This window comes from Kribbella sp. NPDC003557 (assembly GCF_040610805.1).
Classification (GTDB): Bacteria; Actinomycetota; Actinomycetes; order Propionibacteriales; family Kribbellaceae; genus Kribbella.
On the sequence record NZ_JBEXMY010000010.1, the window covers coordinates 57,672 to 113,248 of the forward strand.

Annotated in this window: 57 protein-coding genes (2 of these 57 cut by a window edge); 22 read left to right on the forward strand and 35 right to left on the reverse strand. The window is 70.0% G+C overall.

Annotation, left to right across the window (positions count from 1 at the left end; translation table 11 throughout):
* A protein-coding gene (locus tag ABZW60_RS35145; protein ID WP_355484353.1) for a sensor histidine kinase crosses the window boundary here: on the reverse strand, window positions 1-261 show its beginning. The gene continues 1,020 nt to the left of window position 1, outside the view; 261 of the gene's 1,281 nt are visible here — the first part of the coding sequence; its start codon is at window positions 259-261; its stop codon lies beyond the left edge, outside the window.
* Between the two features lie 55 nt (window positions 262-316).
* Here ABZW60_RS35145 and lipA point away from each other — a divergent pair, with 55 nt between their 5' ends.
* From lipA to ABZW60_RS35160, 3 genes are all read left to right on the forward strand, one after another.
* A complete protein-coding gene (gene lipA, locus ABZW60_RS35150; RefSeq protein ID WP_131289174.1) occupies window positions 317-1,255 on the forward strand; it encodes a lipoyl synthase in 939 nt (312 codons plus the stop codon).
* Window positions 1,256-1,257: 2 nt separating this feature from the next.
* The gene (locus ABZW60_RS35155) at window positions 1,258-1,953 is read left to right on the forward strand and encodes a DUF4191 domain-containing protein (protein WP_355484355.1); all 696 of its coding nucleotides are present in this window, start codon (window positions 1,258-1,260) and stop codon (window positions 1,951-1,953) included.
* Window positions 1,954-2,054: 101 nt separating this feature from the next.
* Window positions 2,055-3,347 (forward strand): cyclopropane-fatty-acyl-phospholipid synthase family protein, encoded by a 1,293-nt coding sequence (locus ABZW60_RS35160; protein ID WP_355484357.1) that lies wholly within the window; start codon window positions 2,055-2,057, stop codon window positions 3,345-3,347.
* Here the strand turns inward: ABZW60_RS35160 and ABZW60_RS35165 are convergent.
* Entirely contained in the window at window positions 3,344-3,727 is a 384-nt protein-coding gene (locus tag ABZW60_RS35165; protein WP_355484359.1) for an RDD family protein, read from the reverse strand. The two genes, ABZW60_RS35160 and ABZW60_RS35165, sit on opposite strands and share 4 nt — an antisense overlap.
* A 267-nt stretch (window positions 3,728-3,994) precedes the next feature.
* On the opposite strand from ABZW60_RS35165, the gene glnA reads away from it, so the two are divergent.
* Window positions 3,995-5,419 carry a type I glutamate--ammonia ligase gene (gene glnA / locus ABZW60_RS35170; RefSeq protein WP_355484361.1) on the forward strand — a complete coding sequence of 475 codons (1,425 nt, stop codon included), beginning with the start codon at window positions 3,995-3,997 and terminating at the stop codon, window positions 5,417-5,419.
* A gap of 52 nt (window positions 5,420-5,471) precedes the next feature.
* On the opposite strand, the gene ABZW60_RS35175 is transcribed toward glnA, so the two are convergent.
* The gene (locus ABZW60_RS35175) at window positions 5,472-6,344 is read right to left on the reverse strand and encodes an aldo/keto reductase (protein WP_355484363.1); all 873 of its coding nucleotides are present in this window, start codon (window positions 6,342-6,344) and stop codon (window positions 5,472-5,474) included.
* A gap of 77 nt (window positions 6,345-6,421) precedes the next feature.
* Between ABZW60_RS35175 and ABZW60_RS35180 the strand changes: the two genes are divergently transcribed.
* A complete protein-coding gene (locus ABZW60_RS35180) occupies window positions 6,422-6,991 on the forward strand; it encodes a helix-turn-helix domain-containing protein (RefSeq protein ID WP_355484365.1) in 570 nt (189 codons plus the stop codon).
* On the opposite strand, the gene ABZW60_RS35185 is transcribed toward ABZW60_RS35180, so the two are convergent.
* Window positions 6,988-7,821: a helix-turn-helix transcriptional regulator gene (locus ABZW60_RS35185; RefSeq protein ID WP_355484367.1), complete on the reverse strand. Its 834-nt coding sequence runs from the start codon at window positions 7,819-7,821 to the stop codon at window positions 6,988-6,990. The two genes, ABZW60_RS35180 and ABZW60_RS35185, sit on opposite strands and share 4 nt — an antisense overlap.
* 119 nt (window positions 7,822-7,940) lie before the next feature.
* Here ABZW60_RS35185 and ABZW60_RS35190 point away from each other — a divergent pair, with 119 nt between their 5' ends.
* Window positions 7,941-8,954, forward strand: coding sequence for an aldo/keto reductase (locus ABZW60_RS35190; protein WP_355484369.1), 1,014 nt, complete (start codon window positions 7,941-7,943; stop codon window positions 8,952-8,954).
* 98 nt (window positions 8,955-9,052) lie between these two features.
* Complete coding sequence (locus ABZW60_RS35195) at window positions 9,053-9,829, forward strand: SDR family NAD(P)-dependent oxidoreductase (protein ID WP_355484371.1); 777 nt, start codon at window positions 9,053-9,055, stop codon at window positions 9,827-9,829.
* 20 nt (window positions 9,830-9,849) lie between these two features.
* Here the strand turns inward: ABZW60_RS35195 and ABZW60_RS35200 are convergent, their stop codons facing one another.
* Window positions 9,850-11,721: a glycoside hydrolase family 76 protein gene (locus tag ABZW60_RS35200; RefSeq protein WP_355484373.1), complete on the reverse strand. Its 1,872-nt coding sequence runs from the start codon at window positions 11,719-11,721 to the stop codon at window positions 9,850-9,852.
* Window positions 11,722-11,895: 174 nt separating this feature from the next.
* Here ABZW60_RS35200 and ABZW60_RS35205 point away from each other — a divergent pair, with 174 nt between their 5' ends.
* From ABZW60_RS35205 to ABZW60_RS35215, 3 genes are all read left to right on the forward strand, one after another.
* Entirely contained in the window at window positions 11,896-12,945 is a 1,050-nt protein-coding gene (locus tag ABZW60_RS35205) for an LLM class flavin-dependent oxidoreductase (RefSeq protein WP_355484375.1), read from the forward strand.
* 116 nt (window positions 12,946-13,061) lie between these two features.
* Window positions 13,062-13,934: a peptidoglycan recognition family protein gene (locus tag ABZW60_RS35210; protein ID WP_355484377.1), complete on the forward strand. Its 873-nt coding sequence runs from the start codon at window positions 13,062-13,064 to the stop codon at window positions 13,932-13,934.
* Window positions 13,935-13,992: 58 nt separating this feature from the next.
* Window positions 13,993-14,298, forward strand: coding sequence for a pyrophosphatase (locus ABZW60_RS35215; RefSeq protein WP_355484379.1), 306 nt, complete (start codon window positions 13,993-13,995; stop codon window positions 14,296-14,298).
* Here the strand turns inward: ABZW60_RS35215 and ABZW60_RS35220 are convergent.
* The 6 genes from ABZW60_RS35220 to ABZW60_RS35245 are packed head-to-tail and all read right to left on the reverse strand — an operon-like array spanning window position 14,286 to window position 18,454.
* Complete coding sequence (locus ABZW60_RS35220) at window positions 14,286-14,852, reverse strand: hypothetical protein (RefSeq protein WP_355484381.1); 567 nt, start codon at window positions 14,850-14,852, stop codon at window positions 14,286-14,288. The genes ABZW60_RS35215 and ABZW60_RS35220 overlap by 13 nt on opposite strands.
* Window positions 14,849-15,175, reverse strand: coding sequence for a hypothetical protein (locus ABZW60_RS35225; RefSeq protein WP_355484383.1), 327 nt, complete (start codon window positions 15,173-15,175; stop codon window positions 14,849-14,851). Before ABZW60_RS35225 ends, ABZW60_RS35220 begins: the two co-directional genes overlap by 4 nt.
* Before the next feature lie 8 nt (window positions 15,176-15,183).
* Window positions 15,184-15,525, reverse strand: coding sequence for a PadR family transcriptional regulator (locus ABZW60_RS35230; protein ID WP_133781728.1), 342 nt, complete (start codon window positions 15,523-15,525; stop codon window positions 15,184-15,186).
* A 51-nt stretch (window positions 15,526-15,576) separates the two neighbouring features.
* On the reverse strand, window positions 15,577-17,181 hold the full coding sequence (locus ABZW60_RS35235; protein ID WP_355484385.1) for a DUF6297 family protein: 1,605 nt from the start codon (window positions 17,179-17,181) through the stop codon (window positions 15,577-15,579).
* Window positions 17,178-17,822 carry an ABC transporter ATP-binding protein gene (locus tag ABZW60_RS35240; RefSeq protein WP_355484386.1) on the reverse strand — a complete coding sequence of 215 codons (645 nt, stop codon included), beginning with the start codon at window positions 17,820-17,822 and terminating at the stop codon, window positions 17,178-17,180. Before ABZW60_RS35240 ends, ABZW60_RS35235 begins: the two co-directional genes overlap by 4 nt.
* Complete coding sequence (locus ABZW60_RS35245) at window positions 17,819-18,454, reverse strand: class I SAM-dependent methyltransferase (RefSeq protein WP_355484388.1); 636 nt, start codon at window positions 18,452-18,454, stop codon at window positions 17,819-17,821. The genes ABZW60_RS35240 and ABZW60_RS35245 overlap by 4 nt, the downstream gene beginning before the upstream one ends.
* 96 nt (window positions 18,455-18,550) lie before the next feature.
* Here ABZW60_RS35245 and ABZW60_RS35250 point away from each other — a divergent pair, with 96 nt between their 5' ends.
* Complete coding sequence (locus ABZW60_RS35250; RefSeq protein ID WP_355484390.1) at window positions 18,551-19,534, forward strand: carbohydrate kinase family protein; 984 nt, start codon at window positions 18,551-18,553, stop codon at window positions 19,532-19,534.
* A gap of 10 nt (window positions 19,535-19,544) precedes the next feature.
* Here ABZW60_RS35250 and ABZW60_RS35255 read toward each other — a convergent pair whose 3' ends face one another.
* Complete coding sequence (locus tag ABZW60_RS35255) at window positions 19,545-19,958, reverse strand: ester cyclase (RefSeq protein ID WP_355484392.1); 414 nt, start codon at window positions 19,956-19,958, stop codon at window positions 19,545-19,547.
* A gap of 73 nt (window positions 19,959-20,031) precedes the next feature.
* Between ABZW60_RS35255 and ABZW60_RS35260 the strand changes: the two genes are divergently transcribed.
* Window positions 20,032-20,625 (forward strand): helix-turn-helix domain-containing protein, encoded by a 594-nt coding sequence (locus ABZW60_RS35260; protein WP_355484393.1) that lies wholly within the window; start codon window positions 20,032-20,034, stop codon window positions 20,623-20,625.
* Here ABZW60_RS35260 and ABZW60_RS35265 read toward each other — a convergent pair.
* From ABZW60_RS35265 to ABZW60_RS35300, 8 genes are read right to left on the reverse strand one after another with little or no spacing between them, the layout of a single operon-like run.
* Window positions 20,613-21,299: a GntR family transcriptional regulator gene (locus tag ABZW60_RS35265; RefSeq protein WP_355484395.1), complete on the reverse strand. Its 687-nt coding sequence runs from the start codon at window positions 21,297-21,299 to the stop codon at window positions 20,613-20,615. The genes ABZW60_RS35260 and ABZW60_RS35265 overlap by 13 nt on opposite strands.
* A 42-nt stretch (window positions 21,300-21,341) precedes the next feature.
* Window positions 21,342-22,595, reverse strand: coding sequence for an alpha/beta fold hydrolase (locus ABZW60_RS35270; RefSeq protein ID WP_355484397.1), 1,254 nt, complete (start codon window positions 22,593-22,595; stop codon window positions 21,342-21,344).
* A gap of 20 nt (window positions 22,596-22,615) precedes the next feature.
* Window positions 22,616-23,440: an ATP-binding cassette domain-containing protein gene (locus tag ABZW60_RS35275; protein WP_355484399.1), complete on the reverse strand. Its 825-nt coding sequence runs from the start codon at window positions 23,438-23,440 to the stop codon at window positions 22,616-22,618.
* Complete coding sequence (locus tag ABZW60_RS35280; protein ID WP_355484401.1) at window positions 23,437-24,288, reverse strand: ABC transporter ATP-binding protein; 852 nt, start codon at window positions 24,286-24,288, stop codon at window positions 23,437-23,439. The genes ABZW60_RS35275 and ABZW60_RS35280 overlap by 4 nt, the downstream gene beginning before the upstream one ends.
* Window positions 24,285-25,268, reverse strand: a complete 984-nt coding sequence (locus ABZW60_RS35285) for an ABC transporter permease (protein WP_355484402.1) — start codon at window positions 25,266-25,268, stop codon at window positions 24,285-24,287. Before ABZW60_RS35285 ends, ABZW60_RS35280 begins: the two co-directional genes overlap by 4 nt.
* A complete protein-coding gene (locus ABZW60_RS35290; protein WP_355484404.1) occupies window positions 25,265-26,218 on the reverse strand; it encodes an ABC transporter permease in 954 nt (317 codons plus the stop codon). The genes ABZW60_RS35285 and ABZW60_RS35290 overlap by 4 nt, the downstream gene beginning before the upstream one ends.
* On the reverse strand, window positions 26,215-27,909 hold the full coding sequence (locus ABZW60_RS35295; RefSeq protein WP_355484405.1) for an ABC transporter substrate-binding protein: 1,695 nt from the start codon (window positions 27,907-27,909) through the stop codon (window positions 26,215-26,217). The genes ABZW60_RS35290 and ABZW60_RS35295 overlap by 4 nt, the downstream gene beginning before the upstream one ends.
* Window positions 27,909-29,801: a beta-L-arabinofuranosidase domain-containing protein gene (locus ABZW60_RS35300; RefSeq protein WP_355484407.1), complete on the reverse strand. Its 1,893-nt coding sequence runs from the start codon at window positions 29,799-29,801 to the stop codon at window positions 27,909-27,911. Before ABZW60_RS35300 ends, ABZW60_RS35295 begins: the two co-directional genes overlap by 1 nt.
* 296 nt (window positions 29,802-30,097) lie before the next feature.
* On the opposite strand from ABZW60_RS35300, the gene ABZW60_RS35305 reads away from it, so the two are divergent.
* Together ABZW60_RS35305 and ABZW60_RS35310 are read left to right on the forward strand one after the other, a co-directional pair.
* A complete protein-coding gene (locus ABZW60_RS35305; protein ID WP_355484408.1) occupies window positions 30,098-30,550 on the forward strand; it encodes a hypothetical protein in 453 nt (150 codons plus the stop codon).
* A gap of 465 nt (window positions 30,551-31,015) precedes the next feature.
* Window positions 31,016-31,636, forward strand: coding sequence for a hypothetical protein (locus ABZW60_RS35310; RefSeq protein ID WP_355484410.1), 621 nt, complete (start codon window positions 31,016-31,018; stop codon window positions 31,634-31,636).
* A gap of 92 nt (window positions 31,637-31,728) precedes the next feature.
* Here the strand turns inward: ABZW60_RS35310 and ABZW60_RS35315 are convergent, their stop codons facing one another.
* Entirely contained in the window at window positions 31,729-34,263 is a 2,535-nt protein-coding gene (locus ABZW60_RS35315) for a polynucleotide kinase-phosphatase (RefSeq protein ID WP_355484412.1), read from the reverse strand.
* A complete protein-coding gene (locus tag ABZW60_RS35320) occupies window positions 34,263-35,663 on the reverse strand; it encodes a 3' terminal RNA ribose 2'-O-methyltransferase Hen1 (RefSeq protein WP_355484413.1) in 1,401 nt (466 codons plus the stop codon). Before ABZW60_RS35320 ends, ABZW60_RS35315 begins: the two co-directional genes overlap by 1 nt.
* A 216-nt stretch (window positions 35,664-35,879) precedes the next feature.
* On the opposite strand from ABZW60_RS35320, the gene ABZW60_RS35325 reads away from it, so the two are divergent.
* Window positions 35,880-36,200: a hypothetical protein gene (locus ABZW60_RS35325; RefSeq protein ID WP_355484415.1), complete on the forward strand. Its 321-nt coding sequence runs from the start codon at window positions 35,880-35,882 to the stop codon at window positions 36,198-36,200.
* Window positions 36,201-36,230: 30 nt separating this feature from the next.
* On the opposite strand, the gene folE is transcribed toward ABZW60_RS35325, so the two are convergent.
* Window positions 36,231-36,842: a GTP cyclohydrolase I FolE gene (gene folE / locus ABZW60_RS35330; RefSeq protein WP_355484417.1), complete on the reverse strand. Its 612-nt coding sequence runs from the start codon at window positions 36,840-36,842 to the stop codon at window positions 36,231-36,233.
* 81 nt (window positions 36,843-36,923) lie between these two features.
* On the opposite strand from folE, the gene ABZW60_RS35335 reads away from it, so the two are divergent.
* Together ABZW60_RS35335 and ybaK are read left to right on the forward strand one after the other, a co-directional pair.
* Window positions 36,924-37,625: a helix-turn-helix domain-containing protein gene (locus ABZW60_RS35335; RefSeq protein WP_355484668.1), complete on the forward strand. Its 702-nt coding sequence runs from the start codon at window positions 36,924-36,926 to the stop codon at window positions 37,623-37,625.
* Complete coding sequence (gene ybaK / locus ABZW60_RS35340; RefSeq protein ID WP_355484419.1) at window positions 37,618-38,106, forward strand: Cys-tRNA(Pro) deacylase; 489 nt, start codon at window positions 37,618-37,620, stop codon at window positions 38,104-38,106. The genes ABZW60_RS35335 and ybaK overlap by 8 nt, the downstream gene beginning before the upstream one ends.
* Here the strand turns inward: ybaK and ABZW60_RS35345 are convergent.
* From ABZW60_RS35345 to ABZW60_RS35360, 4 genes are read right to left on the reverse strand one after another with little or no spacing between them, the layout of a single operon-like run.
* Window positions 38,093-39,940 carry a GH32 C-terminal domain-containing protein gene (locus tag ABZW60_RS35345; RefSeq protein ID WP_355484421.1) on the reverse strand — a complete coding sequence of 616 codons (1,848 nt, stop codon included), beginning with the start codon at window positions 39,938-39,940 and terminating at the stop codon, window positions 38,093-38,095. The genes ybaK and ABZW60_RS35345 overlap by 14 nt on opposite strands.
* 44 nt (window positions 39,941-39,984) lie before the next feature.
* Window positions 39,985-40,782 (reverse strand): ATP-binding cassette domain-containing protein, encoded by a 798-nt coding sequence (locus ABZW60_RS35350; protein ID WP_355484423.1) that lies wholly within the window; start codon window positions 40,780-40,782, stop codon window positions 39,985-39,987.
* On the reverse strand, window positions 40,779-41,774 hold the full coding sequence (locus ABZW60_RS35355; RefSeq protein WP_355484424.1) for an ABC transporter permease: 996 nt from the start codon (window positions 41,772-41,774) through the stop codon (window positions 40,779-40,781). The genes ABZW60_RS35350 and ABZW60_RS35355 overlap by 4 nt, the downstream gene beginning before the upstream one ends.
* A gap of 1 nt (window position 41,775) precedes the next feature.
* Entirely contained in the window at window positions 41,776-42,774 is a 999-nt protein-coding gene (locus ABZW60_RS35360) for a substrate-binding domain-containing protein (protein WP_355484426.1), read from the reverse strand.
* Window positions 42,775-42,919: 145 nt separating this feature from the next.
* Here ABZW60_RS35360 and ABZW60_RS35365 point away from each other — a divergent pair, with 145 nt between their 5' ends.
* A complete protein-coding gene (locus ABZW60_RS35365) occupies window positions 42,920-43,927 on the forward strand; it encodes a LacI family DNA-binding transcriptional regulator (protein ID WP_355484428.1) in 1,008 nt (335 codons plus the stop codon).
* A gap of 23 nt (window positions 43,928-43,950) precedes the next feature.
* Here the strand turns inward: ABZW60_RS35365 and ABZW60_RS35370 are convergent, their stop codons facing one another.
* Window positions 43,951-46,035 carry a phosphocholine-specific phospholipase C gene (locus ABZW60_RS35370; protein ID WP_355484430.1) on the reverse strand — a complete coding sequence of 695 codons (2,085 nt, stop codon included), beginning with the start codon at window positions 46,033-46,035 and terminating at the stop codon, window positions 43,951-43,953.
* Between the two features lie 54 nt (window positions 46,036-46,089).
* Entirely contained in the window at window positions 46,090-47,169 is a 1,080-nt protein-coding gene (locus tag ABZW60_RS35375; protein WP_355484432.1) for a 3-deoxy-7-phosphoheptulonate synthase, read from the reverse strand.
* Between the two features lie 288 nt (window positions 47,170-47,457).
* Between ABZW60_RS35375 and ABZW60_RS35380 the strand changes: the two genes are divergently transcribed.
* The 3 genes from ABZW60_RS35380 (at window position 47,458) to ABZW60_RS35390 (ending at window position 48,910) form a co-directional block, all read left to right on the forward strand.
* Window positions 47,458-47,796 carry a hypothetical protein gene (locus ABZW60_RS35380; protein ID WP_355484434.1) on the forward strand — a complete coding sequence of 113 codons (339 nt, stop codon included), beginning with the start codon at window positions 47,458-47,460 and terminating at the stop codon, window positions 47,794-47,796.
* Between the two features lie 38 nt (window positions 47,797-47,834).
* Complete coding sequence (locus ABZW60_RS35385; protein WP_355484436.1) at window positions 47,835-48,389, forward strand: histidine phosphatase family protein; 555 nt, start codon at window positions 47,835-47,837, stop codon at window positions 48,387-48,389.
* 227 nt (window positions 48,390-48,616) lie between these two features.
* Window positions 48,617-48,910, forward strand: coding sequence for a WhiB family transcriptional regulator (locus tag ABZW60_RS35390; protein ID WP_131350551.1), 294 nt, complete (start codon window positions 48,617-48,619; stop codon window positions 48,908-48,910).
* Window positions 48,911-48,926: 16 nt separating this feature from the next.
* Here the strand turns inward: ABZW60_RS35390 and ABZW60_RS35395 are convergent, their stop codons facing one another.
* From ABZW60_RS35395 to ABZW60_RS35420, 6 genes are read right to left on the reverse strand one after another with little or no spacing between them, the layout of a single operon-like run.
* Entirely contained in the window at window positions 48,927-49,328 is a 402-nt protein-coding gene (locus tag ABZW60_RS35395) for a PLD nuclease N-terminal domain-containing protein (protein ID WP_355484438.1), read from the reverse strand.
* 50 nt (window positions 49,329-49,378) lie between these two features.
* On the reverse strand, window positions 49,379-50,257 hold the full coding sequence (locus ABZW60_RS35400) for an ABC transporter permease (protein WP_355484440.1): 879 nt from the start codon (window positions 50,255-50,257) through the stop codon (window positions 49,379-49,381).
* Window positions 50,244-51,017: an ABC transporter ATP-binding protein gene (locus ABZW60_RS35405; protein ID WP_355484442.1), complete on the reverse strand. Its 774-nt coding sequence runs from the start codon at window positions 51,015-51,017 to the stop codon at window positions 50,244-50,246. Before ABZW60_RS35405 ends, ABZW60_RS35400 begins: the two co-directional genes overlap by 14 nt.
* An 8-nt stretch (window positions 51,018-51,025) precedes the next feature.
* Window positions 51,026-52,087, reverse strand: a complete 1,062-nt coding sequence (locus tag ABZW60_RS35410) for an ABC transporter substrate-binding protein (protein WP_355484444.1) — start codon at window positions 52,085-52,087, stop codon at window positions 51,026-51,028.
* Window positions 52,088-52,120: 33 nt separating this feature from the next.
* Complete coding sequence (locus ABZW60_RS35415) at window positions 52,121-53,029, reverse strand: sulfite exporter TauE/SafE family protein (RefSeq protein WP_355484446.1); 909 nt, start codon at window positions 53,027-53,029, stop codon at window positions 52,121-52,123.
* A gap of 40 nt (window positions 53,030-53,069) precedes the next feature.
* Entirely contained in the window at window positions 53,070-53,168 is a 99-nt protein-coding gene (locus tag ABZW60_RS35420) for a putative leader peptide (protein WP_350277313.1), read from the reverse strand.
* A gap of 154 nt (window positions 53,169-53,322) precedes the next feature.
* Between ABZW60_RS35420 and ABZW60_RS35425 the strand changes: the two genes are divergently transcribed.
* Window positions 53,323-55,577 carry the 5' portion of a family 78 glycoside hydrolase catalytic domain gene (locus ABZW60_RS35425; protein ID WP_355484448.1) on the forward strand. The gene runs 334 nt beyond the window's last position, so the window shows 2,255 of its 2,589 coding nt (coding positions 1-2,255); its start codon is at window positions 53,323-53,325; its stop codon lies off the right edge, out of view.

Sequence of the window (55,577 nt, forward strand, 5' to 3'; positions counted from 1 at the left end):
CACCGCGCGCTCGCCGTTCACCACGAACAGGACCGCGACCAGCAGCAGCACCGGGATCGGCCAGCGGCGGCGGAAGCACAGCGGCAACGCCGCGGCCGCGCTCAGCACGTACGGCTCCACACCGCCGATGCCGAGGTCCACGTGCTGCGGCGCCGCGCCGCGGGCGAGTTCGGTGCCGAGCAGCCCCGCCAGCGCCATCCCGAGACCCAGGAGTACGTCGTACCGCTGCTCACGCGCGGTCGGCGCTGGACGTGTCCACATTCCCAGAAGCGTACGGGTGGAACGGCCCTGAGCGGGGACGCGTACCCTGGAGGGCGTGACCATCGCCCCAGAAGGACGGAAACTGCTCAGGCTCGAGGTGCGCAACGCGGAGACCCCGATCGAGCGCAAACCCGAGTGGATCAAGACCCGCGCCAAGATGGGCCCGGAGTACCAGGCGCTGCAGAAGCTCGTGAAGTCCGAGCAGCTGCACACGGTGTGCCAGGAAGCCGGCTGCCCGAACATCTTCGAGTGCTGGGAGGACCGCGAGGCGACCTTCCTGATCGGCGGCGACCAGTGCACCCGGCGCTGTGACTTCTGCCAGATCGACACCGGCAAGCCGGAGGCGCTGGACCGCGACGAGCCGCGCCGCGTGGCCGAGTCGGTGCGCACCATGGGCCTGCGGTACGCGACCGTGACCGGCGTCGCCCGCGACGACCTGGACGACGGCGGCGCCTGGCTGTACGCCGAGACGATCCGCCAGATCCACGAGCTGAACCCGGGCACCGGCGTGGAGATGCTCGCGCCGGACTTCAACGCCGTCCCCGAGCAGCTCGCCGAGGTGTTCTCCTCCCGCCCGGAGGTGTTCGCGCACAACGTCGAGACGGTGCCGCGGATCTTCCGCCGGATCCGCCCCGGTTTCCGCTACGAGCGCTCGCTGGACGTCATCACCCAGGCCCGCGACTACGGGCTGGTCACCAAGTCGAACCTGATCCTCGGCATGGGCGAAACCCGTGACGAGGTCAGCCAGGCGCTGAAGGACCTGCACGCGGCCGGCTGCGAGATCATCACGATCACGCAGTACCTGCGGCCCTCGGTGCGGCATCACCCGGTCGAGCGCTGGGTGAAGCCCGAGGAGTTCGTGGAGCTGGACGCCGAGGCGCAGGAGATCGGATTCGCCGGAGTCATGTCCGGTCCGCTGGTACGGTCCTCGTACCGCGCCGGACGGTTGTACCGTCAGGCCGTTGAGTCACGTATGAACAACCAGGACAGGTAGAGATGGCCAAGAACGACGCGCCCGAAGAGAAGACCAGCCGGCTGAAGCAGATCCGGTCGGCGTATCAGCTGACCAGGAAGTCCGAGCCGCTGGTCGGCCTGGTGCTGGCCGGGATCTTCCTCGGCATCGTCGCCCTGGCCGTTCTCGGCGGGTTCCTGGTCGGGCCGCTGCTGGTGTGGATCCCGCTCGGTGTGGCGCTCGGGTTCCTGGCCGCCACCATCGTCTTCGGCCGCAAGGTGGAGAAGGCGGCGTACAGCCAGATCGAGGGCCAGGCCGGTGCCGCCGCGTCCGCGCTGCAGACACTGCGCCGCGGCTGGAACGTGTCGCCCGCCGTCGCGGTCACGAAGAACTCCGACATCGTCCACCGGGTCGTCGGCCGGCCGGGCATCATCCTGGTCGGCGAGGGCCAGCCGAGCCGGGTGAAGAACCTGCTCGCGGCCGAGGCCAAGAAGCACAACCGGGTTGCCGGCGGCGCGCCCGTCACCCAGATCGTCGCCGGTCAGGGCGAGGGCGAGATCGACATCCGCAAGCTGACCAAGTACGTCATGAAGCTGCCGGCGGTCCTGCAGCCTTCCGAGATCACCGACCTGCTGCAGCGGCTGAAGGCGCTGGACGCGGTCCGGCCGCAGGTGCCGATGCCCAAGGGCCCGGTCCCGACCAGCCTGAAGGGCGCCCGCCAGGCGATGCGGGGACGATAACCAAGCGGCACCCTGGACAGTTGATCTGTTCGAACATGCGCCGTGGGGAGGCTGGTTGCCCTTAGGGTGCGACCAGGACGGATAACAGGGGAACAGCTGAAATGACGGATCTGATGCCGCGAGCGCAGCATGCCGTGCATGAGCCGGCGGCCGAGACGTGGCCGACGTTGGCGCGGCCGCGCTCGAACCCGGTCCGTCGGTACGGCGCGGCAACCGCTATCCGGCTGGTCGCCAAGGATCTTCCGGCCACGATCCATCTGGACAGCAACCGCTCGTTCGGTCTCGGCGGCCCGTCCATGCGGGTGCACCGGACGGCGGCCTTCCTGGACCGGCTCGGGCAGGACGCCGGATCCGGGTTCGGCGAGGCGTACCTGGCCGGCGACTGGGATCCGGAGCCGGGCACCGACCTGGCCGATCTGCTGGTCCCGTTCGCCGAGCGGTTCAGCAACGAGGAGACCCGGCATCTGCTGCCGAAGTGGGCGCAGTCGCTGCGCTGGCTGGTCACCAAGTCCCAGCCGGGTGAGCAGGACAACGACCGGGCCGGCGCCCGCGAGAACATCAGCCGGCACTACGACCTCAGCAACGCGATGTTCTCGGAGTTCCTCGATCCGACGCTGACGTACTCCGCCGCGTACTTCGGCGACGCCGCCGCGTCCGACCTGGCAACCGCGTCGTACGACGAGCTGACCGACGCGCAACTACGCAAGCTCGACGCGATCCTCGACGCCGCCGGGGTGCGGTCCGGGTCCCGGGTGCTCGACATCGGCTGCGGCTGGGCGAGCCTCGCGATCCGCGCGGCCCAGCGCGGCGCCTGGGTGACGGCGATCACGATCGCCTCGCAGCAGGCGTTGCTGGCGCAGCGCCGGATCGCCGACGCGGGCGTCGGCGACCGGGTGCAGGTCGCGCTGCGTGACTACCGCGACCAGATCGGCGAGTTCGACGCCGTGCTGAGCGTGGAGATGATCGAGGCGGTCGGCGAGAAGTACTGGCCGGTGTACTTCGACGCGATCGAGCGCCGGCTCGCGCCCGGCGGCGTCGGCGTCGTGCAGGCGATCGTGATGCCGCACGAGCGGATGCTCGCCACCCGGAACACGTTCACCTGGGTGCAGAAGTACATCTTCCCCGGCGGGCTGATCCCGTCGATCAAGGTGATCGAGGACGTCACCGCGCAGCACACCGGCCTGCGCGCCGAGGTGATCCGGCATCTCGGCGCCGACTACGCGCGCACCCTGCGGATCTGGCGGAACCGGTTCATCGAGCACTGGCCGGCGATCGCGGCACTCGGCTTCGACGACACGTTCCGGCGGATGTGGGAGTTCTACCTCGCGTACTCCGAGGCGGGCTTCCGGACCGGCTACCTGGACGACGTCCAGTTGCTGCTGACCCGGCGCTAACGCAGGACGACGACTGTTTTCGCGGCCAGGTCGTGCAGGCCGCGGCGGTCCCGGTCGAAGATCACCGCGGGGATCAGCAGGACGATCAGGAACGACCTGAGCACGGCGGCGAGCGGCCCGACCTGCTTGCCCTTCAGGCTGGCGACCCGCAGACCGCAGGCCCGGTGGCCGATCGTGCCGCCGACCAGCCCGACCAGGATCGCGGTCATCGCGAAGAAGACCGTCGAGTGCATCAGGCTGTAGTCGCCGCCGCCGGCCCACATCGGCCGGCCCATGATCACCGAGGTGACCAGGCCCGCGATCAGCCAGTCGATCAGCAGCGCGAGGACCCGGCGGCCCCAGGTCGCGACCGAGCCCGGCCCCTCTTCGGGCAGGCCCAACCGACTACCCGGACTGCGCCCCTCTTCTTGGGGAAATTCTTCGGAGGGTCCGGTTGCGGCTGACGCGGATGATGCCATGATGTCTAGCCTACGGACACGTCGTGAGTGGTCCCAGGCGGGCTGCGACATCTCAGGGCGTAACCGCCGTACACCAGTGGGTCAGCGCGGACACGCTGGGCGTAACATCCGCGAAACATCAGGGTCACGACGGAGAAACCGGCGGGCCCTACGTTCAGATGCAATCTCTGAGCCACCCTAGGAGTACGTATGTTTTCCAGCGCTGAGGAGCTGCTCGCCTACGTCAAGAACGAGGGCGTCGAGATCGTCGACGTCCGGTTCTGCGACCTGCCGGGCATCATGCAGCACTTCACCGTCCCGGTGTCGTCGTTCGGGCCCGAGGTCTTCGAGGACGGCCTGGCGTTCGACGGTTCGTCGGTCCGCGGTTTCCAGCAGATCCACGAGTCCGACATGAAGCTGCTGCCGGACCCGACCAGCGCGTACATCGACGAGTTCCGCACCGCGAAGACGCTGGTGATCAACTTCTTCGTGCACGACCCGCTGACCGGTGAGGCGTACAGCCGCGACCCGCGCAACATCGCCCGCAAGGCGCAGGAGTACCTGAAGTCGACCGGGATCGCGGACACCGCGTTCTTCGCGCCGGAGGCCGAGTTCTACGTCTTCGACGACGTCCGGTTCGAGACCAAGTCGAACTCCGCGCACTACTCGATCGACTCGATCGCCGGCGCCTGGAACACCGGCCGGGTCGAGGACGGCGGCAACCGCGGCTACAAGGTCCGCTACAAGGGTGGCTACTTCCCGGTCGCGCCGACCGACCACTTCGGCGAGCTGCGCGACGACATCACGCTGTCGCTGGAGCGGTCCGGCCTGATCGTCGAGCGCGCCCACCACGAGGTCGGCACCGCCGGCCAGGCGGAGATCAACTTCCGCTTCGACGAGCTGCTCAAGGCCGCCGACGACGTGATGAAGTTCAAGTACATCGTCAAGAACACCGCGTGGAAGGCCGGCAAGACCGCGACCTTCATGCCGAAGCCGATCTTCGGTGACAACGGCTCCGGTATGCACTGCCACCAGTCGCTGTGGAGCAACGGCGACCCGCTGTTCTACGACGAGTCCGGGTACGGCGGCCTGTCCGACACCGCCCGCTGGTACATCGGCGGTCTGCTGAAGCACGCCCCGTCGCTGCTGGCCTTCACGAACCCGACCGTGAACTCGTACCACCGTCTGGTGCCGGGCTTCGAGGCGCCGGTCAACCTGGTCTACTCGTCCCGGAACCGCTCGGCCTGCATCCGGATCCCGATCACCGGGTCGAACCCGAAGGCGAAGCGGATCGAGTTCCGCTGCCCCGACCCGTCGGCGAACCCGTACCTGGCCTTCGCGGCCCAGCTGCTGGCCGGCCTGGACGGCATCCGCAACAAGATCGAGCCGGCCGACCCGGTCGACAAGGACCTGTACGAGCTGCCGCCGGAGGAGCACGCGGGCATCGCCCAGGTGCCGACCTCGCTGCCGGCCGTGATCGACGCCCTCGAGGCCGACCACGCCTTCCTGCTCGAGGGCGACGTCTTCACCGAGGACCTGATCGAGACCTGGATCGACCTCAAGCGCGAGCAGGAGATCGCCCCGATCCAGCTCCGCCCGCACCCGCACGAGTTCGAGCTGTACTACGACGTCTGAGTCGTGACTCCGAAGAAGCCCACCCGGTTCGTCCGGGTGGGCTTCTTCCGTTTCAGGACAGCTGGTCGAGCTCGCGGAGTGCGTCGGCGTCGAGCTGGACGTCGGCGGCGCGCAGGTTGTCCTCGAGGTGGGCGACGCTGCGGGTGCCGGGGATCAGGGCGGTGTGGTCGTCGTGCGCGAGGATCCATGCGAGGCAGACCGCGGCGGCGCTCGTGCCGTGCCGGGCGGCGATCTTCTGTACGACGGGGTGCTCGGTCGGTGACGGGAGACGGTCGAAGGCCGAGCCGAGCGGGAAGTACGGGATCCACGCGATGCCGTTGGCCGCGCACAGCTTCAGCTGGTCCTCGGACGAGCGGTCGAGCACGCTGTAGGCGTTCTGGACGCAGACGATCCCGGCCGGCAGCGCCTGTTCCAGCTGCTCGGCGCTGACGTTGCTGAGGCCGATCGCACCGATCAGTCCTTCACTGCGCAGCGCGATCAACTCGGCGAGCTGGTCGTCGAGCGGGACGATCTGATCGCCCTCCGCGATGAGGCCCGGACCCTGGTCCGCCCGGCGGAGGTTGACCACCGGCACCTGCTCCAGACCGAGCGACTCGAGGTCGAGGTGGACCTGTCGGCGCAGGTCGTCCGGATGTTGCGCCAGGGCCAGCGGGACCGGCGCGTCCACCCGCCGCGCGCCGACCTTGCTCACGATCACGAGGTCGTCCGGGTACGGGCTCAGGGCGGTCCGGATGTGCCCGTTGACCGTGGTGTGCCCGTAGAACGACGCGGTGTCCAGGTGGTTGATGCCTAGGTCCGTTGCGCGGCGCAGAACCGCGCCCGCGGCGGCGGTGTCGACGTGCTCGAGCTGCATCGCGCCGTACCCGATGCGGCTGATCTCGTGCTGCCCGAGCGTGACGCTGCCGCCCGGTCGGTGGGATGTCATCAGCGGTGTCCCCAGGTAGGGTAAGTGGAGTTTTCTCCGTTTACCGACGATAGCACTAACTGGAGGTTTCTCCACTTATGCGGGCGGATGCTGCGCGCAAGCGCGAGCAGGTGGTGACGGCGGCCGTCGACGAACTCGGCGAGCTCGCCATAGCGGCACGGACCGGCGCGCCGGTGCGGCTGTCGCTGGACAGCGTTGCGGCGCGGGCTCAGGTCGGGGTGGCGACGCTGTACCGGCACTTCCCGACCCGCGAGGCGCTGCTCGCGGCGGTCTACCACCAGGAGCTGACCCGCCTGTGCGAGACCGCGCCCGGGCTGGCGGCTGCCGGACCGGCAGACGAGGCGTTGCTCGCCTGGATGCACCGCTACCTCGACTTCGTCGATTCCAAGCGGGCGATGGGCGACGGCCTGCGTGCCGTGGTCGCGTCCGGCGCCGTCACGCAAGCCGACACCCGGGCACGGTTGACCGAAGCCGTCGCGCCGTTCCTGGAGGCCGGCGCGGCCGCGGGCACGCTCCGGTCGGACGTGCCGCCGGGCGATGTCGTCACCGCCATGGCAGGTGCCGTGTTCGCGGCGGCGCCTGATCAGCAACGGGAGCAGGCGGAGCGCCTTCTCAGGCTGCTCGTCGACGGGCTTCGGCCGCGCTAGGCGAAGGACTGGGTGCCGATGACGCGGAGGAGGTCCAGTTTCTCGCGGGCGTCGGTGCCTTCCAGCGGCAGGAACGCTCGCACTCGCAGGTCGGCCGCAGGTGTCAGGAGCGTCTCGCAGGTCAGGTCCAGCTCGCCGATCTCCGGGTGCAGGAACCGCTTGCGGGGCAACCGGCGGACAGCGACCTCATGCAGCTCCCACAGCGCGCGGAACTCCGCGCTCCGCTCGACGAGCGCGTCGACCAGCTCGATGACGTCGCGGTCCCCCATCCGGCGTGAGTAGGTGCCGCGCAGGTCGGCGACGTGGGCGGCCGAGTGCGCGTCCCAGTCCTCGGCGGGGAAGATCTGCCGGATGGCCGGGTCGGTGAACCAGAGCCAGGTCAGGTTCCGGGCGAGACCGGTGCCCGGGTAGCGGCCGATGACGGCATCGGCGAGGGCGTTCTGCCAGAGCACCTCGTCGAGGTCGGTCACGATGAAGACCGGGATGTCGACGAGACGTTCGACGAGGCCGATCAGGCCGGGGCTGATGTGCCGCCCCGCCCGGCGCAGCGGCGGGGTGAAGCCGGCCAGGTGGTACAGGTGGTCACGTTCGTCCAGGTCGCAGCGCAGCGCACGGGCGAGGCCGGCGATGATCGGCTCCGACGGGTTCGCGCCGCGGGACTGCTCGAGACGCGAGTAGTAGTCGGTCGACATCCCGGCGAGCTGGGCGACCTCTTCGCGGCGCAGGCCCGGCGTACGGCGGCGCGCGCCGTCCGGGAGGCCCACGTCGCCCGGGTGCAGCAGCTCCCGGCGCCGGCGGAGGAAATCGGCCAGGCCGTCACGATCGGTCACACGTTCCATGATGCGCGACACGCAAAACCGTATCCAGGGACGACCTGTCCGTGGATGAGGTGGGCCTTCTCCGCGCCCGCCGGCGGCAGCAAGGTGGAGGTGACCAAGGAGGATCAACCATGCATTACCGCACGCTCGGCCGGACCGGTATCAAGGTCAGCCCGTACGCCCTCGGCGCCATGATGTTCGGTGCCGTCGGCAACGACGACCGCGACGAGTCGGTCCGGATCATCCACACGGCGCTCGACGCCGGGATCAACTTCGTCGACACCGCCGACATGTACTCGCACGGCGAGTCCGAGACGATCGTCGGCGAGGCGCTCAAGGGCCGCCGCCAGCACGTCGTCCTGGCCACCAAGTCGCACCTGCCGATGGGTGACGACCCCAACCAGCGCGGCAACTCGCGACGCTGGATCATGACCGCCGTCGAGGACTCGCTGCGCCGGTTGCAGACCGACTACATCGACCTGTTCCAGATGCACCGGCCGGATCCGGAGACCGACGTCGAGGAGACGCTGTCCGCGCTGACCGACCTGATCCGCAGCGGGAAGGTCCGCGCGATCGGTACGTCGACCATGCCCGCGAGCGAGATCGTCGAGGCCCAGTGGGTCGCCGAGCGCCGCGGTCTCGAACGGTTCCGCACCGAGCAGCCGCCGTACTCGATCCTGAACCGCGGGATCGAGCGCGAGGTGCTCCCGATGGTGCAGAAGTACGGGATGGGCGCTCTGGTCTGGAGCCCGCTCGCGGGTGGCCAACTGACCGGGCGGGCACCCTCGGACCTGCGGCGTACGGCGATGTTCCGGCACATGTCCGACCAACGCCGCCTCGACGCCGTCGAGCAGCTGGGGCCGGTCGCCGACGCCGCCGGGCTCAAGCTCACCCACCTGGCGATGGCGTTCGCGATCGCGCACCCGGCGGTGACGTCCGCGATCATCGGGCCGCGCACGATGGAGCACCTCGACGACGCACTGGCCGGCGCCGACGTCGTCCTCGGCGACGACGTGCTGGACCAGATCGACAAGATCGTCCCGCCGGGCACCGACGTCGGCCGCCTCGACATGGACTACAACACCCCCGCGATCCTCGACGCAGGACTGCGGCGCCGGAGCCTCGGCGACCGGCCCGCGGCCTAGCGGTCCCTGGTCCTGGCACTCCCAGGGACAGCGGGACCTGGTTGCACCGGTGGCGATCGCGGATCCTCGGTGGTGGGACCACTGAAAGGACTGTTGCCATGAGCAAGCTCGCTCTCGTCACCGGAGCCACCTCCGGTATCGGCCGGGCGTTCGCCGAACGTCTCGCGGCCGACGGCTACGACCTGATCGCCGTCGGCCGCGACACCGGGCGTCTCGACCAGCTCGTCGAGGCGTACCCGGACGTCAAGATCTCGGCGGTGGCGGCCGACCTCTCGACCCTCGACGGCATCCGGACCGTCGCCGGCCCGGCCGCCGCCGAACCCGTCGACCTGCTGGTGAACAACGCCGGCGTCGCGCACTACATGCCGCTCGCCGAGCTGCCCGCGGACAAGGCGGCCGAGCTCGTCATGGTCAAGGTTCTGGCTCCCACCCTGCTGACCCGGGCCGTGGTCGGCGGGATGCAGCAGCGCGGCAGCGGGTCGATCGTCAACGTGGGCGGGATGATCGCGTTCAGCGGACCGGCGCCGAGCAGTGTGATGCCACGACGCGCCGTGTACGCCGGCGCGCTCGCGGACCTGCTGGCCTTCTCCCAGACCCTGAGCGCCGAACTGGAAGGCACCGGCGTCCGGGTGCAGGCGCTGCTGCCCGGCGTCGTCGCCACCGAGTTCCACACGCGTCAGGGGCTCGACCTCAGCGCGATCCCGCGGATGAGCGCCGAGGACGTCGTCACGGCGAGCCTGCGGGGCCTCGAGCTCGGCGAGACGGTCACGGCTCCAGGAGTCGAGGACGTGAGCCTCCTGGAGACCGTGTTCGCCGCGGACCTGGCCGCGTTCGGCGGCCAGAGCCCGCGGCTGGCGACTCGTTACCTCAGTTGAAGCAGTCGAATCAGTTTGAATCAGTTGTACGTCGCGGTGACGTGGTAGACGCGGCCGCCCCAGCCGTCGTCGGGGAACGAGTCCGAGATCCGTACGTAGCCGGCCTTGTCGGCGCCGAGGTGCGACGTCAGGTCGAAGGTCCGGACGCCCTTGTTCTCGCCGTCGTGGTACGGGGTCGTCTCGGTCGCGACCGTGGTCCAGTTCTGCCCGTCACCGCTGACCTGGATGACGAACTGATTGTCGATTGTCAACGATACGGATGCCGACGCGGCGTCGGACGGGAACGGGAAGCGGTAGACGAAGTACGAGTGCCCGTCGGCGAACCGGTTCTGGACGCCGTTGCTCTGCGACCCGTCCGCGTCCCACAGCCACGGCGTCTCGGCCGCCGTACCGGTGTCGAAGTCGGCCGTGTGGGCGATCAGGATGTCGGAGCGGGTGCTGTACGACAGCTGCGATCCGGAGGTCACCGTCGCGGTCACCGAATGCAGCCCGTCCGCCGTCCCCGCGGGGATCGTCACGTCGAGCTCGACCGAGGTCTGCACCGGCTCCGCGTTGCCGCGCGTCCGTAGCGTCACGGTCGAACGAGCCGGCGTGACCGTCCAGCCGGACGGAGCGGCCGCTTGCACGACGGCCTGGATCCGGTCGCCGACCGGGCCGGTTGCCTGCACGTCGACCTTGACCTTCACGTGCGTCCCACTGCCGGTCGCCGGCATCACGACGGGCAGGGCGGGATCGGTCGTCGCGGACAAGGACCGCGTCGGTGGCGTGGCCGGTGCAGCGGCGATCAGGGCGCTGAGCGCACTGGCCTGGGTACGCCAGTCGAACACGTTCGGGGTCGCGCCGGACCACCGCACGCCGAGCCGGTCGGACGCGTCGCGGTCGTTGTTCCAGACCGTGGCGGCCTGCTGTGCGACGAAGTCGGTGTAGCGACGGTCGCGCGTGGTGTCGGCGAGATCCATCCAGTAGCGCATGAAGATGCCCTTGAACTGCTTGCCGTTGTCGTCACACGTGCGGCCGGGCACATCGCAGGCCTCGGTCAGCACCCCGTCGGTCACCAGTCCGCCGGGAGCGATCGCCGCGTCGGCCAACCGTCGTACCGTGGTCAGCAGTTTCGGGTCGCGGGTCGCGCGGTAGAGCTCCAGGCCGGCGCCGATCGCGAGGCCCTGGTTGTAGCTCCAGACCGTGTCGCCGTTGCTCTCGCAGTTGCTGCGCAGGCCGTCGTTGACGAGGCCGGCCGAGTTGATCATGCCGCTGCCGGTGAACCAGGTCCACCCTTCCTTCGCACGGCCGAGCCAGCGCTTGTCACCCGGCATGCGGTTGTGCAGCTCGGCGGTGAGGCGGATCCACAGGCCGTTGGTGACGGCGTTCTTGTAGGTGCGCTCCCCGTCCCACCACACGCCCCCGCCGCACGAGCTCGGGTCCCAGTAGCCCTCGACGTACTCGGCGATCGTGACCGCCATGTCGAGGTACTTGCGGTTCTTGGTCAGGTCGTACGCCTGGATCCAGGTCAGGCCCCACCACTCGGAGTCGTCGATGGCGCGACTGGTGAAGTTCCCGAGCAGCGGGTCGCCGGACAGGTAGCCGGCCGGGAACACGCCCTTGTCCTTCTCGAACGTGTTGTCCAGCTGCGGCAGGTAGCGCCGGTCGCCCGTGCGCTGCATGTAGTCGCCGATGGTCTGCAACGCGACCGCCGAGTTCCACCAGCTGGACGGGAACCAGGCCTTGTTCGGCTCGTACGAGCTCATCAGCTGGTCGGCGGCGACGCGCGCGCGGGCCACCGCGGCCGCTCCGTCGGCCGCACCCGCGGCACCCGCGGGTTGGGGTACGAGGGCCGCGGCGAGCAGGACCGCTCCGGCCGTCAGAACCTTCAGAATCTGCACACGACGATTCACACGATCTCCTCGAGATGCTTCGTGGCGGCTCGGCTCACCGAGGTTTGGAAACGTTTCGAGCATGTATCGTCGCCGCCCCAGACAACGATGTCAATGGTGAATGTCAGCATCTCGCCGGTACCAGCCCGCGAGATGCTCTAAGTCTACTAATTGACTGAACTTAAACTGATTTGCATGACCTTCCTCTGGTACATCCCGAACCAGGTCGATCCCGGGCACCGTGGGGACGACGCCGTCCAGGGACACAACAGCATCGAGCGGCTGACGGAGCTGGCGCGGCTCACCGAGGAGCACGGGTGGGGTGGCGCGCTGATCGGCACCGGATGGGGCCGGCCGGACACGTTCACGGTCGCGACCGCGCTCGCCGCGCGGACCACGACGTTCCAGCCGCTGGCCGCGATCCGGCCCGGGTACTGGCATCCCGCCCATTTCGCGTCCGCGGCGAGCACCCTCGACCAGCTCAGCGGCGGGCGACTGCTGATCAACATCGTCTCCGGCCAGGACAACCTCGCGGCGTACGGCGACAGCGAGGGCGACCAGCCGCAGCGGTACGCGCGGACGAAGGAGTTCCTCCAACTGGTCCGGCGGTTGTGGACCGAGGAGGACGTGACGTTCGCCGGGGACTACTTCTCCGTGACCGGCTCCACGGTCGCGACGCGTCCCGTCGTACGGGAGGGCCGGCCGCATCCCCGGTTGTACTTCGGCGGCGCGTCGGACGCGGCACAGCGGGTCGCCGCGACGGACGCCGACGTACAGCTGTTCTGGGGTGAGCCGCTGGACGGCGTCGCGGAACGGATCGCGCGGCTGCGCTCACTTGAGCAGGAACTCGGTCGCGCGCATGCGCCACTCGAGTTCGGGTTGCGAATCACGACGCTGGTTCGGGACACGACCGATCAGGCATGGGCCGACGCGGAGGCGAAGGTCGCCGAGATGGCGGAGAAGCAGGGCTCGCGGGACCGGCGGTGGTTCAAGGCGGTCGGTCAGCAGCGCCTCCTCGACCTGGCCGAACGCGGCGAGGTCCTCGACGACAACCTCTACACCGCTCCGGCCAAGTACGGCGGTGGCGGCGCCGGGACGACGTGGCTGGTCGGCTCCCCCGACGACGTCGCCAAGTCCCTGAACAAGTACCGCGACCTCGGCATCACGCACTTCATCCTCTCCGACACCCCGTACCGCGAGGAAACCGTCCGCATCGGCGACCAGCTCCTTCCGCTGCTCGACTGAGCCGCAGGACTGGAAGGATGTGCTCATCGCTTGACGAGCGCGTGCCGACTGTGATCGGTTGATTACCGAGCGCCAACGGTGGGTATGTGCCGTGGTGAGGCATGTGAGGAGCACTGATGGTCGAATATCTGCCCCGGTCCGCGTGGAACGCGCGGCCGCCCAACGGCGGACCGGGGAACCTGACCGTGTCGCGCGTCGAAGGCGCGGTCATCCACTGGCCGGGCACCGGCTCGACGAGCGTCATCCACACCAAGGCTGCCGTCGCATCTGCGTTACGCGGCTGGCAGGACTACCACATGGACACCCGTGGCTGGTCGGACATCGCGTACCAGGTCGCCGTCGACCAGGCCGGCCGGGCCTGGACGCTGCGCGGCCTGCGCACCCAGTCCGGGGCCAACGGCGACACCGACGTCAACGAGCGGTACGGCGCGATCCTGCTGATCCTGGTCACCGGGGAGCAGCCGTCGGCCGCGATGAAGGCGACCACCCGCGCGGTGATCGCCGACTTCCGCAGAATCTATCCCCGCGGTACGGCGATCCGGCCGCACTCCGCGGTCCGCCCGGAGCCCACCGACTGCCCCGGCGACCCCGCCCGCGCCGCGATCGCCCGCGGCGAATTCACCCCTGGCCACTCGGAGGACGACGACATGACCCCGGCCCAGATGCAGGAACTGAAGAACTTCATCGAGGCCCGGACGCAGGCCTACGCGCTCTGGACCCACCGGCAGCTGCGCAAGGACCTGTCGGCGGTGGTGAAGGCGTACGCGCTCGACATCAAGAACTACGAGCGCCAGACCGACGCCGCCGACGCCGCGCGGGCCGCCGCCGCGGTCTGGGCGACCGCCCCGAACAGCCTGCAGGCCGACGGCCCGGCACCGCAGGAGCCGGCCGCTCCGGACCCGAACGCCGATCCGGGGCTCAGCCTCCCCGACCTCGACCCGTTCCCGGACGCCCCGGCCGACGAAGCGTCGGCCGACGCCTCCAAGTAGACGGGCTCCCCGACCAGGTCCTGCCGCGGCTGTCGGCGGGACCTGGTTGGCTGTACGGATGGATCTCACGGAACTGTCGGAGCGACTGGAGAAGATCTCGGTCGGGTACGGCGAGCACCTTGGCTTCGACCGCGACCCGGACTGGTTCCTGCTCAAACTGCAGGAGGAGGTCGGCGAGCTCACGCAGGCGTACCTCCAGCACACCGGCCGGGCGCGGGCCAAGGGCGCGACGCCGGACGGCATCCGCGAGACGTTCCACCAGGAATTCGCCGACGTGCTGTGCCAACTGCTGCTCTTCGCGCGCCGGCACGACGTCGATCTGCCGCGCGAGATCGAGCGGAAATGGCTGGTCTACGAGGCCTGAGCGCTGCGGCCCGGCCGGGCGTTCCTGATCAGCAGGCCGAGCACGACGAACGGCGCGAGGGCGACCAGGATCGCGATCGGGATCCCCAGCCACGCCGGTAGCGTGAAGCCGGTCTGCAGCGTCACGGCGAAGTACACGAAGACGAAGCCGAACGGCCAGACGAGGGTGCCCAGCAACTTCTCGCCGCGGGTCCACCGGTCCGACGTCCAGAGCAGGATCGCGCCGACGACCCAGCCGACCAGCGCGAGGAACCCACCGAGCGCCAGCAGCGCCAGGGCCAGGATCTCCCGGCCACGGAACGTCGGCAGGTACCGATCGACCAGCACCAGCCCGTCGGTGGACGCCGCGACGAGCTCGTCCGGATCGCCCAGCCGCTGGAGCATCCTCCGGACGTCGTCCTCCGACGTCGCACCTGCCGCACGGGCCTCCGCGATATGCGACTCGACGTCCGCCAGCAGGTCCGTACGCCGGGACTCGGGCAGCGGCTCCGCCGCCTCGGCCAGGTACTTCAGGTACGCGTCGACGAGACGATCCCCGCCGTGCTGCACATTCACCCCCGTGCCTCCTTGGGGACCCGCGCCTCCACGAAGAGGGCGATGTACACCGCGAGCTCGATCACGCCCATGATCAGCATGCTGATCCAGAGCGGCGGCTGGAAGAACTCCGCGCCGAGCGCCGCGGCCCACCCGAGCGGCCACGCCAGCGTGCCCACGACCTTCCAGGGCCAGGTCCAGCGGTTCGACGCCCACAACAGCCAGACACCGATCAGCCAGCCGACCACGAACAGGAACGGCCCGAACACCAGCAGCGCCAGCGCGCCCCAGTCCCACGGCCGGAGGCGCGGTTCGGCGCCCTGCACTGTCCGACCGCCAGTCATTTCCACGTTCATCCCCGTCTCCCACTCTCCAGGATCGCGTCGACCGAGGCGCAGAACCGTTGCCAGTCCGCCGTGAACGCAGCCAGCGCCTGGCTGCCCTCGGCCGTCGATGTGTAGTAGCGCCGCGGCGGCCCGGACTCGGACTCGCGCCAGCTCGTCTCCACCAGACCCTCCCGTCGCAGCCGAGCCAGCAGTGGATAGATCGTGCCTTCGGTGGTCACCAGTCCGTCGACCTCGCCCAGCGCCTTCACCAACTCGAAACCGTAACGAGGCTCTCCCTGCAACAGCGCCAGGACGCAGAACTCCAGCGTCCCGCGGCGCAGTTGCGTGAAGACCTTCTCCGCTACCATGCGAGACAAGGTACCTGTCCGCGCCAAGATCCGGCAAGGATGATTGCCGCGTCAGGCGGTCTTCGGGCGGACGGCCAGCATTCCGAGGAGCACGACGGACGAGACCACCACTACCCAGAGCGGGCTGAGGTTGAGCAGGACCGGCGCCAGGCACAGGACCAGCAGGTCGAAGCCGCGGGCGGGCTGGGAGAACAGGCCGGGCGGGATCGCGCCCATCGGTGACGTGACCAGCGGGCCGGCGTACGACGGGGGCCGGGCGGACGCCTGCCGGACGGTGCCCGTGATGATGCCGGCGGCAACGGCGAAGGAGGCCGACGCGCTGCCGATCGCCGGGTACGCGCAGGCGGACCAGAAGAGCGTGAAGAGGCCCGGGACGACCGCCATCATCACCCGCAGCTCGCGGAGGTCCCAGCCGAGCGCGCGGACGAGCCCGGTGGAGCGGCAGGCGGTACGGAGCCCGTCGAGCATCGGCCGGACGGCGATGAAGCCGGCGATCGCGGCGGCGACCGGGACGAGGACGTGGAAGCCGGCGCCGTGGACGGCGTACGGGACCACGAGCAGCGCGAACGCGACGGCGAGCCGCCGGGGCCAGCGCAGGATCCGGCGGAACTCACGATGCACGATCGCGGCGCCCTGCGCGCCCCGCCCGCGGCTCGAGCGAGCCCGCCCCTTGAGCCGCCAGTGCCGGCCGGCGATCACGTCCCCGAGCATGCTGATGTCCAAGCTGCTCGCAGCACCCGCCAGCCCGGCCAGCAACTCCCCACCCGCGATCACACTGATCCGCCCCAGCCGATCCAACGTCCGCGAGACGAGGAAAGCCAGCACGGTGCACACGACGACCAGCGCCCCGCCCACCAGAACCCAGGACAGCTGACCGGAGGTCAACCCGCCGCTGTCGCGGACCTCCCCGAAGCGGAGCGTCGGATATCCGTAGGTGTCGACGAGCTCGGTGCGGGAACCGACGAACTCCGAGGCCGACAGGACTCTGTTGCTGAACTGGTCCTCGCGCGGCCGAAAGGCCAGAATGACCGCGGGGATCACGGCGGCCGCCAGCAGTAGGTCAGCCACTCTCAGGGCCCACTTGGAGCGGCGGGTGGTCTGTTGTGCCCAGACTGTCGCGACGGCCGCGCAGATCAGTGCCGCACCGATCAGTACCGCTGCCAGGAGCACGTCGATCAGGGACGCTCCCAGGAGGGCCCACACCAGCGCGCCGATGACGACGCCGATGACCGCGACGGATCCCATCACCAGCCGGTACGCCGGCCGCAGCAATGACGCTCGGTCGACCGGGGTCGCCAGCAGCCAGAAGCCGGTCGCGCGCGACGCCGACACCGGGCCGATCGCGAGCAGCACCCGGATGGTGATTGCCAGCAGCAACGGTACGGCGATCCACGGCATCCAGTCGGTGAGCCGGCCGCACGTCTGCGACGTACAACCGGAGGCGTTCGAGTTCAGGTGCCGGACGACATTGCCGCCGGTCGCGCCCACCATCGCGATCGTGAACAGGACCAGGTAGACGTCCTCGAAGATCTCCCAGAACGACCGGTCCGCGTGCTGCCGCCGCGTCGTCCGCATCCACCGCCGCAGCGACCGCGACGACGGGATCGCCCCGAAGTCCGCCGGATCGAACTGCACCGGCCCGTCGGCAGCGCTCATGGCAGCGGGGTGAGCGTGACGACGGAGTCCGCGACCGTCTCGACGAGCTCCGGGTCGTGGCTGGCGAACAGGATCGCCGTACCGGACTTCTTCTCCGCGACGAGGCGCTCCGACAGCCACTTCACGCCGTCGGTGTCGAGCCGCGCCTCGGGTTCGTCGAGCACCATCAGCTTGCGCGGGCGGACCAGCGCGGTGGCCAGCGCGAGCCTGCGGCGCTGGCCGGACGACAGCGAGCCCGGCAACTGGTCGGCGGCCGGTAGCAGGCCGATGTCGTGCAGGATGGTGTCCACCAGGTCCTCGGGCGAGGCGTTGCCGTGCGCGCGGGCGAGCAGGTCGAGATGCTCGGCCGCGGTCAGGTCCGGGAAGAAGTCCAGGTCGTCGAGCAAGGTGGCGACGTCCCGGCGGACCGCGTCGGCCCGCTCGTCGATCGGTGCGCCGTCGAGCAGGATCTTCCCGGCGGCCGGTTCGGCCGCGCCGACGATGCACTTGAGCACGGTCGTCTTGCCGGCGCCGTTCGGGCCGACCAGCGCGATCGCCCGGCCGGCCGCCAGCGTGAACGTCAGGCCCTCGATGACCGGCCGGTCGCCGTACTTGTGCTGCAGATCCGCCACCGCGAGCCGGGGCGCCGCCTTCTTGCTCACTTCTTGCGGACCAGCGTCAGTCCGTCGCCGATGCCGAGCATGACGACGTCGACCCGGTCGTCCTGCGCGACATGCGCGTTGAACTCCTTGCGGTCGGCGGGCCCGTCCTCGTCAATCACCCGGCCGCCGGCCAGCGTGTTGTCGAACAGCAGCAGCCCGTTCGGCCGGATCAGCGGCAGCACGGTCTCGAAGTACCGGATGTACCAGTCCTTGTCGGCGTCGACGAAGGCCAGGTCGAACTCGCCGTCGAGCTTGGCCGCCGACTCGTGCGCGTCGCCGATCCGCAGGTCGATCTTCCCCGCGACGCCGGCCCGCTCCCAGTACTTGCGGCCGATCGAGGTCCACTCGTCGCTGACGTCCAGGCAGATCAGCTCACCGTCGTCCGGCAGGCCGCGCGAGATCGCCAGCGCGGAGAAGCCGGTGAACGTGCCGATCTCGACCGCCCGGCGGGCGCCGATCAGCCGGGTCAGCGTGGTCAGCAGACCGGCCTGGTCCGCGGTCGTGAGCATCCCCGCGGGGCTGCCGAGCTGCTCGGTCTCGGCGCGCAGTTCGGTCGCGATCTCGTCCAGCGGCATGCCGTGGGCGAGCATGTAGTCGTGCAGTTCCTCGGTCACCGGCACCTGATGGCCCATGGAAATCCACCCCTCCGTGTATTAGATCGGTCGCCTGTAGTCTCTATGGGTTGTTCGTTGGCCTGACACCCACCCCACCTCGAGGGAGCACCCCGCATGCGCATCGCCGTCGCCGGCTCGATCGCGACCGACATCCTGATGACGTTCCCGGGCCGGTTCAAGGACCAGTTCCTCGAGGAACAGATGCACAAGGTCTCCCTGTCGTTCCTGGTCGACGAGCTGGTCGTGCACCGCGGCGGCGTCGGCGCGAACATCTGCTACGGCATGGCCCAGCTCGGGTTCCCGTCGCTGCTGGTCGGCTCGGTGGGCGCCGACTTCGCCGAGTACGGCGCGGCGCTGACGGCGGCCGGCGTGGACATCTCGCACGTCCGCGTGTGCGCGAACGTACACACAGCGCGGTTCACCTGTACGACAGACCTCGACGCGAACCAGATCGCCTCGTTCTACACCGGCGCGATGGCCGAGGCGCGTGAGCTCGACCTGGGCGCGATCCATCAGGCCGCTGGTGGTGTCGACCTGGTCCTGATCGGCGCCGACGACCCGGACGCGATGCTCAAGCACACCGAGCTGGCCAAGCAGCACGGGATCGCCGTCGCGGCCGACCCGTCGCAGCAGATGGCGCGGATGGACGGCGACGACATCCGCAAGCTCGTCGACGGCGCGGCGTACCTGTTCAGCAACGAGTACGAGGCCGGCCTGATGGTGCAGAAGACCGGCTGGAGCCACGACGAGATCCTCGCGCGGGTCGGCGTCCGGATCACCACCCACGGCGGCGACGGCGTCGTGATCGAGGACGCCACCGGGATCCTGGCGAAGGTCCCGGCCGTCCCCGCGCCGAACCTGGTCGACCCGACCGGCGGCGGCGACGCCTTCCGGGCCGGCTACCTCACCGGTCGCGCCAACGGTCTCGACCACGAAGCCGCCGCGCACCTCGGCTGCACGCTGGCGACCACGGTCCTGGAGACGGTCGGCACCCAGGAGTACAGCCTCGACCACCCGACGTTCCTGGACCGGCTCACCGGCGCGTACGGCGCCGACGCCGCCAGCACCGCGAAGCAGGCGCTCGGCGCGATCGCCTGACGGCGAACCGTCAGAGGCGCGCGAGCGCGCCCGTCTGCGCGAGGAGCGCGAAGCGGTCCGGGCAGCCCCAGTGCTCCACGATCCGCCCGTCGACCACCCGCGCCTGCTCGAACAGCGCCATGTCGATCGGCGCGTTGCTCGGCGGCCCGAAGAACGCCCCGGTCGCCGTACCCCGCGCCCTCCCCCGGGCCCAGACCAGGTCGCCGACGACGACCGAGTCCTCCAGCGTGTAGACGATGTCCGGCATCAGCTCGTGCACCTGCCGGATCGCGGCTCTGACCTGCTCCCGCGCCTGCTCCCCGTGACCGGCCAGACCGAACTGGTGCTCGATCAGGTCCGGCGCACACACCTCGTCGACGATCGCCGCGTTCCCGGTCGCGAACCCCTCGTGCAGGATCCGTTCCAACACCGCCAGCGGTTCCATGTCCCCTCCCGTTTGCACTAATGATGCACTCGATGCAGTGTTACTGCACTGAACACAGTGATAGTGTGCCGACGTGGCCGAACCTGTCAAGACCTACCGCCAGGTGCAGGCGGAGGAGACCCGGATCCGGATCGCGCAGGCCGCGCGCCGGCTGTTCGCCGCGCAGGGGTACGGCGCCACGAGCATCGACGCGATCGCCAAGGAGGCCGGTGTCGCGACCAGGACCGTGTACTCGGCGTTCGGCACCAAGCGCGAGATCCTGTCGCTGATCTGCGACCAGTGGCTCCGGGACGCCGGGGCGATCGAGCGCGCCGAGCAGGTGCTCGCGATCGCGGACCCGGTCGACCGGCTGGTCGGCGCGGCAGGCTGGCTGACCAACCTGTACTCGGCCGGCTTCGACGTCGTGCTGATCTTCGAGGCCGCGACCGACGAGAGCCCCGAGACCAAGGCCCTGCTGCGGTCGAAGCTCGCCGGCCGCAACCAGGTCATGGACGCGATGATCGCGTCACTCGAGGACGTACTGCGGGTCCCGCTCGCGCAGGCCCAGGCCGTTTACCGCGCCCTGGCGGCGCCCGGCGTGTACCAGGAGCTCGTCGACGAGTCCGGGTGGACGCGCGCCGAGTTCGAGACGTTCGTCGCGGACTCGCTCCGGCGTCAGTTGCTCTGAGAGCGGGCCCACAGACCCCGCACGTGGCCGATGTGGCGCCGCATCAGTTGCTCGGCGCCCTCGGCGTCGCCGGCCTCAACGAGGTCGAGCAGGTCGTGGTGTTCGGTGGCGGACGGGACCAGCCGGCCGCTCTCGACCAACGGGGTCAGGCCGAGCAGCCGGGTCTGGGAGCGCAGGTCCGACACGACGTCGACGAGCTTCTGGTTGCCGGAGTACGCGAGCAGCGTCACGTGGAAGACCCGGTCCGCCTCGATGTAGGCGATCAGGTCGCCCGCCTCGGCCGCGACCACGATGTCGTCGGCCAGCCGGCGCAGCCGCGGGTAGTCCTTCGCCGGGATCGCCGGGACGACGTCACGGATCGTCGGCGGCTCGATGAGCTGCCGGACCGCCGCGACGTTGTCCAGGTCCTCGTCGGACACCTCGGTGACCCGGAACCCCTTGTTCCGCAGCGAGATCACCAGGCCCTCGCGGACCAGGTCGAGCATCGCCTCGCGGACCGGCGTCGCGGACACCCCGAACCGCGCGCCGAGCGTCGGCGCCGAGTACACCTCCCCCGGCTTCAGCTCGCCGGAGATCACCGCCGCCCGCAGTGCGTTGGCGACACTGTCGCGCAGGTTCTCGCGCTGCGCCAGCCGCCGTACGCTCGGCAGCGGCCCGATCGAATCGGCAGCCATGGTTCACCTCCTGGGTCGCCGCCTATTGTGAAGGACCGGACCTCACCGGTCGCGGACGCCACCCCCGATCGCCGCGACCAGCTCGGTCAGCCGCTCGAACACCCGGTCGGCGCCGAGGCCGTCGTGCTCGTACTCGTTCGTCACCCAGGCCTGCACGTTCCCGACCCGGCGCGCGGTGTCCAGCTGCAGCCCGGCGTCGACGTACATGTCGTCGAAGTACACCGCGGCCGCCACGGGGACGTCGTTGGCCGCGAGCCGCTCGAGGTCGTACAGCTCGGACCACCGCGGCCGTTGCGCGAGCAGCTCGACCGCGCCCTGGAACGGCCGCAGCCCGCGGATCTCGGCGAACATCCAGGGGTACATCATCTCGCCGGTGAACAGCAGCGGCCGCGCGTCCTCCGCGAACTCGGGATGCCGCGCCCGCTCCGCCTCGGCCGCCCACGCCGTCGCTCCGTCACCCGAGCCGTAGATGCTCTCCTGCAACGCCGCGAACAGCGGGTTCCCGAGGTATGACGAGAGGCCGAGCGCCTGGCCGAGGAACGTGTCGGAGAGCTCGTCGCCGTCGAAGGCCTCGTCGACCAGCCAGTGGATGCGCTCGTACCCGGGCTTCATCCCGAAATCGATCCCGAGCGACTGGAACCGCCGGACCGTCAGGCGGTCCCCGTCCGGCAGGCGTACGTCATCCGTCGCGAGCCGGTCCGCGATCCGGCCGACGCGTTCCACGTCGTGCGGGTAGCGCCGGTAGAACTCGCGGTTCTTGGCCGCGACGCGCGGATAGGTCCGCCGGTACACCTCCGCCGCGGACGGGTCGATCGAGGCGAGCCCGCCGGTCACGTAGCAGGCGGTGAGACCCTCGGGCGCCTTCGACAGGTAGGTGAGGGTCAGGAAGCCGCCGTAGCTCTGCCCCAGCGTCGACCAGCGCTTGCCCTTGAAGACGGTCTTTCGCACGTGCTCGGCGTCCGCGACGATCGAGTCCGCCCGGAAGCAGGCCAGGTAGTCGGCGCCCTCCTCGGCCGACATCGACGCCATCCGCCGGCCGCTGACCGGCGTACTGCGACCGGTGCCGCGCTGGTCCAGCAGCACGACCCGGTACTTCTTCAGCGCCTGCCCGATCCAGCCGTCCGCGCCGGTCGGCCGCGGCCCCTTCCCACCGGGCCCGCCCTGCAGGAACAGCAGGCACGGCAGGTCCTCGTCCTGCCGCGTCGGATCCACCAACTCCCGCGCGAACACCGTGATCGACTCGCCCGGATTCGCCCAGTCCAGGGGTACCGGCACGGTGTGCTCACGGACATGCATCCGAGGAATCGTGTAGCTGGTCATCCCGCCTCTTTCTGCCTGCGCCTGGCGTCCCACTCCGGGTTGATCCGCGGTACGGCGGCCAGCAGCGTCTTGGTGTACTCGTCCCGGGGATCGCCGAACACCTGGTCCCGCAGCCCCGTCTCCACGATTCTGCCCCGGCTCATCACCGCGACCCGCTGCGAGATCTGCCGGACGACGGCCAGGTCGTGCGCGATGAAGATGTAGCTGAACCCGCTCTCGCGCTGCAGCCGCACCAGCAGGTCCAGCACCTGCGCCTGGATCGACACGTCGAGCGCCGACACCGCCTCGTCGCAGATCACCAGCTTGGGGTTCACCGCGAGCGCCCGGGCGATGCCGATCCGCTGCGCCTGGCCGCCGGAGAACTGCGCCGGGTACCGCCGGCAGTGGTCCGGGTTCAGGCCGACCCGCTCCATCAGCTCCTGCGTGAACGCCCGCCGGCCGCCCTTGGGGGTGATCCCCTGGTAGGTGAGCGGCGCGGTGACGATCCGCTCGACCGTGTACCGCGGGTTGAGCGACGAGAACGGGTCCTGGAACACCACCTGCACGTTGTTCCGGAACGTGGCGAGGTCCTTGCCGCGGGCCTTCGTCACGTCCTGCCCGTCGAACACGACCGTGCCGGCGGTGGGCTCGAGCAGCCGGGCCGCGATCCGTGCGGTCGTCGACTTGCCGCTGCCCGACTCCCCCACGATCGCGAGCGTCTCGCCCAGCTCGACCTCGAAGCTCACGTCGTCGACCGCGGTGAACGTGGACCTGCGGGCCATCGCCCCTTCGCCCCGGGTGACGAACTCCTTCGTCACACCGCGCACCTCGAGCAAGGTCATGACGCCGCCTCCTCCTCGATGCCGTCGTCGATGCCGTCGTCGATGCCGTCGTCGATGCCGTCGTCGATTCTGGGGACGGCGTCCAGCAGCATCCGCGTGTACTCGTGCCGCGGGTCCGAGAACACCTGCTCCGCGGTCCCGTACTCGACCGGATCACCCGACCGCATCACCAGCACCCGCTCGGCGATCGAGCTGATCACCGCGAGGTCGTGGGTGATGAACATCATCCCGGTCCCGGTCGTGGACTGCAGCTCGCCGAGCAACTCCAGGATCTGGGCCTGCACCGTGACGTCCAGCGCGGTCGTCGGCTCGTCCGCGATCAGCAGCGACGGCGAGCAGCACAGCGCCATCGCGATCATCACGCGCTGCCGCATACCGCCGGAGAACTGGTGCGGGTAATGGTCGACCCGCCGCCCCGCGTCCGGGATGTGCACCCGCTCCAGCGCCTCGATCGCGACCTTCCGGGCCGCGCTCCGCGAGCCGCCGCGGTGTGTCCGGTACATCTCGGCGATCTGCAGACCCACCGTGTAGTACGGGTTCAGCGACGAGAGCGGGTCCTGGAACACCATCGAGATCGCGTTGCCCCGCACGAATCTGAGGTCGCGGTCCGAGCGCCCGAGCAGTTCGGCGCCGTCCAGCGTGACGCTTCCCGACGTACGGGCACCTGGTGGCAGCAGTCCGAGGACGGCGAGGGCGGTCATCGACTTGCCCGAGCCGGACTCGCCGACGATGCCCACCGTCTCGTCCCGGTCGACCGTGAACGAGACGTTCTTGACCACGTCGACCGGTCCGCGGCTGGTCGGCAAGGTGACCGTCAGATTGTCGACAACGAACAATGCGTCGCTCATGCCGACACCACCCGGACCCGCGGATCGAGCGCCGTGTACAGCAGGTCTACCACCACGTTGCCGACGACAACGAAGAAGGCGGCCAGCAGGGTCACCGCCATGATCACCGGCTGGTCGTTCTTGGCGATCGAGTCGGCGGCCAGCTTGCCGATCCCGTTCAGGCCGAACACGGTCTCGGTGATCAGCGCGCCGCCGAGCAGCCCGGCGAAGTCCATCCCGAAGATCGTGGTGATCGGCGTCAGCGCGGGCCGCAGCGCGTGCCGGCGCAGGATCAGCGCACCGCTCAGCCCCTTCGCCCGCGCGGTCCGGTAGTAGTTCTCGGCCAGGGTGTCGATGACGTTGCTGCGGGTCAGCCGTGCGTACAGACAGGCGTACCCGACGGCGAGCACGACCCACGGCATCAGATACGACTCCAACCAGACAAGAGGATTGTCGACAAACGACACCGCCGAGGGAAACGGCAGGAGCTGCAGCTTCACCACCAGCACGTACTGCAGCACCAGCGCGAGCACGTAGTTCGGAACGCTGACGCCGCCGAGCGCGAGGCCCATCCCGGTCCGGTCCCACCACGTGCCCTGCTTGACCGCGCTGACCAGACCACCGATCACGCCGGCGAGCAGCCAGAGCACGGCGGCGCCGACGGCGACCGTGATGCTCACCGGCAGCCGCGCGGTGAGCATGCTCCACACCGACTCGTTGGTCTGGAAGCTGTACCCGAGACACGGCGCCGAGCAGTGCACCGAGCCGTAGTCACGACCCGCGAAGATCCCGCTCAAGAACTGCCAGAACTGGGTCAGCAGCGGCTGGTTCAGCCCGAGCACGTCGCGGATCGAGTCGATGCGTTCCGGCGTACACGTCTTGCCGCAGATCATCACCGCGGGATCCGGCGAGAGCTTGAAGAAGATCAGGTACGTGAACAGGCAGACGGCCAGCAGGATCAGGACGACGCCGCCGAGCCGCCCGAGGACGTAGCGCGTCATGCCGCCTCTCCTTGGTCGATCAGGCTGCGGACCTTGTCGCCGAGAACCGTCAGCGAGAGCACGGTGAGGAACAGGAACGTGCCGGGGATCGCGAAGAACATCGGGTCCACCGAGTACCAGCTCACCGAACTGGAGATCATCTGGCCCCAGGAGGCGGTCGGCGGCGAGACGCCGACGCCGAGGAACGACAGGCCGGCCTCGGTGCCGATGAAGCCGGGGATCGCCAGCGTCGTCATCACCACGATCGACCCGCGCAGGTTCGGCAGGATCTCGCGGAACACGACCTGCGCGTCCTTCGCCCCGGACGCCCGCGCCGCCTCGACGAACTCGCGGTTGGCCAGCGTCATGGTCTGCCCGCGGATCACCCGGGCCAGGTACGGCCAGCCGAACGCGCTGATCACCACGACCAGCAGCACCGGCCGGTTCCCCGACGGCAGCGACGACAGGATCGCGATCATGAAGATCAGCGCCGGGAACGCCATCAGGAAGTCCATCAGGCGCGAGATCACCTGGTCGACCCAGCCGCGGTAGAACCCGGCGAGCATGCCGAGCACGACGCCGAGGATCCCGGTCAGCAAGGTTGCCGACAAGGAGATGGTGATCGATACGCGGGCGCCGTAGACGATCCGCGCGAACAGGTCACGGCCGTTCTGCGGCTCGACACCGAACCAGTGCGAGCCGCTGATCCCGCCGAGCGCACCATGCGGTACGCCGCCCAGGTCTGAGTTGATCGCGGCCGAATCGAACTGGTACGGCCCCCAGCCGCTGAGCTTGGTGATCAGCGGCGCCGCCACGGCCATCAGCACCACGATCCCCAGGAACACCAGGCAGGCCAGCGCGCCCTTGTCCTGCGTGATCCTGGTCAGGATCCGCCGGCCCGAGGTGGGGGGTGCCGAGGGCTCCGACAGTCCCGCCTCCTCGACCTCGATCAGTGCCGGGGTGGTTGTCACTTCGAGGCGTCCTTCAGCCCCACGGACACCAGGTCGATGCCACCGGAGAAGCCGTCGTGCAGGTACGCGCCGGCGATGTTGCCGCCGACCAGCATCAGGACCTTCTCGTAGAGCAGCGGCACGATCGGGGCGAGCTCCATGATCTGCTTGTCCAGTTCGCCGTACGCCTTGTTCGCGGCCTGGACGTCGGTCAGCTTGGCGATCTCGTCGATCTTCGCGTTCACCGCCGGGTCGTTCAGCTGCGCCAGGTTGGTGTTGCCCTTCGGGGTGATGTTGCGGCCGTCGAACAGCGGCGGCAGGAAGGTCTGGCCGGACGGCCAGTCCGGGCACCAGCCGGTGATCGCCGCGTCGTGCTGCTGCGACGTCGTGCCGATCACCTCGTAGTACGTCGCGGTGTCGATGGTGTTGATCTTCACGGTGATCTTCAGCGGCTCCAGCGCCTGCTGGATCGCGACCGCCATCGCCTGCATCTTCGGCTGCGCCCGGGTGTCGAGCGTCATCGTGAAGCCGTCCGCGAACCCGGCCTCGGTGAGCAGCTTGCGGGCGCCCTCGACGTCACCCTTGTGATCCGGGCTCGGGTACGGGTCGTAGTCCAGGCGGCCGGCGATGGTCGGCGGCTGGATGGTGTTCGCGATCTCGGCGAGCGCCGACCCGCCGTCCGCGTCCCGCACCGTCTGCTTGTTCACCGCCAGGTTGATGGCCTGGCGGACCTTGACGTTGTCGAGCGGCTTCTTCGTGGTGTTCAGGCCCATGTACGTCGTACATCCGCCGAGCCCGGTCATCGTCCGCTGCTTGAGCTGCGGCGTCTGGATCCGGGCGACCGACGCGGCCTGGACGGTGCCGGCGATCGCGTCGGCGTCGGTGCCCTGACCGGCGATCATCCGCTCGTCGATCGTCGCCGGGTCCAGGCCGAACGTCCACTGGAACGCGTCCGGGTTCGCCGTCCGCACGTCGTCGGTCTTCTTGTCCCACTTGTCGTTGCGGACCACCTTGAGCGACGCGCCCGGCTTGTACTCGGCCAGCTTGTACGGCCCGGACGCGATCGGCTTGCTGTCCAGTGCGTTGCCCGCGCCCTGCCCCTTCGGCACCGGCGTGAACGTGTTCTGCGCGACGACGCTGCCGAAGTCCGCGAACGGCTTCTTCAGGTGGAACACGATCGTCTTCGCATCCGGCGTCTCGATGGTCGGCAGATCACCGGACTTGTACGGGCCCTGGTACGACGCGGGCGCCTCGATCAGCTGCTTCGCGTACGGCGAGCCGATGCCGATCTCCGGGTCCCACGCGCGCGAGACGCCCCACTTCACGTCCGCGCTGGTGATCGGCGCGCCGGTCTCGAAGAACACGCCGTCCTTCAGCGTGAAGGTCCAGGTCTTGCCGCCGTCCGACGGCTTGCCGGTGTCGGTCGCGAGGTCAGGCACGATCTTGGTGCCCTCGGCCCCCGGTGCCGCGCCCTGGGTGGTCAGCGTGCGGTAGATCAGCCGGTAGAAGTTGTTCACGCCGCCGTCGAAACCGCGGGCCGGGTCGAGGTGCGAGAACGCCGCGTTCGCGAGCACCTGGAGCGTCCCGCCCTCGGCGGCCTTGGCACCGGGCCCGGCGGCTTCGCCCTTCGCGCCCGACGCACCGCCGCCGCACGCGGTCAGCGCGAGCGCGGCCGACGCCACGAGCCCCACCAGCATGGAAGTTCTCTTCATCAGTCTTCTCTTTCGGTTCGCAGCCACACACGCATGGCCAGGGCCTGACGGTTTCCCCAGAGGAAGTACGGCACCAACGTCACCGGTACTTCGTCGACAGCGGTTTCCCGGGTTGTTCCGGTGATCACCGGGTAGAGCTCGGGCGACGGGACCGGCGCGACGCCGGCCGTCAGCCCCAGGACGATGTGGTCTTCCCGCTCGCTCGCGGTCGCCGCGCGGACGGCCGCCGGACGAACCAGCAGATCGTCCACCGGCGCCGCCACATCTTGTTGCTCAACGCAATAAACCAGCGGACCGCGGGCGACGGCGATCGCGCCCCGGGTCGCGTCCAGGTACGGATGGGATCCATGCGCCCGGGGCACCATCGGCAACGTCAACCGCACAACGTCACCGGCAACGAATGTCCGACGCACGACGACCCACCCGTCCTTCTCCACCTGCGCGTCTCCCGGCCCGCCGGGGGCCAGCAGGTCCGCCGGCCCGGACGGCGTCGTCAGCGTCGCGTCCTGCGCCCACCGGGGGACGCGGAGGGCGATCGCTCGCTCCTCGGCCGGTGCGTCCTCGACGGTCAGCGTGACCTCGCCGTCCCACGGGTAGCCGGTGGTGATGTCCACGGTGAGGTCTTCGGTGCTGATGCGTGCGTCGGCGTAGATGCCGACGTACAGGACGTTGTCCCGGGCAAGTGCTACGTGGTCCTGGAGTTCGGACATCCAGCGGATGATGTTGGGCGGGCAGCACGGGCAGCCGAACCAGGCGCGGCGCAGGAGTTCGCCGCCGTCCTCGGCACCGGAGCGCTGCTCGTGGTCGGGGCGGCGCTGCAGCGGGTTGTCGTAGAAGAACGCCGTACCGTCGGCCGAAAGCCCTACCGCGTAAGCGTTGTAGAGCACCGTCTCGTAGACGTCCAGGTACTTCGCCTGCCCGGTCGCGCGGAACATCCGCCACGCCCACTGCATCGTCGCGATCGCCGCGCACGTCTCGGCGTACGCCCGTTCCGACGGCAGCTCGTACCGGTCGCCGATCGCCTCGTCGGAATGTCTGCTGCCGAGCCCGCCGGTGAGGTACAGCTTGGTCCCGACCATGTCGTCCCACAGCCGCTCGAGCGCCGCGAGCAGCGTCGGATCCCCGGTCTCCAGGTGTACGTCGGCGGCGCCGGCCGCGAGGTACGCCATCCGTACGGCGTGCCCGGTGACGGACGGCAACTCGTGGAACGGCACGTGGTCCTGGAAGTACTCCCCCGGGAAGATCGTGTGCTTGAGCTTCCCGCGGCCGCGGCGGTCGACGAACAGCCGGGCCTGCGTCAGGTAGTCCTCGTCACCGGTTTCTCGATAAAGCTCGACCAGCGCCATCTCCACCTCGGGATGACCGTCGACGACCTGCTCGCCGTCGGCGCCGTACTTCCGGACGACGAGATCCGCGAACCGCCGGGCGATTGTCAACAATCTGCCGTCCGACAATCGACGCTGCGCCGCGACCGCGGCCTGGATCAGGTGGCCGAGGTTGTAGAGCTCATGCCCCCAGCCGAGGTCCGACCAGGGCTGCTTGGGCTGGTCCGGGTCCTGGAAGTACGAGTTCAGGTAGCCGTCCTCGGCCTGCGCCTGCTCGAGCAGCTCGACGACCTCGTCGAAGAACTCCCGCGCTCCGGCCGGCGCGTCGTCCGCACCGACCTCGTAGGCGAGACCTTCGAGGGTCTTGTAGAGATCCGTGTCCAGGAACGGATACCGCCCGCGGTACGGCCCGACCGACGGGCCGGCCAGCCGGCGCAGGTTCTCCAGGTTCCCGGCCTTGCGCAGCTCCGCGATCGCGTGCGGGATCGTCGCCCGCCGGTTCCGCACCTGCCAGTCGTGCAGCAACCCATCGGTGAGCTGCACGTCGACCTCTGTACCGTGTGACATTGCACAGACCTTAAGTGCAATGTCACACCTTGCCAACCCCTCCCGGAAGACGTTTACACGCCGGAAACGATCCACGCCCGCGACAACCTGGTGGCCCTCTCAGGCGGGATCGTGTGCGTGTGACCGCTCCGCTCGACCTGCGCCGTTCACCGGCCAAGCCTGCTGCCGGCAATCTGTTTCGTGTCACGGCTGTGGTGAGTTTTGTCAGCATCCCGTTGCTGTGGGTTGCCTACCTGGCTGTTCCGCCGGAGCGCGTTCCTTGTCAGGACCATCCCTGTCCGCCGTCGATCGACGTGGTGAGACGGTCGGCGGAGCCGCTGCACATCGTGCTCGCGGCCGCGGGCGCGGAGCTTGCCGTGATCGCCTGTTATCTCGTGCTCGCCGCCGCACGGCGGACGCTCGACCTGCGGGCCGGTCTGCGATGGTCTCCTGCCGCGCTCGCCGTCGTAGCGCTCGCGGTCGGCAGCTTCGGGTGGCTGATGGACAACGGCGCCGGACTCAGCTTCAACGCCGCGGAACTCATATTCCTGATCCTGCTCGGCGCGTGGCTGCTCACGCCGCTGATCCTGCGCGTCGTACAACGTGGCGATCGGCGCGCCGTGGTCCCCGTCGTCATCGGCCTGGCCCCGACCGCTCTCGGCAACGCGCTGCTGATCAACAACGACCCGCTCGTCGTCCCGATGGCGCTGCCCGCAACCATGCTCGTGGTCGGCGTGATCACCGTCATGGTCCGACGCCGGCGCCACTGAACTCACAGTCGCGGGTCGATCGGCCCCGACTCGAGCGCCGGTACGGCGAAGACGCCTTCGTGGCTGCGCCCCACCGATCCGCCACGGCGGCGCGGGGCGCGGGGTGGGGGTGCGGGGTGCGGCGGAGCGCGGCAGAGCGCGGGCGTCTTGGGCTGCGATGCGGGGTGGGGCGGGGTGAAGTGCGGAGCGGCGTGGGGTTCAGGGGCGGCGTGAGGTCCAGGACGGCGTGAGGTCCAGGGCGACGTGAGGTCCAGGGCGACGTGAGCTGCAGTCCGGGGCGGCGTGACGTCCAGGGCGACGTGAGCTGCGGTCCGGGACGACGTGGTGCGAGGCTGCGTGGTGCGGGGCGGCGTGGTGTGCGGGGCGGGGTGATGTGGGCGGCGTGGTGGTGTGGGCCGCGTGGTGTGCGGGGCGGGGTGGTTTGGGCGGCGTGGTGTGGCCCCGTTGGGCGGCAGGGTGGTCTGGGTGACCGTCCTGCGCCTTGACGTTGACCGGCCGCCGCCCAGGCCTGCGGGCAACCTGTTTCGTGTCGCTGCGGCGGTCGCGGCGCTGTCGGTACCGCTGGCTCTCGCGTCCTATGTCCTGCAGGTCGCGACTGGTGCGGGGCAGTGCTCGCCGCAGCCCGAGTGTCAGGAGCTCATCCTGCCCGAGGTCTTCAGCGCGTTCGTCCTCAGTACGACGGTCGGCGCCGAGTTCGTGCTGGTCGGTTGCTATGTCGCGCTGGCGACGGCACGCGGCAGGCTCGCGCGGGGCGCCGCCCTCCGCGCGTTGCCCGCCGTGCTCGGTGTGGTGATCCTTGCCGTCGCAGGCCTCGTAGGCTGGCTGGAAAAGCCCTCCAACCACCCCGGCGATGCTCCAGTCGGAACCGGCTATCTGATCCTGCTCGGTCTGTGGGTGCTCGCTCCGCTGGTGCTGTACGGCGTCCATCGTGGCGACCGGGGTGCACCGATTCCAACGGCACTCGCGCTGGTGCCCACGGCGTTCGTCAGCGTCGGCGCGCTCCCGAAGGTCCCGCTCGCCGGGTTGCCTCCCGTCATGCTCGTGCTCGCCGTCGTCACCGTCGCACTCGTCCGCCCTCGCCGGTGAGTCAGAGGCGCCCGTGAGCCATGCGCCGGCCAGTCAGGCCCCCGTGAGCCAGACACCGGTGAGTCAGGGCCGGTGAGTCGGGCGCCGGTGAGTCAGAGGCGGGGGTCCACGGGTTCGGACTCGAGAGCCAGGACCGCGAAGACGCACTCGTGGACGCGCCACAGCGGTTCGCCGCGGGCGGCGCGGTCGAGGGCCTCCAGGCCGAGCGCGTACTCGCGGAGTGCGAGCGATCGTTTGTGCCCGAGGTTGCGGTCGCGGAGGCGGGTGAAGTTCGCCGGCTCGGTGTAGTCAGGCCCGTAGATCAGCCGGAGGTACTCCTGCCCGCGCACCTTCAGTCCCGGCTGGGCCAGCCCCTTCGCGGTGCGCGTCAGGTTCGCGGCAGGCTTCACGACCATCCCTTCGCCCTCACCCTGCCCCTCTCCCCCGGCACCGGTCAGCTCCTCCCACCACGCGACCCCGGCGTCCCAGCTGTCGGCATCCACGAACAGCCGCCGCGTCGGCGTGATCAGCTCGGGGCCGGCGGCAACCATCCGGTCCGCGATCCCGAGGTGCCACGCGTGCGGCCGGTCCTGGTACGTCGCCCCGTCCGACGCGAGCACCTGGAACGGCGCCAGCCGGACGCCGTCGAGCCCGTCGGTCGGCCAGCAGTACCGCCGGTACGCCGCGGTGAACCGCTCCGCGTTCGCCGTACGCCGCTCGGCCGATGCCAGCAGCTCACCGACGTCGAGCCCGGCCGCCTGAGCGGACCGCAGCGCGGCTGTTGCGGCGGGCAACGACGTACGGGCGGCCGCGCCGACGGCGGCGTACTGGTTGCGGAGCAGGTCCTCGGCCTTCGCGCTCCACGGGAGCAGCTCGGCGTCGAGCAGCAGCCACGACGTGTCCAGCTCCTCGAACAGCCCGGCCCGCGAGGCGACCGCCCGCAGTCGCAGCAGCAGCTCGTCGGTCAACGAAGGTTCGAAGAACGAGCGCCCGGTCCGTGTGTGGATCGCGCCGCGACCGGCGAGCCCGAATCGCTTCTCGGCCACGTCGTCGTCGCGCGTCAGCAGCACGACCGCCCGCGAACCCATGTGCTTCTCCTCGCACACCAGCTCGGTGACGCCCTGCGCCTGGTACGTCTCGAACGCCTGCCGTGGATGCTCCAGCAGCCCCGGCTCCGGCGAGGTCGCGACCGGGCTCATCGTCGGCGGCAGGTACAGCAGGAACCGCGGGTCGATCGCGAACCGGCTCATCACCTCCAGCGCCGCGCCGGCCTGCTCGGCCCGGATGCTCAACCGCCCGTGCGACGCGGTCTCGATCACCCGGCGGCCGGTCACGTCGGTCAGCTCGAGTACGTCGGGTTCGCGCGCCGGCGCCGCTGCCACGTGCAACGATTTCGCCGGGGCGTAGTACTCCTCGGCCGCCCGCACCGACACCAGCTCCCGCTCCGGGTAGCGCAGCGCGGTCAGCGAGCCGCCGAACACGCAGCCGGTGTCGAGGCAGATCGTGTTGTTGATCCACTCCGGCTCGGGGGTCGGGGTGTGGCCGTAGACGACCATCGCGCGGCCGCGGTAGTCGTTCGCCCACGGGTAGCGCACCGGCAGCCCGAACTCGTCGGTCTCCCCGGTCGTCTCGCCGTACAGGCAGAACGAGCGGACGCGTCCCGACGTCCGGCCGTGCATCCGCTCGACCAGGCCGGCGTGCGACACGACCAGCCTGCCGCCGTCGAACACGTAGTGCGAGATCAGCCCGTCGATGAACGTCGCGACCTCGTCCCGGAACTCGGCAGGCTCCGCGTCCAGTTGCTCGAGCGTGGTCTCCAGACCGTGACTGATCTTGACGTTCTTGCCCCGCAGCGCGCGCAGCAGCTTGTCCTCGTGGTTGCCGGGCACGCAGTACGCATTGCCGCCGGCAACCATTCCCATCACGAGCCGGAGCACACCAGGACTGTCGGGCCCGCGGTCGACGAGGTCGCCGACGAAGATCGCCCGCCGGCCAGGGTGTACGGCGTCGACCGGGCGGCCGGCGGCGTCGCGGGTCAGCGTGTAGCCCAGGTCGGTGAGCAGCTGCTCGAGCTCGGGAAGGCAGCCGTGCACGTCGCCGATGACGTCGAACGGGCCGGTCTGATCGGTGAGGTCGTTGTACAGCCGGGTCCGTTCGATGCTGACGGCATCGATCTCGTCGACGCTGTTCAGCACGTGCACCGTGCGGAAGCCTTCGCGCTTCAGGCTGCGCAGGCCGCGCTTCAGCTGGGATCGCTGGCGGATGATCACCTTGGAGCCGAACTGGCGGTCCGACCGCTGCTCGTTCCGCTCGACGCAGACGCGCTCCGGCGGGTCCAGCACGATCGCGACCGGGAGCACGTCGTACTCGCGGGCCAGGTCGACCAGCTCCTTGCGCGCCTCCGGCTGCACGTTGGTCGCGTCGATCACGGTCAGCCGCCCGGCCGCCAGCCGCTTGCCGGCGATGAAGTGCAGCACCTCGAAGGCGTCCTTCGTCGCGGCCTGGTCGTTCTCGTCGTCGGACACCAGACCCCGGCAGAAGTCGCTCGAGATCACCTCGGTCGGCAGGAAATGCCGCCGCGCGAACGTCGACTTGCCGGAACCGCTCGCGCCGACCAGCACCACGAGACACAGGCTCGGGATCTGCATCAGCCCGTCACCTCCCGGCGGAACAGGGCGAGTTGGGTCGGCGGACCTACCTCGGGGTCCTCCGGGCCGACGGGCCGCAGCTCGACGGTGTAGCCGTACCGGGCAGCCACCTCGGCAGCCCAGGAACCGAACTCCGGGCGGGTCCATTCGAAGCGGTGGTCCGGGTGGCGGAAGGTGCCGGCCGCGAGGGACGGGAAGCGCACGTTGTACTCGCTGTTCGGGGTGGTGACGACGACCGCGGCAGGGCGGGCGGTCCGGAAGACGGCATGGGCCAGCGCGGGCAGTCGCGGCGGGTCGACATGTTCGACGACCTCCATCAGTACGACCGCGTCGAGCCCGGCGAGCCGCTCGTCGGCGTACGTCACCGACGACTGCAGGAACTTCAGCCGGTCCCGCTGGCGGTCCGGCAGGTCGTCGTAGTGCAGCCGCCGCTTCGCCGCGACCAGCGCCCGCGCCGACACGTCCGTCGCGATCAGCTCGCCGATCATCGGATCCTTGAGCAGCTCGCCGACCAGCGCGCCCTCACCGCAGCCGATGTCGGCGATCCGGCGGGCACCGAGCTCCCGCAGGACGCCGGCCACCGTCGTCCGCCGTTCGACGGCCAGCGACACCGAGCCCTCGTCCGTCGTCTCCTCGGCGAGTTCGACACCGTCCGCCTCGGCGAGCCGCTCCAGAGCGGCGTCGGACAGGTACCGGCGGTGTGCGAGGTAGCGGTGCGAGATCAGGTCCTTCTCCGGGTGCGCGGCCAGCCAGCCCTCCCCGGCGCGGACGAGCTTGTCGACCTCGTCCGACCCGACCCAGTAGTGCTTCGCGTCGTCGAGGACCGGCAGCATCACATACAAGTGATTGAGTGCGTCGGCCAGCCGCAGTACGCCGGTCAGCCGCAGGTCGACGTACCGCGAGTCGCCCCACGCCGGGATCTCCGGGTCGAGCGGTACCGGGCGCGCGTCGACGGTCCAGCCGAGCGGCGCGAACAAGCGCTCCGCCAGCTCGGCGCCGCCGTTGCAGGGCAGCGCGGGGACGTGCACGTCCAGCGGGATCGGCCGCGCGGCGAGCTCCGGGCGGGCGTCGCAGCGGCCGTTCATCGCCGTACGGAAGAGCTTGCCGAGCGCGACGGCGAGCAGGCTCGAGGCGGCGTACGGACGGTCGTTCACGTACTGGCCGAGCGTGAATCCCTCGGTGGCCTTGCCGCGGCCGGCCCTCACCAGGCCGATCGGGTCGATCTCGAGCAGCACTGCCGCCGTGCAGCGGTCGTCGGTCGCCTCGGGGTAGAAGACATGGGCCGAGCCGCCGGTCACGTCGATCGCCTGCGGGCGCGCCGGGTTCTTGTGCAAGAGGAACCCGAAATCACTCGCGGGCGCGTCTACTCCGGCCAGATCGGTGCCAAGCGTCAGGAACACCTGAGGTATTCGATCACGTGTCGCAGTTCGAGACACGCGGATCAGGGTCTGGCGTGTTCGCTGGAATGGTTCTAGCTTGTGTTGAGAAGATGAGTCGCTACAGACCGTCCTTCCCCGCTGACAGTCGGTAATTGTCCCCGGTTTGTGGCGAGAATCCACCACGCACTACGGGGAAAGGATCATGGCCGCATTGTCACGCCACACGGGGTGTCGCCGGTGAGACCCCAGACGTTCGAACTCGTCCGCTACACCGACATCAGCGGGGTTTCCGGAACCGGCGTCGTCGCCGAAGGCTGCGTGTTCACCGACGGCTCGGTGGCACTGCGCTGGCACGGCGCGAACCCCTCCACCGCCGTCTGGCCGGACCTGGATTCGATCCTCGCCGTCCACGGCCACGGCGGCGCCACCGTCGTCCGCTGGCTGGATGTCTCCGAGATGGAGCCGGTGCCCGGGACGGACCTGCTGCCCGGCGAGCTCACGCACCTCCTCGCCACCGGCCGCCGGTCCCACCAGCCGCCGGCGGTCGCGTCTGCCTGACGCCGGCTGACGTGCTTCGCCCGGCTGCCCTTACGGGGTGAGGCCGGTCAGGGCGAAGAACTCCTGGCGCGAGCTCGGGTTCTCCCGGAGGATCCCGTGCAGTGACGACGTGACCGTCCGCGAGCCGGCCGCCCGGACGCCGCGCAGCGACATGCACTGGTGCTCGGCCTCGATCACGACGCCGACGCCCTTCGGGGCGAGGTGGTCCTGCAGCCAGTCGGCGACCTGCTTGGTGAGCCGCTCCTGCACCTGGAAGTCGCGCGCGAACAGCTCCACCACGCGGGCCAGCTTGGACAGCCCGAGGATCCGGTCGCCGGGCAGGTACCCGACGTGGGCGACGCCCTGGAACGGCAGCAGGTGGTGCTCGCACAGCGACTGCACCGGGATGTCCTTGGCCAGGACGAGCTCGTCGTACCCTTCGTCGTTCGGGAAGGTGGTCAGCTCGAACTCCCGCGGCGTCAGCATCTCCGCATACGCGTTCGCGACCCGGCGCGGTGTGTCCGCGAGGTGCGCGCTGTGCGGGTCCCGGCCGAGCGCGGTCAGCAGGTCCGCGACGGCACGCTGCGCGGCGGGAAGGTCGATCTCCTCCCGGCGGGCGACGATATGGAGGGGGACGGACTCGAGGTCGGCCGAGATCGCCATCTGCACACTCCCTGAGGTATCAGCGAACTGCCATCATACTGTTACGCCAACCAGAGTTGTCGATAGAATCATCCCGTGGACATGTCCTGGGACGCCTCGGTGCAGGCGGTCGCCGTACTGGAGGAGCCGACCCGCCGCCGGCTCTACGAGTACGTCGTCGGCCGGCCGGAGCCGGTGAGCCGGGACGACGCCGCGAGCGCGCTCGGCATCCCGCGGACCACGGCCGCGTTCCACCTCGACAGGCTCACCGAGGAGGGCCTGCTCGACACCTGCTACGAGCGCCGCACCGGCCGCACCGGTCCGGGCGCCGGCCGTCCCGCGAAGCTGTACCACCGCTCGGACCGCGAGATCGAGATCAGCCTCCCCGAGCGCCAGTACGCCGTGGCCGGCCAGCTGCTCGCCGCCGCCATCCAGGACGCCGAGTCCACCGGCGTCACACCCCGCGAGGCGGTCAACCGCCGCGCCGACGAGTACGGCGAGATGCTCGGCCGGACCGCCCGCGACCGCGCGACCGATGGGCAGGCGGATGCGGTGGACGAGGACGACCTGCTGGTGCGGGTGCTCGAGGACCTGGGGTTCGAGCCGCGCGCCGACGCCGACGGCATCGCCCTCGGGAACTGCCCGTTCCGGCGACTCGCGAGGGACCATCCCCAACTGGTCTGCGGCATGAACCTGCACCTGGTCGCGGGCCTGCTGACCAGCCTCGACGCCGGCCTCCGGGCCGAGCTCGCCCCCACCCCCGGCCACTGCTGCGTGCGTCTCGTAAAGTCACAGCGTGGCTAAGGCGAAGCAGAGCCAGGGAACGCCGGCGACCGTGGCGCTGACGAAGGCGAAGGTCGAGTTCACGACGCACGCGTACGAGCACGACCCGGCCGCGAAGTCGTACGGGCTGGAGGCCGCCGAGGCGCTCGGGCTGGCGCCGGAGCAGGTGTTCAAGACGCTGCTCGTCGAGGTCGACGGCAAGCTCACCGTCGGCGTCGTCCCGGTCGCCAAGCAGCTCGACCTGAAGGCGATCGCGGCCGCGGCCGGTGGGAAGAAGGCCGTGATGGCCGACCCGGCCGCCGCCGAGCGCACCACCGGGTACGTCGTCGGCGGCATCAGCCCGATCGGCCAGAAGCGCGCCCTGCCCACGGTCGTCGACAGCACCGCCACCGACCACCCGACCGTCTACGTCTCGGGTGGCCGGCGCGGTCTCGACATCGGCCTGTCCCCCGCCGACCTGATCACCGTGACCAGGGCGCGGACGGCGGCTATCGCACGGTGACGTTCTGCACCACCGCGGTTCCGTTGAACACGTTCATCCCGAACTGACCCGCCGCGATCGTGTCGTCGGTCGCATCGACCACCTGCGTGCCGTCGACCCAGACCTTGATGCTCGCCCCGGCGGCCACGACCTTGAAGTGATAGCTCCGTCCGCGCTCGACCTGGAGCGGGGACGTCGCGATGTCGCGCCCCGGCCGCCACAGCTTCACGACGTTCGCACCGGCGTCGACGTTGACCGTGTAGTGCCGGGACGCATCCTTGTTCGCCCGGAACGTCAGCGCGGCGGCGACCCCGTCGACCAGCTGGACGTCCCCTTCCAGCGTGAAGTCCGCTCCGCTCGCCTTGCTCAGGTAGAACCCGTCGCCCGCCGACTGCCCTTGCTTGCCGCCGGCAACGTCCGACCAGGTGCCCCGGGCCGGGTACCACTCGTCCCGGATGTCGGTCCTCAGCGTCGGCTCGGCGCGATGCTTCCAGATCGACGCCAGCTGGTGAACGGCGAGCGAGTCCACCCGCACCCGGCCGTCGGCGACCAGGTCGATCCCCTCACCGCCCGGCAGGCTGTCGAAGTTCACGTTGTAGCTCTGGTACACCTCGCCGTCGTTCCCGAACACGTCCAGCTGACCACGATCGACCAGCAGGCGCAGCTTGACCTTCCCGTCGACCGGCCGCAGCGGCACGCCGTCCAGCGTCTGCGCCGCGACGTCGTACACCACCTCGTGATCGAACCAGCCGTCCGGACTCGTGTGCAGCCGGAGACCGATCTTCGAAGCCTTGCGTACGTCGAGCGTCGTCTCGAGCTCGTAGGTGTCACCGCCGGGCAGGGCGTGGCGCCCGTCCGTCACGGTCAGGTTCTCGAGGGTCTGCGTGCTCGCGCGCAGTGACGAGATCTCCGGGATCGGATTGCTGACGACCCGCAGACCGGCGGACGTGTGCTTCAGCCCGAGGTCGACCGGGAACGACGCGTTGCCGGTCCACGTCGAGCCCTGGTTCTGGCCCTGCCACGCCATCGAGACGACCCGGTCGTTCGGCAGGTTCGAGAAGTTGAGCGCGGCGTAGTACCCGCTGCCGGCGTAGGTGCTGGTCTGGTTGATCTTCTGCGGAGCGGTCCAGTCGGTGTCGAACGACGTGCCGTCCCAGTCTCCGACCTGGTACTCGCCGCTGCCGCTGTGCAGGACCCAGCGGTACCCGCCGTCGACCGGCATCCGGATCATGTTCGGGCACTCGAACAGCCAGTCCGCCCGGTACCGCGAGGCGAACGTCCAGTCGAGCAGGTTGGTGGAGGTGTAGAAGTCGACGCCGTTGCCGCCCTCGTCGGACCACACGACCATCCCCCAGTGCTTCGACACCGGGTCCCAGAACACCTTCGGGTCGCGGCTCGTGCCGCCCGGCGTCGCGACCTTCCTGCCGTCGGCGTACGTCGAGAAGCTGTTGCCGCCGTCCAAGCTGTAGAAGACCGTGACGCCGTTCGTGCCCGAGTACACGATGATCGGATCGTCGTCGCCGTTCTTCAGGCCGCTCGCGTTGCCGGTGTCCACCACGCCGCCACCGGACCACAGGTCACCCGGATGGACGTGCGGGTCGAGAGCGATCGGTCGCTGGGTCCAGTGCACGAGGTCGGTGCTGGTCGCGTGCCCCCAGTGCATCGTGTCCCAGACCAGGCTGAACGGGTTGTGCTGGTAGTACAGGTGGTACACGCCGCGGTAGTACAGCGGGGCGTTCACGTCGTTCATCCAGCCGCCGCGGGTGCTGAAGTGGAACTGCCCGCGGTTGTCCTCCTGGTAGTTCGTCGCCTGGTACGGGAAGTCCGGATAGTCCTTCGGTACGTCGGTTCGCACTCCGAGAACCCCTATCAGTGTCAGTGTCGCCACCACGGCCTTGATCACGATGCGCCCTCCAGGTCCGGCGGCGCATCCGGGTCACCGGGGCGCAGGGCCCCGGTCATCAATGAGACCACCTGGCTCATCGACGCGTCGGCCGGGCTGACCACCGCGGCGCGGCGGCCGAGCCGGTGCACGTGGATGCGGTCGGCGATCTCGAACACCTGGGGCATGTCGTGGCTGATCAGCACCACCGGCAGGCCGCGGTCGCGGATCCTCCGGATCAGGTCGAGCACCTGACCGGACTCCTTCACACCGAGCGCCGCGGTCGGCTCGTCCATGATCACCAGCCGGCTGCCGAACATCGCCGCCCGCGCGACCGCGACGGCCTGCCGCTGCCCACCGGACAACGTCTCCACGAGCTGGCCGATGTGCTGGACGGTTTCGATGCCCAGGGCGTCGAGTTGTTCCTGCGCCCGGGCCCGCATCGCGGCGCGGTCGAGCAGCCGGAACACCGATCCGAGCGGTCCGGTACGGCGGACCTCGCGGCCGAGGAACAGGTTCGTCGCGATGTCCATGGCCGGCGCCAGCGCGAGGGTCTGGTGGACCGTCTCGATGCCCTGGTGGCGCGCCTCGAGGGGCGAGTGGAAATGGGTCACCCGGCCGTCGAGCAGGATCGTGCCCGCGTCCGGGACCAGCGCGCCGGACAGCGCCTTGATCAGGCTGGACTTCCCGGCGCCGTTGTCGCCGACCACGGCGAGCACCTCACCGGCGTACAGGTCGAAGTCGGCGCCGTCGATCGCGGTCACCCGGCCGTAGCGCTTCACCAGGCCGCGGGCCTGCAGGGCCGGCGTACTCATCGGGACCTCCTGCGGACGACCTGGTCGAACGCGACCGCGGCGATCACCAGGACACCGGTCGCGACGTCCTGGTACAGACTGTCGATACCGGCCTGGGTCAGGCCGCTGCGCAGGACGGCGACGATCAACGCGCCGACGACCGTGCCGAGCACGCTGCCACGCCCGCCGAACAGGCTGGTGCCGCCGATCACCACCGCGGTGATGCTGTCCAGGTTGCCGGTCTGGAAGGCGTTCGGGTCCGCGTTCGGGATCCGGCCGAGAGCCTGCCAGGCGGCGACCGCGTAGATCACGCCGGCGATCAGGTAGACGCTGAACCTGGTCCGGCCGACGTGGATACCGGTCAGCCGGGCCGCCTCGGGATCGTTGCCCAGGGCATACACATGACGGCCCCAGGCCGTCCGGGTGAGCGCGTACCAGGCGGCCGCGAACATCAGCACGGCCAGCGTCATCCCGTGCGTGACCTTCAGCTGGCCGAACAGGTAGCCGCCGTCGCCGAGCACGCCCAGGACGTCGTCGGTGACCGGGAAGGAGTTGCCGCCGGAGTACAACCGGCCGGCGGCGAGCACGACGGTCAGCATGCCGAGTGTCACGATGAACGGCGGCAGGTTGAGCAGCGTCACCAGCGCACCGGACACCGCGCCCAGCCCCGCGCAGACCACGAACGCGGCTACCAACGCCACTCCGGCCGGGCTACCCTCACTCACCAGACGTGCCAGGGCCATCGTCCCGAGCACCATGATCGCGGCGTTCGCGAGGTCGATCCCGCCGGTCAGCACGATCAGCGTCTGCCCGAGCGCGAGCGTCGCCACCACCAACGACTGCTGCATCACCAGCGAGATGTTGTCGACGGTGAGGAACGTACTGGTGGTCGCCGAGAACACGACGACCGCGAGCAGCAGAGCGGCCAACGGGCCCAGCGCCGGATTGTGCAGAAAGGCTTCAGCCGAACGGTTCCGCAGCGAGAGAGCCAGGCGATCCTGGGTCGTGGCCATGTCAGCCCCAGCAGTTCTGGGCGCCCCAGGCGGTGTCCTTGGCGTCCAGGCCGGGGAGCGGCTTGTCGGTGATCAGCTGGGCGCCGGTGTCGATGAACCCCGCCGGCTTCTTGCCGTCCTTGGCGAAGTCGACGACCGCGTCCACGCCTTGCTCGGCCATCTTCTTCGGGAACTGCATGACGGTGGCGAGGTACTTGCCGGCCTTCACGTCGGCGACGCCCTGGCATCCGCCGTCGATGGAGCCCACGGCAACCTTTCCGGCGAGGCCCTTCGCGGTCAGCGCCGCGACGGCTCCCCGGGCGGCCGGCTCGTTCAGCGTGTAGACGGCGTTCACGGACGCGTCGCGCTGCAGCAGGTTCTCCATCGCCGCCTGGGCCTTGTTCTGGTCGCCGTTCGTCGGCGCGGTCCCGAGGATGGCCGGATCGCCGTCCTTCAGTCCCATGCCCTGCAGGAACCCCCGATGCCGCTGCTCGTCGACGGTGCCGCCCGGCGTACCGTCCATCATCAGCAGCTTCGGCGCGGTCGGTCCGAGCGTGGCCTTGACGTACTTGCCCTGCAGCTCGCCGGCGGTCACGTTGTTGGTCGCGTACGTCGCGTCGACCGCGTCCTTCGGGTCGGTCTCGGTGTCCAGGGCGATCACCAGAACGCCCTGCTCCTTGGCTTGTTTGAGCGCGCCGAGGATGCCGGTCGAGTTGCTCGGCGTGATCATGATCCCCTTCACGCCCTGCTGGACGAGGTTCTCGATCGCGGCGACCTGCCCCTCGTTGTCGCCGTCGAACTTCCCGGCGACCGCGATCAGCTCGGCGCCCTTGGCCTGCGCGTGCGCCTTGGCGGACTCGCGGAGCTTGACGAAGTACGGGTTGGTGTCGGTCTTGGTGACCAGCCCGATCTTGATCGGCCCGCTCTGGTCGCCGCTGCTGCCGCCGGACTTGGTCTTGGTACACGCCGCGGTACAGACGAGTGATGCGGCGAGCAGGAACACGGGGACGGTTCGTTGCACGGGGCTGCCCTCCCGGAACTGGGTAGGCCCGGGCCGGCGACCCGGGCGAAGGTCTGGGCAGCGAAGCTAGACCGCGCCGCGCGGCCGCCGCTGGCTTTGCGCAAAGCCTTGCGCAACGCCACACAGAGCGACGACCATACGACGGATGGTCACGATGACCGAGGTCGCCCGCGCCGCCGGCGTATCGGTGAGCACGGTCTCGCACGTCGTCAACGGCACCCGGCTGGTCGCCCCGAAGACCCGGGAGCGGGTCCAGCACGCGATGCGGATCCTCGGCTACCAGCACCACCCCACCGCGCGCTCGCTCGCGGCCGGATCGAACCAGACCATCGGCCTGGCGATCACCGCGGCCTCCAACCCGTACTGGGTCGAGCTGATCCAGGGCATCGACGGCGAGGCCACCCGGGCCGGGCTGAACCTGATCATCGTCGACACCCGCGACGACGCACGGCACGAGGCCGCCGCGGTCGCGAACCTGATCGCCCACCACATCGAGGGCCTGGTGATCGCGCCCGCGGTCGGCTGGCGCGACGTCACCCTCCCGCTGCTGCGCGACCACCCGATCCCGTACGTCGTGGTGGACCGGATCGACCCGGACCTGCGGGTGGACCAGGTCGGCGTCGAGAACGAGGCGGCGACCGCGGCGGTGATCGACCACCTGATCGCGCTCGGGCACACCCGGATCGGGATGCTCACCGGGATCCGCGGATTGTCGACAAGCAGCGAGCGGCTCCGCGGGTACCACGTCGCGCACCAGCGGGCCGGGGTGCCGGTCGATGTCGACCTTCTGGTGGACGGATTGTCGACAAGCGACGGCGGGAGGCGGGCGGCCTGGGAGTTGCTCGAGCTCCGCGAGCCGCCGACCGCGGTGTTCGCCGCGAACAACAACATGACGATCGGCGCGCTCGCCGCCTTCCGCGCGGCCGGCGTGAAGGTGCCGCGCGACCTCGCCGTCGCGGCGTTCGACAACTTCGCGTGGGCGGATCTCTTCAGTCCGGGGCTCACGACGGTCGCCCAGCCGTCGGCCGCGATCGGCGCCCGGGCGGTGCAGTTGCTGCTGCGCCGGATGAACGACCCCGGTGCGCCTCCGCAGGCAGTCAGACTGCCTGCGGAGATCATGCACCGCGAGTCCTGCGGCTGCCCTACCCGGTGATGCTGCTCAGCCGGTGATGCAGCTCAGCCGGTGATGCTGGGACGGCCCGTTTCCAGGTGCCCGGAGAGACGGCGGCGGTAGGTCGGGTCGTCCGGGGTCGTGACCTCGACGTCGTACCAGCCGCTGTCGGTCGGCCAGAACAGCGGACGGGACTGCTTGCCGCGCAGCTCGATCGTCGTGGTCTTGCTGGTGTAGCCGCGCGCCTTCAGCTTGACGGCCAGCGGCTTCCGCGAGCCGTTCACCAGCAGGAACTGGAGAGCGCCGGCACGGTTCTCGATCCGTACGTCGAGGCCTGCCGCCGCGCCGGAGGACGAGCCGGCCACCTCCGCCCAGAAGCGGTTCGGGCCCTGGATGGCGAGCTCGAACGGGCCGCTCACCGGGATCGTGACCACGGCCGGGGCGTCGCCGTGGCGGACGTCCAGGTGCGAGGGAGCCGGCAGCTCGCCGCCGTACGGGTAGACGGCGAAGTGCGCGGACTGCGAACCGTTGTTGCTCAAGGCCAGCATCAACTTGCCATCAGCAACCGATCCCGAAACCGACGGCCCGTAAGGCAGTGCGCGTGCCGGGCGGCGGCCGGGCTCCTGCACCGGGAGCGCCTGGTCGGCGGGCGGCGTCGGGTGCCAGCGGTTGATCGGCGCCGGGACCGGGCCGGGCCGGTCGACCGACGGCTGCCGGTACGTCCGGTCGAAGTCGAACGCCGACGTCAGGTCACCGCAGGCCGTCCGCCGCCACGCGCTGATGTTCGGCTCCCGGACACCGGTCCACAGTTCGAGGAACCGCAGCACCGACGTGTGGTCGAAGACCTGCGAGTTCACGTGACCGCCGACCGTCCACGGCGACACCACGGTCATCGGGACGCGCGGGCCGAGGCCGATCGGCCGGCCGGCGTACCAGTCGTCGCCCGCGCCCGACGGCGGCTGCGGCGCGACCGGCGGCGGGACATGGTCGAAGTACCCGTCGTTCTCGTCGAAGTTGATCAGCAGCACGGTCTTCGACCAGGTCTCCGGGTCGGACGCGATCGCGTCGAGCACGTCGTAGATCAGGTTCGCGCTGCCGACCGGGGTGGACGATCCGGGGTGCTCGGAGTCGACCGCGGACGGGACCAGCCAGCTCACCTTGGGCAGCGTCCCGGCCTCGATGTCGGCCCGCAGCCGCGGCACCAGCGACTCCGGCTCGGAGCGGTACATCGCCTTGCGGAACAGCTTCTGGTCCGCGACCGGGAGCTTCCCGACGGCCGCGTCGAGCTGCTGCAGCGCGACGGTCCGCTCGGCCTCGCTCTTCGCGAACAGCTTGTCGTAGAACTCCTCGGTCGTGCGGTAGCCGCCCGGCACGTTCGCCAGGATCCGGTGCCCGATGTCCTTGAAGGTCGTGAAGTACTCGACCGCGTTGTCGGTGAAGTTGTCCCACTCCTGGTAGATCTGCCAGGAGACACCGGCCGCTTCCAGCCGTTCCGGGTACGCCGTCCAGTCGTAGCCCTTGTGGTCGTACGAGTACGCCGCGTTCGTCACGGCGCGCTGCGTCGTACCGGGCTCGTAGCCGGTCGTGCCGGACCACAGGTAGTTGCGGTTCGGGTTGGTCGAGCCGTTGACCGAGCAGTGGTACGCGTCGCAGATCGTGAACGTCTCGGCGAGCTCGTACTGCAACGGGATGTCGCGGCGGTCGTAGTGCGTCATCGTCGCCGCGGTCTTGGCCTGCACCCAGTCGTCGTTCCAGCCGCCGGCCCAGGCCTGCGTGGCGTCACTGTAGCCATGGGCGAGCGCGCCGAGGTACTGGATGTCGTCCGGGGCTCGGCCCGCGTCCGCGGCGGCCTTCCGGAGCGAGAACGGCAGCACCTCGCCGCCGCCGGTCTTCGGCTGGTGGAACACGCTCTTGCCGTTGCGCAGCCGCAGCGGCTGGCGGTCGCCGTACCCACGGACGCCGCGCAGCGTGCCGTAGTAGTGGTCGAACGAGCGGTTCTCCTGCATCAGCACGACCACGTGCTCGATCGCGCGCAGACCACCACGCCTCACAGGTTGCGCCATCGCGGTGTGCAGTGACGGTGGGAGCAGCGAGGCCGCTGCCCCACCCGCCACCGAACCGAGCACCAGGCGCCGGGAGATCTCAGTCATGGTCCCGGACCTTAAGTGGCCCCTGTAGCCGCCGTGAGGCGTGCAGATGAACAGCTATCCGCGCCGGGCCACCACCGCGTCCCGGAGCTGCTGCAGCACCTCTTCGGTCGTGTCCCAGCCCAGGCAGGCGTCGGTGATCGACTGGCCGTAGGTCAGCTCCCGGGTCGGGTCGAGGTCCTGGCGGCCCTCCCGCAGGAACGACTCCAGCATCACGCCGACGATCGCCCGGTTGCCTGCCTCGACCTGCGCTCCGATCTCCGCCGCGACGACCGGCTGGCGGCGGTGGTCCTTGCGGCTGTTGCCGTGGCTCGCGTCGACCACGACCCGCTCGGGCAGGCCGGCCTTCCGCAGCAGCTCGACGGCGCCGGCCACGGACTCCGCGTCGTAGTTCGGGCCGCTGTCCGAGCCGCGCAGCACCAGGTGGCAGTCGGGGTTGCCGCGGGTGTGCAGGATCGCGGGCGCGCCGTCGTGGTCGATACCGGTGAAGACGTGCGGGACGGCGGCCGCCTTGATCGCGTCGACCGCGGTGGCGATCGATCCGTCCGGGCGGTTCTTCATCCCGATCGGCATCGACAGGCCGGACGACAGCTGCCGGTGCACCTGGCTCTCCACGGTCCGAGCGCCGATCGCGCCCCAGCCGACGGTGTCGGCGATGTACTGCGGGGTGATCGGGTCGAGGAACTCGCAGCCGACCGGGAGGCCCAGCTCGCTGACCTGGACGAGCAGCCGCCGGGCGATCCGCAGGCCGCGGTTCACGTCACCGGAGCCGTCCAGGCCCGGGTCGTTGATCAGGCCCTTCCAGCCCAGGGTCGAGCGCGGCTTCTCGAAGTACACCCGCATCACGACGAGCAGGCCGTCGGACAGCCGCTCCGCGACCGGGCGGAGGCGTTCGGCGTACTCCAGGGCCGCGTCGGCGTCGTGCACCGAGCACGGCCCGACGACGACCATCAGCCGGTCGTCGACGCCGTTCAGTACGTCGGCCACCGCCTGCCGGCCGTCGGCGATCGTACGGGCCAGGTCGTCGTTCAACGGGTACTCGTCGTGCAGGGCGAGCGGCGTGACCAACGGGACCGTCTTCTCGATACGTCGGTCGACGACGCGGGACTGCTCGCCCGGCTTCGGGAGGGTGTTCATGGCTGGGGACCTTTCCGCCGGTCCGCCGCGAATCGCAGACAGCCGGCTGGGAACGAGAAAAGGCAAGGACGGATGTCCTTGCCTTCGTGCCGGCTCTGGTGTCTGCAGGTGGGCGTCAGCGATCGGCTGAGTCGCCCGGCACCAGGGCCGGCCACTCAAAAAATCGCCAATAGCTGCGCTTCACACCACCGACAATAGCAGTAACCATCCTTGGGGCGACGTCGTTGATCTGAACGCAGCGTTGACTGCTGCAAGACCGGACGAGACATCGGGGAGTGCAGCAAGGTGGTGAGGCCGCGGACCTTCGAGTTGGTTCGGTACCGGGATCCCAGTGGCGTGTCGGGGACCGGCGTGGTGGCGGAAGGGTGTGAGTTCACCGACGGTTCGGTGGCCCTGCGCTGGCGCGGCGACAACCCCGCGACGGCCGTCTGGCCGGACGTCGAGTCCATCCTGGCCGTGCACGGCCACCAGGGCGCGACGGAGATCCGCTGGATCGACTCTCCCCGATCACCTGGCAACCTGTTCGACGAGCTGCACCAGGTGCGCCCCGCGTCCGCAGTCACCGATCCGCTCCAGCCGCCGCCCGGCCACCCGCGTGGATGGGCGGGGGCCAGACACCTCAGGTAGGACATGTCCGTCACCCGGATCCACGCCAGGCACCGCCCATGCCCGTGACACAGATCTATCTCGTCCGGCACGGTGAGCCGGACTACGAGCCGATCGATTCCCGCGGGTTACCGGGGCCGGCCGCCGATTCCGCCCCACTCACCGCCCTCGGCCGGAAACAGGCCGAGGAACTCGCCGACCTGCTCGGCGGCATCCGCGCGACCTACCTGGTCAGCTCGCCGTTCACCCGGGCCCTGCACAGCGCCGCGATCATCGGCCACCGGCTCGCCCTCGGCGTCAAGGTCGACTACGACCTGCGCGACTGGTCGCCGGACGACACCGGCCGCTGGCGCGGGGTCTCCGACGTCCGCGCCACCCAGGCCGAGTTCGAGGCGTACGACGGTGAATGGCCGGACGGCATCCAGCGGCCGTGGGAGCCGCTGTCCCGGGTCCGCGAGCGCGCGCAGGCCGCCCTCGCCCGGCACACCGCGAGCACCGACGGACCGGTTCTGGCGATCACCCACGCCACCGTGATCCGCGCCCTGACCGGCGAGCGGAGCACCGCTCACGGGGCCCATGAGTACTACCGCTACGACCCCGCGATCGGTGCCTGAGGCATCTGCACGTGCAGACGAACTTGCAGCGTTGAAGTGACTCATGTCACATCAATTGAGGACGTGAACACGCCTGCCGCCTGAAAAGCGCCGATCGCGGCTCGCGACGCCACGCGGCGATAACGAATGGCCCGAACTTCGAGACAACAAGGGTTGAACTACGTAAGAGATGAGCATAGTTTTCACCGAGCGCCCGTCCGCGCTTACGGTGAGTCAAGGAGGTTGCCATGTCGAGAGGGATGCCTCGCCTGCCCCGCCCGCTCATGGATCTGTGGGACTGGCAGTCGCAAGCCGCATGCCGGGACGTCAACCCGGAGCTCTTCTTCTCGCCCGAATCGGAGCGTGGCGTCCGCAAACGCGCCCGCGAGATGGTGGCCAAGTCGCTGTGCGGCACCTGCCCGGTCCAGCCCGAATGCCGGCAGCACGCCCTGTCCGTCGGTGAGCCGTACGGCGTGTGGGGCGGCACCACGGAGTCCGAGCGCGACAACACCCTCCTGCCCGAGCACCGCAAGTCCGCGTAGGAGCCGCTGGTCCGTCCTACCGCTCAGGATTCCCGTCGTCGGTCTCGGAGGACGAGTCCTCGGACCCCTTGATGTCCTTGGGGTCCGGCTGGTCCTCCGGCTCCGGCGGTCGCACGGTCGTGCGCGGGTCCCGGTAGCGATCCAGTGACTTGAGGAAGTCCGGGTCGTCGTCGGGCGCCAGCGGCCGCGCGGTGGGCTGCGACGGCGGCTGCCGCCGTACGGCCCGGTCCTGGCGGTTGGCGTGTGCCCGCGACATCAGCAGCCAGACGATCGGCCCGGCGAACGGGACGAACACGATCAGGACGATCCACAGCAGCTTCGGCAGATGCGGCACGTCCTCGTCGGGTGTCTGGATGCACGAGAACAGCGCGTACACGGTGAGCACCAGGCTGATCAGGAACGGCAGGAATCGGACCACGTACCCACAGTACGGCCAGTCCGGCCACAGGGTCCGACCAGCGGGCCGGATCAGCGGGCCGAGGTGGTGAGTCCGCGTGCCCGCAGCACGCTGTTCTCCAGCGGCCGGAACACCAGCAGCTCGATGCCGACGCCGACCACGAAGATCAGCACGATGCCGGCGAACACCATCGAGATGTCGGACAGCGACATGCCGTTGTGCAGGTACTGGCCGAGGCCCTCGCCGAGCTCCGGTGAGGTCGCGATCAGCTCGGCGGCCATCAGCGACCGCCACGAGAACGCCCAGCCCTGCTTGAGTCCGCCGAGGAACCCGGGCAGCGCGGCCGGCAGCAGGATGTACCGGATCCCGCCGAGCCGCCCGGCTCCGAGGGCCTGGCCGACCCGCGGCAGGATCGGCGGCACCTGGTCGAGGCCGGACACCAGCCCGTTCGCGATCGACGGCACCGCGCCGAGCAGCACGACCCAGTAGATCGCCCGGTCGTTCAGCCCGAACCACAGGATCGCGGCCGGCACCCACGCCACCGACGGCAGGCTCTGCAGCCCCGACACCAGCGGCCCGATCCCGCGCCGGACGACGCGCAGGTTCGCGATCGCGAGGCCCAGCGGTACGGCGATCAGCAGCGAGATCGCGAAGCCGATGACGGCGCGGTGCACCGACACCCAGAACAGCTCGGCGATGTCGCCGCTCGTGACGAGCTGCCAGATCTGGCCCCAGACGGCGGCCGGCGCGGGCAGCTTGAACTCGGGCCAGAACGCGGCCGCCCACAACGCCTGCCAGATCGCCACCAGCACGACGATCGCGCCGACCGGCGGCAGCACCCGGCCCGCGATCCGGCGGGCCCGGGAACCGTCCGCCGCGACGACCGGCGTGTCGAGGGCGTCGAGACCGGCCTCGACCGAGCCCTCGTCGCGGACCTCAAGCTGCGGCATGGCTGCTGATCACCTTGCGCAGTGCGGCGTTGATCTCGTCGACGGCGTCGGAACCGCCGTCCACCTCCCACTGCCGGACGACCCGGCCGGGCCGCGACGACAGCAGCACGACACGCTGCCCGAGCCGCACGGCCTCGCGGACGTCGTGCGTGACGAACAGGATGGCCGTACCGGTGGCGCGCCAGATCCGCAGCAGCTCGCCCTGCAGAACGTCCCGGGTGATCGCGTCCAGCGCCGAGAACGGCTCGTCCATCAGCAGCAACGACGGCTTCCCCGCATCCGCACTGTCGGTCGTCGACGCGAGCGCCCGGGCCAGAGCGACTCGTTGCCGCATGCCACCGGACAGCTCGTGCGGCCGCTTGTCACCGAGGCCGGCGAGCCGCACCAGCTCCAGCAGCTCGGCGGCTTTCGCCCGCCGTTGCGCCTTCGGTACGCCGGCCATCCGCAGTGGCAGCTCGACGTTCCCGGCGGCCGTCAGCCAAGGCATCAGCGCGGCCTCCTGGAACACCACCGCCGGACGCGACGAGTTCAGTTCGATCCGACCGGCGGTCGGGCGGTCCAGGCCCGCGACCAGGTTGAGCAGAGTGGTCTTGCCGCACCCGGACGCACCGAGCAGGCAGACGAACTCCCCCGCCCGTACCTCGAGGTCGACGCCGTCCAGCGCGACCACCGTCTTGCGGCCGCTCCCGAACGCCTTGCCTACTTGGTGGAACCGCACCGGGCTGAGCTGATGCGGCGGCGCGTCGACAGTCGCGGTCATGAGTCCTCCTACTTCGCGTCGAGGCCGGCAGCGTCGACGGCCGGCTTGCCGGCCTTGGCGAGTACTTCGTTCAGCGGGCCGAGGTCCGCGAAGCCGGCCACCGCCGGCGCCTGCTTCGCGATCCCGGCCGTGACCTGGTCCTTCGCGAGCTGCGGGAAGGTACCGGCGATCGGGTCCGCGGTGATCGTGATGTGCTCGAACGCCCGGTCGATGACGGCCGGCTTCAGCGCCTTGCCGGTCGCCTCCTTCAGCTGGTCGTTCACCACGGTCTTCGCCTGCGCGGCGTTCGCCGTACTGAAGTCGATGGCCGCGACCAGGCCGGACAGCAAGGCCTTGACGGTCTCCGGGTGCTCCTGCAGGAACTGGGTCCGGACGATCAGCACGGTCGTCGGGAACTTGCCGTCGGGCCACAGCGACGCCTCGTCGAGCAGGACCTTCGCGCCGGCGTCCAGGACCAGCCGCGACGACCACGGCTCGGGCAGCCAGGCCGCGTCCACGTCGCCCTTCTTGAAGGCGTCGAGGGTCTGCGCGTTCTCCAGGTTGGTCACCTTGACCTTGCCGGTCAGCTTCTGCTCGGCGAGCCACTTCTTCAGCGACACGTCCTGGGTGTTGCCGAGCTGCGGCGTGACGACGGTCTTGCCGACCAGGTCGGCGGGCTTGGTGATGGTCGGCCTGACGACGAGCTGCGCGCCGCCGGACGTCGCGCCGGCGATCAGCCGGACCGCTTCGCCGTTCGACTTCGCGTAGGCGTTGATCGCCGGCCCGGAGCCGATGAACGACGCGTCCAGCGAGCCGCCGAGCAGCGCGCCCACGGCCTCCGGCCCGGCGTTGAACTTGGTCGGCACCAGCTTCGTGCTGCCGAGCTCCTTGGCGAACAGGCCCTGGCCGAGACCGACCAGCGCGGCGGCGTGGGTGACGTTCGGGAAGTAGCCGAGCCGCAGTTCGGCGGCGGGGCCCTTGTCGTTCGGAACTGCGGTCGTCTCGTTGCCGTCGGCACGGGAGCAGCCCGCGGCGGCGACGGTCAGCGCGAGAGCGGAAATGAGCAGGCGGAACGGACGGAAGATGCTCACAGGGGGAACCTCTGTCTTGGCGGAGGGAGAAGCTCAGGAAGCGGGCTCGAGCTCGGTCTCGTCGAGGAGACGCTCGGCCTCGCGGACGGTACGGCGGGCCGGGGCGCGGACGCCGTACGCGACGATCGCGGCCCAGCCCAGCACGAGCGCCGCGTAGACGGCGTAGCGCGGGCCGGTGCTGACGTCGAGGCCGTTCAGCACGGTGCGGGCGTTGGTCAGGATCAGCACCAGGCCGACGCCGACGCCGAGCCAACGGGTGGCCAGGCGGGACACCAGCCACGCGGCCAGCGGTGCCGCGAGGACGCCGCCGATGAGCAGCGCCGCGACGATGCCGAACGGCAGGTTCTTCCCGCCCAGTCCGAACAGGAACCCGATGCTGGCGGCGACCGAGACCAGGAACTCGGCCGCGTTCACCGACCCGACGGCGCGCCGCGGCGCGAGTTTGCCGCTGGACAGCAGCGCGGAGTTCGCGACCGGTCCCCAGCCGCCGCCACCGGTGGCGTCGATGAAGCCGGCCACCAGGCCGAGCGGGCCGAGGAACCTCCCGGCCGGACGGCCCTCGATCACGGCCCGGACCTTCCCGGTGCCGAACCGGACCAGGATGTAGACGCCGAGCAGGAGCAGCAGCCCGGCCACCCACAGCGACGCGGACTCGGTCGACAAGCTGGACAGGAACGTCGCGCCGGCGAACGCGCCGGCCGCGCCCGGGACGCCGATCAGCGCGACGACGCGCCAGTCGACGTTGCCGAACCGCCAGTGCGACAGGCCGGAGGCGAGCGTGGTGCCGACCTCGGCCAGGTGCACCGAGGCGGAGGCGACGGCGGGGGTGATCCCGGTGATCAGCAGGGCGGTGCTGGCGGTGACGCCGTAGGCCATGCCGAGGGTGCCGTCGACGAGCTGGGCGATCGAGCCGAGCAACGCGATCAGGATGAGACGACGCACGGAGGTACTCCTGCGGACGGGAGGGAGACGGACGGGAGAGTTACGCCGTCGGTCGACAACCCGAGGAGTTCACGCGCAGCAGATCGACGTGCCGGCGCCGCGTGAGGGCGTCTCCGGGCGCGTTCGCGATGATCTGCATGGCTCTATGAAAGCGGACAAAGTCGAGCAAGATGCTCAGGTTTCAGCATCTGGACCTGTCAATCACTTACCGAGACAAGCGATCACAAGTGATCATCGGCCGGATCTGGTCACACGGTTGAAAGCCGGGCGCCGCGCTGCCTACGGTCCTCAGCGTGCTGACTCCTCGATCGCTCAAGACCGAGTACTCCGTCCGGCCGCTCGGGCTCGACGTACCGCGCCCACGGTTCAGCTGGGTCGCCGTCGCGCCCGGTTACGGCGCGACGCAGACGGCGTACCAGGTCCTGGTCGCCTCCGCGCCGGAGCTGCTGATGCCGGAGAGCGCCGACGTGTGGGACTCGGGCAAGGTCGGGTCGGCCAGCACCTTCGGGATCGAGTACGACGGCCCGGCGGCTGCTCGGACGCGGTACCACTGGACCGTCAGGCTGTGGGACGGTGACGACGAAGCCGGCGAGTGGGCCGAGCCGTCGTGGTTCGAGACCGGCCTGCTCGACGAGGGGTTCACGAGCGCGCAGTGGATCGGCGGGGCGACGGAGAGCGCGCCGCTCCTCCGGCGCGGCTTCACGGTGGACGGCACTGTGAAGCGGGCGCGGCTCTACGCCAGCGGCCTCGGCTACGCGGACCTCCGGCTCAACGGCCAGCCCGTCAGCGACGCGGTCCTCGACCCCGGCTTCACCGCCTACGACCGCACGGTCTTGTACGTCACGCACGACGTGACCGAACTCGTGCGGTCCGGCGACAACGTGGTCGGCGCCGAGCTCGGCCGCGGCTTCTTCGGCATGACCTCGGTGAACGTCTGGCGCTGGCACGACACCCCGTGGACCGCCGACCCGCGGCTGATCGCGCGGCTGGTCGTCGAGTACGACGACGGCCGGGTGGACGAGGTGGTGACAGACGAGAGCTGGCGGATCACCGGCGGGCCGACGCTGTCGGACTCGCTGTACCTGGGTGAGACGTACGACGCCCGGCGCGCGCTGCCCGGCTGGGACACGGCCGGGTTCGACGACACCTCCTGGCCGGCGGCATCGGTCGTCGAGGCACCCGCCGGCACGCTGACCGCGCAGACCCACGAGCCGATCCGGGTGATCGAGACCGTCGACCCGGTCGAGGTGACCGAGGTCCGGCCGGGCGTGTGGATCGCGGACTTCGGACGGACGGTGGCGGGCTGGACCAGATTGTCGGTCACCGCGCCGGCCGGCACGACGATCAGCCTCACACACGGCGAGACGGTGGCCGACGGCGCTGTGGCCGCGTGGAACGTGCACGTCGACGGCGACCGGATCCAGCGCGACGAGTACATCGCGGCCGGCACCGGGGCCGAGACGTGGGAGCCGCGGTTCTCGTACAAGGGCTTCCGGTACGTGCAGATAGAGGGCGCGCCGGCCCAGGTGCAGATGCGGGTGGTGAACTCCGACGTCGCGTCGGCCACCAACTTCGCCTCGACGCAGTCGTCGTACGAGGTGTTCGAGCGGGCGATGCGCCGGACGATCCTCGGCAACCTGCACGGGATCCCGACCGATACGCCGTACTTCGAGAAGAACGGGTGGACGGGTGACGCGCAGGTCGGCGCGCCGACGATGCTCGCGACGCTCGACCTGGCGCGGTTCTTCACCAAGTGGCTCGGCGACATCCGCGACAGTCAGGCGGACTCCGGGCAGCTCCCGGTGATCGTGCCGTCGAGCGGCTGGGGATTCACCGACCTGTCCCCCGCGACCGAGTGGCCGACCGTCTATCCGTTCCTGCTGCGGGAGATGTACCGCTGGTACGGCGACGAGCGGCTGCTCCGCGAGCACTGGGACTCGCTGACGCGCTATCTCGCGTGGGAGCTGGACCGGGTCGAGGACGGGCTGTCGGTCAGTGTGCTCGGCGACTGGCTGCCGCCGGGCTTCGGCAGCGGCCCGGCGCCGGAGGACCGGCGGCTGACGGGTACCGCGTACCTCTACCGGGCGCTGGTGGTCGCGGCGGAGATCGGCGATCTCATTGGGCAGCCCAACGACTACCGGAAGGCGGCCGGTGAGCTGGCGGACGGGTTGAACCGGACGTTCCTGGACCGCGCGTCCGGCCGCTACCGATCGGACGACGACCCGGACTACCGCCAGACGTCCAACGCCGTGCCGCTGGCGTTCGGGATCGTGCCGGAGGACATGGTCGCGCAGGTCGCGGCCGGCCTCGCGGCGGACGTCGAGGCGCGCGGCTTCCATCTCAACACGGGCTGCCTGGGCGTCGGCGTCCTGCTGCCGGTGCTGACCGCGCACGGGTACGGCGATGTGGCGACGAAGGTCGCGCTGCAGCGGAGCTACCCGAGCTGGGGCTACTGGTTCGACCTCGGCGCGGACACGATGTGGGAGAAGTGGGAGGACGACTCGCGGTCGCGGAACCACTACTTCCAGGGCACCGTCGTGCAGTGGAT

Excerpts from the sequence above, each read along its gene's own strand:
- ABZW60_RS35175 (WP_355484363.1), bottom strand. The coding sequence starts at position 6,344 with ATGACATCCCACCGACCGGGCGGCAGCGTCACGCTCGGGCAGCACGAG.
- ABZW60_RS35390 (WP_131350551.1), top strand. The coding sequence starts at position 48,617 with ATGTCGAGAGGGATGCCTCGCCTGCCCCGCCCGCTCATGGATCTGTGG.
- ABZW60_RS35205 (WP_355484375.1), top strand. The coding sequence starts at position 11,896 with ATGACCTTCCTCTGGTACATCCCGAACCAGGTCGATCCCGGGCACCGT.
- ABZW60_RS35350 (WP_355484423.1), bottom strand. The coding sequence starts at position 40,782 with ATGAGTACGCCGGCCCTGCAGGCCCGCGGCCTGGTGAAGCGCTACGGC.
- ABZW60_RS35335 (WP_355484668.1), top strand. The coding sequence starts at position 36,924 with ATGTCCTGGGACGCCTCGGTGCAGGCGGTCGCCGTACTGGAGGAGCCG.
- ABZW60_RS35190 (WP_355484369.1), top strand. The coding sequence starts at position 7,941 with ATGCATTACCGCACGCTCGGCCGGACCGGTATCAAGGTCAGCCCGTAC.
- ABZW60_RS35245 (WP_355484388.1), bottom strand. The coding sequence starts at position 18,454 with ATGGGCCATCAGGTGCCGGTGACCGAGGAACTGCACGACTACATGCTC.
- ABZW60_RS35295 (WP_355484405.1), bottom strand. The coding sequence starts at position 27,909 with ATGAAGAGAACTTCCATGCTGGTGGGGCTCGTGGCGTCGGCCGCGCTC.
- ABZW60_RS35180 (WP_355484365.1), top strand. The coding sequence starts at position 6,422 with ATGCGGGCGGATGCTGCGCGCAAGCGCGAGCAGGTGGTGACGGCGGCC.
- ABZW60_RS35365 (WP_355484428.1), top strand. The coding sequence starts at position 42,920 with ATGGTCACGATGACCGAGGTCGCCCGCGCCGCCGGCGTATCGGTGAGC.
- ABZW60_RS35255 (WP_355484392.1), bottom strand. The coding sequence starts at position 19,958 with ATGGAACCGCTGGCGGTGTTGGAACGGATCCTGCACGAGGGGTTCGCG.
- ABZW60_RS35230 (WP_133781728.1), bottom strand. The coding sequence starts at position 15,525 with ATGGTAGCGGAGAAGGTCTTCACGCAACTGCGCCGCGGGACGCTGGAG.
- ABZW60_RS35385 (WP_355484436.1), top strand. The coding sequence starts at position 47,835 with ATGCCCGTGACACAGATCTATCTCGTCCGGCACGGTGAGCCGGACTAC.
- ABZW60_RS35280 (WP_355484401.1), bottom strand. The coding sequence starts at position 24,288 with ATGAGCGACGCATTGTTCGTTGTCGACAATCTGACGGTCACCTTGCCG.
- ABZW60_RS35225 (WP_355484383.1), bottom strand. The coding sequence starts at position 15,175 with ATGACTGGCGGTCGGACAGTGCAGGGCGCCGAACCGCGCCTCCGGCCG.
- ABZW60_RS35370 (WP_355484430.1), bottom strand. The coding sequence starts at position 46,035 with ATGACTGAGATCTCCCGGCGCCTGGTGCTCGGTTCGGTGGCGGGTGGG.
- ABZW60_RS35235 (WP_355484385.1), bottom strand. The coding sequence starts at position 17,181 with ATGAGCGCTGCCGACGGGCCGGTGCAGTTCGATCCGGCGGACTTCGGG.
- folE (WP_355484417.1), bottom strand. The coding sequence starts at position 36,842 with ATGGCGATCTCGGCCGACCTCGAGTCCGTCCCCCTCCATATCGTCGCC.
- ABZW60_RS35355 (WP_355484424.1), bottom strand. The coding sequence starts at position 41,774 with ATGGCCACGACCCAGGATCGCCTGGCTCTCTCGCTGCGGAACCGTTCG.
- ABZW60_RS35315 (WP_355484412.1), bottom strand. The coding sequence starts at position 34,263 with ATGCAGATCCCGAGCCTGTGTCTCGTGGTGCTGGTCGGCGCGAGCGGT.
- ABZW60_RS35195 (WP_355484371.1), top strand. The coding sequence starts at position 9,053 with ATGAGCAAGCTCGCTCTCGTCACCGGAGCCACCTCCGGTATCGGCCGG.
- ABZW60_RS35160 (WP_355484357.1), top strand. The coding sequence starts at position 2,055 with ATGACGGATCTGATGCCGCGAGCGCAGCATGCCGTGCATGAGCCGGCG.
- ABZW60_RS35405 (WP_355484442.1), bottom strand. The coding sequence starts at position 51,017 with ATGACCGCGACTGTCGACGCGCCGCCGCATCAGCTCAGCCCGGTGCGG.
- ABZW60_RS35285 (WP_355484402.1), bottom strand. The coding sequence starts at position 25,268 with ATGACGCGCTACGTCCTCGGGCGGCTCGGCGGCGTCGTCCTGATCCTG.
- ABZW60_RS35215 (WP_355484379.1), top strand. The coding sequence starts at position 13,993 with ATGGATCTCACGGAACTGTCGGAGCGACTGGAGAAGATCTCGGTCGGG.
- ABZW60_RS35275 (WP_355484399.1), bottom strand. The coding sequence starts at position 23,440 with ATGACCTTGCTCGAGGTGCGCGGTGTGACGAAGGAGTTCGTCACCCGG.
- glnA (WP_355484361.1), top strand. The coding sequence starts at position 3,995 with ATGTTTTCCAGCGCTGAGGAGCTGCTCGCCTACGTCAAGAACGAGGGC.
- ABZW60_RS35375 (WP_355484432.1), bottom strand. The coding sequence starts at position 47,169 with ATGAACACCCTCCCGAAGCCGGGCGAGCAGTCCCGCGTCGTCGACCGA.
- ABZW60_RS35270 (WP_355484397.1), bottom strand. The coding sequence starts at position 22,595 with ATGCATGTCCGTGAGCACACCGTGCCGGTACCCCTGGACTGGGCGAAT.
- ABZW60_RS35300 (WP_355484407.1), bottom strand. The coding sequence starts at position 29,801 with ATGTCACACGGTACAGAGGTCGACGTGCAGCTCACCGATGGGTTGCTG.
- ABZW60_RS35155 (WP_355484355.1), top strand. The coding sequence starts at position 1,258 with ATGGCCAAGAACGACGCGCCCGAAGAGAAGACCAGCCGGCTGAAGCAG.
- ABZW60_RS35250 (WP_355484390.1), top strand. The coding sequence starts at position 18,551 with ATGCGCATCGCCGTCGCCGGCTCGATCGCGACCGACATCCTGATGACG.
- ABZW60_RS35420 (WP_350277313.1), bottom strand. The coding sequence starts at position 53,168 with ATGCAGATCATCGCGAACGCGCCCGGAGACGCCCTCACGCGGCGCCGG.
- ABZW60_RS35265 (WP_355484395.1), bottom strand. The coding sequence starts at position 21,299 with ATGGCTGCCGATTCGATCGGGCCGCTGCCGAGCGTACGGCGGCTGGCG.
- ABZW60_RS35210 (WP_355484377.1), top strand. The coding sequence starts at position 13,062 with ATGGTCGAATATCTGCCCCGGTCCGCGTGGAACGCGCGGCCGCCCAAC.
- ABZW60_RS35400 (WP_355484440.1), bottom strand. The coding sequence starts at position 50,257 with ATGCCGCAGCTTGAGGTCCGCGACGAGGGCTCGGTCGAGGCCGGTCTC.